Source organism: Glycomyces sp. NPDC046736 (assembly GCF_040645615.1).
In the GTDB taxonomy this organism is placed as follows: domain Bacteria; phylum Actinomycetota; class Actinomycetes; order Mycobacteriales; family Micromonosporaceae; genus Glycomyces.
In genome coordinates, this window is record NZ_JBEYYO010000015.1 from 57,289 (window position 1) to 113,637 (window position 56,349).

Sequence of the window (56,349 nt, forward strand, 5' to 3'; positions counted from 1 at the left end):
CCCGATCCTCATCCTCGACGACGTGTTCGCCGAGCTCGACGCCACGAGGCGCGAACGCCTCGCGGAGTACGCTGAAGCCGCACCGCAGACGCTCATCACGTGCGCGGTCGCGGGCGACGTGCCCGCGAGGCTCACCGGCGCCCGCTACGACGTGTGGGAAGGGGAGATCAAGCGTGTCCTTTAACGGTTCGGGCGGCGGCTACGACTACCGTCCCCGCCCCCGCAGGCGCGGTAAATCCGACGACCCGCGCTTCCGCAAGGAGTGGTCCGGGCCCGGCCCCGACAAGCGCGACCCCGAACTGCTCGGCAGCCTCCTCCCCCAGATCGTGCGCAAGAACGGCTGGACCCGCAAAGTCGCCGACGCCTCGGTGTTCGGCCGCTGGGAGGCCATCGTCGGCCCCGACATCGCGAGCCACTGCCGCCCCGAACGGCTGGAGAACGGCGAGCTCCTGGTGGTGGCCGAGTCCACCGCCTGGGCCACCCAGCTGCGCCTGTTCTCGCGCCAGATCCACGGCAAGCTCGCCGCCGCGCTGGGCCCGAGCGTGGTCAAGCGCCTGAAGATCACCGGACCGAACCAGCCGACTCGTTCCTTCGGCCCGAGGCGAGTACGGTTTAATGGCTCCCGTGACACATTCTGAAGCCGTCCACCCCTAGGCCCGTAGGGGGGTTCATGTCCGAGCCCCCTGATGCGACTGTGACGACAACGAGGCGCACAGACACCGAACCAGCGGCGCTGACGCAGTAGACTTGACAGATGCGGTTGCGGCCGGCGTTCCCGACGCCCGGCCACTTCCATGGTCGACCTCAGGCACTGACGCCGGCGCGACCCTCTCGCCCGGACGGACCAGACATCCGGTGCGTCCGCGCCCAGACGGCTGAAAGTGTCACAGGCATCGACTAGCTTTCTCACTACTGACCGTGTACGACGACAGAAGGAGTTGCCGGTGGCGGCGAAGCAGCAGGACGATTACAGCGCCGGTTCGCTGCAAGTCCTCGAAGGCCTTGAGGCCGTCAGGAAGCGCCCTGGCATGTACATCGGCTCGACCGGCGAGCGCGGCCTGCACCACCTCATCTGGGAGATCGTCAACAACTCCGTCGACGAGGCGCTCGCCGGCTACTGCGACGAGATCCTCGTCGCCCTCACCGCCGACGGCGGCGTCGCGGTCACCGACAACGGCCGCGGCTTCCCCGTCGACCTCCACCCCAAGCTCAAGAAGCCCGGTGTCGAAGTGGCCCTCACGGTCCTCCACGCGGGCGGCAAGTTCGACTCCCAGACCTACGCCGTTTCCGGCGGTCTCCACGGCGTCGGCGTCTCGGTCGTCAACGCCCTGTCCACCCGCGTCTCGGTCGAGATCCGCCGCGACGGCCACGTGTGGCGCCAGGACTACAAGCACGCCCAGCCCGGCCCGCTGGAGAAGGGCGAGAAGGCCGACACGACCGGCACGATCCTCACCTTCTGGCCCGACGACACGATCTTCGAGACCGTCGAGTGGGACTACAAGACGATCTACCGCCGCCTCCAGGAGATGGCCTTCCTCAACAAGGGCCTGTCGCTGACCTTCCGCGACGAGCGCCCCGACCACCTCGATGAGGAGGGCAACGTCCGGTCGGTCACCTTCAAGTACGACGAGGGCATCGCCGACTTCGTGCGCCACCTCAACGCCTCCAAGAGCCCGATCCACCCCACGGTGGTCTCGTTCCAGGCCGAGGACACCAAGGAGCACCACTCCGTCGAGATCGCGATGCAGTGGAACGAGTCCTACGGCGAGTCGGTCTACACCTTCGCCAACGCGGTCAACACCCACGAGGGCGGCACCCACGAGGAGGGCTTCCGGGCGGCGCTGACCAACGCGGTCAACAAGTACGGCCTGGAGAAGAAGATCATCAAGTCCGAGAAGGACCGCCTCTCCGGAGACGACATCCGCGAGGGCCTGGCCGCGATCATCTCCCTGAAGCTGCGCGAGCCGCAGTTCGAGGGCCAGACCAAGACCAAGCTCGGCAACACCGAGATCAAGGGCTTCGTGCAGCGCGTGTGCAACGAGTGGCTCCCCGACTGGCTCGACCGCCACCCCAAGGAAGCGCGCGTCATCGTCCAGAAGGCCTCCAGTGCCGCGAACGCCCGCAAGGCCGCCGCGCAGGCCCGCAAGCTCGCGCGCCGCAAGAGCCTGCTGGAGACCTCCTCGATGCCCGGCAAGCTCGCCGACTGCCAGTCGACCAACCCCGAGGAGTGCGAGATCTTCGTGGTCGAGGGCGACTCGGCCGGCGGCTCGGCCAAGCAGGGCCGCAACCCCCGCACGCAGGCGATCATGCCCATCCGCGGCAAGATCCTCAACGTGGAGAAGGCCCGCCTCGACAAGATCCTCAAGAACAACGAGGTCCAGGGCATGATCACCGCCCTGGGCACCGGCATCCACGAGGAGTTCGACGCCGAGAAGCTGCGCTACCACAAGGTCATCTTGATGTCCGACGCCGACGTCGACGGCCACCACATCAACACGCTGCTGCTCACGCTGCTGTTCCGGTTCATGCGGCCGCTCATCGAGCTGGGCCACGTGTACATGAGCCAGCCGCCTCTGTACAAGATCAAGTGGAACAAGAAGGGCGACCTGGTCGACTACGCGTATTCGGACGCCGAACGCGACCGGATCATCGAGGCCGGGGTGTCCTCGGGCAAGGCCGACCCGCGGCGCTCGGACGGCGTGCAGCGCTACAAGGGTCTCGGTGAGATGAACTACACCGAACTGTGGGAGACGACCATGGACCCCTCGCAGCGCAACCTGCTCCAGGTTCAGCTCGACGACGCGGCAACCGCTGACGAGCTCTTCAGCGTCCTGATGGGTGAGGACGTGGAGAGCCGTCGCCGCTTCATCCAGGAGAACGCCAAGGACGTCCGGTTCTTGGACATCTAAGCGCAACGGCCCGACACGACTTCGTCTGATACAGCAAGGAAGCACTGGTGCCTGAGAACAACCAAGACCAGCTTGAGATCCCCGAGGGCCACGGCCGCATCGAACCGGTCGGCATCGAAGTGGAGATGTCGCGCTCCTACCTCGACTACGCGATGAGCGTGATCGTGGGCCGGGCGCTGCCCGACGTGCGCGACGGTCTCAAGCCGGTCCACCGCAAGATCCTGTACGCGATGTACGACGGCGGCTACCGTCCCGACCGCGGGTACGTCAAGTGCTCGCGCGTCATCGGCGACGTCATGGGGCAGTTCCACCCGCACGGCGACGGCGCGATCTACGACTCGCTGGTGCGCATGGCCCAGCCGTGGAGCCTGCGCTACCCGCTCATCGACGGCCAGGGCAACTTCGGCTCCCCGGGCAACGACCCGGCCGCCGCGCACCGCTACACCGAGTCGCGCCTCGAGCCGCTCGCGATGGAGATGCTGCGCGACATCGACGAGGAGTCGGTCGACTTCGAGCCGAACTACGACGGCAAGACCACCGAGCCGACGATCCTGCCCTCGCGGATCCCGAACCTGCTCATGAACGGCTCGGAGGGCATCGCGGTCGGCATGGCCACCAAGATCCCGCCGCACAACCTGCGCGAGGTCGCCGCGGCCGTCGACTGGTGCCTGGACAACCACGAGGCCACCGACGAGGAAGCGCTCGAAGCGATCCTCGGGATCATCACCGGCCCCGACTTCCCGACCGGCGCCACGATCCTGGGCCGCTCGCCCATCGAGGACGCCTACCGCACCGGGCGCGGCTCGATCAAGATGCGCGCCGTCGTCGAGGTCGAGGAGGACGCCAAGGGCCGCGCCTGCCTGGTCGTCACCGAACTGCCCTACCAGGTCAACCCCGACAACCTGGCCGAGCGCATCGCCGACCTGGTCAAGGACGGCAAGCTCGGCGGGATCGCCGACATCCGCGACGAGTCCTCCGGGCGCACCGGCATGCGCATCGTGATCGTGCTCAAGCGCGACGCGGTGCCGAAGGTCGTGCTCAACAACCTGTACAAGCACACGCAGCTCCAGGAGACGTTCGGCGCGAACATGCTCGCGCTGGTCGACGGGGTGCCGCGCACGCTCAACATCGGCCAGATGGTCCGCTACTACGTGGCCCACCAGATCGAAGTGATCGTCCGCCGCACCCGCTACCGGATGCGCAAGGCCGAGGAGCGCGCCCACATCCTGCGCGGCCTGGCCAAGGCCCTCGACCTGCTCGACGAGACGATCGCGCTCATCCGCCGCTCGCCTTCGGCCGAGGAGTCCAAGACCGGCCTGATGAGCCTGCTCGACGTGGACGAGGTCCAGGCCGTGGCGATCCTCGACATGCAGCTGCGCCGCCTCGCGGCCCTGGAGCGGCAGCGGATCATCGACGAGCTGGCCGAGATCGAGGCCAAGATCGCCGACTTCGCGGACATCCTCGCCAAGCCCGAGCGCCAGCGGCTCATCGTCCGCGAGGAGCTGGGCGCGGTGGTGGCCCGCTGGGGCGACGAGCGGCGCACGCAGATCCTGCCCGACGCCGGCGAGGTGTCGATGGAGGACCTCATCGCCCGCGAGGACGTGGTGGTCACCATCACCCGCGGCGGGTACGTCAAGCGCACCAAGACCGACTCGTTCCGCTCCCAGAAGCGCGGCGGGAAGGGCGTCCAGGGCGCGCAGCTCAAGCAGGACGACATCGTCTCGCACTTCTTCGTGTGCACCACGCACGACTGGATCCTGTTCTTCACGAACAAGGGCCGCGTGTACCGCGCGAAGGCGTACGAGCTGCCCGAGGCGAGCCGCACGGCCCGCGGGCAGCACGTGGCGAACATCCTCGCGTTCGGTCCCGACGAGACGATCGCGCAGGTCATCCAGCTCGCCCACTACGAGGTCGTGCCGTACCTGGTGCTGGCCACCCGCGGCGGCCTGGTCAAGAAGTCCAAGCTCACCGACTTCGACTCCCCGCGCACCGGCGGCATCGTGGCGATCAACCTGCGCGACGGCGACGAGCTCGTGGGCGCTTCACTGGTCGAGCCCGAGGACGACCTGCTGCTCATCTCGCGCAAGGCCCAGTCGATCCGGTTCCAGGCCACCGACGAGGCGCTGCGGCCGATGGGCCGCGCGACCAGCGGCGTGATCGGGATGCGGTTCGTCGGCGACGACGAATTGCTCACGATGATCGTGTTGAGAGATAATATGGACATCCTCGTGGCGACCAGCCGCGGTTACGCGAAGCGGACTCCCGTCGACGCGTATCCGCCGCAAGGCCGCGGCGGGAAGGGCGTCCTGACGGCTAAGATCACGGAACGCCGCGGCGATCTGGTGGGGGCGCTGTCGGTGACGCAGGAGGACGAATTGTTCGCGATCACCTCGGAGGGAGGCGTCATCAGGACCCCGGTCAAGCCGGTCCGTCAGACTTCGGACCGCAACACCATGGGCGTCAAGCTGATCGACCTGCCCGAAGAGGTCTCGCTGCTCGCGATCACCAGGAGCGCCGAGGAACCCGATGAGGGGCAGGACGAGTAGATGACCGACGCGAAGGCCACCGCCGCGGAGACCGAGCGCGAAGAGGACGTCCCGGAGTTCTCCGAGACGCCTGAAGCGGCCGAGCAGCCGAAGGCCGACGACGAGTCGTCCTCGTCCTCCGCAGCGCCCGCTCACGACCAGACGCTGACGCTGCGCCGTCCCCCGGGGATGACGCCGCCGCCGGTGAGCCCTGAGGCGGTGCCGCCGTCCTCGACGGGGAACACCGCAGCGCATCAGGCCGCCGGGGTGGCCTCCTCGGCGCGGGTCGCCGACGCGGTCCGCGCGGCGCGCGCCGCGGTCAGCCAGGCGACGGCGCGGGGCCCGCGCCGGGCCCGGCTCCGGCTCAAGCGCATCGACCCGTGGTCGGTGATGAAGTTCGCGTTCGCCGTGTCGATCGTGCTGTTCATCGTCATGGTCGTGGCCACCACGGTCCTGTACATCGCGCTCGACGCGATGGGCGTGTTCGACACCGTCAACGACATGCTCCAGATGCTCATGGGCACCTCCGCCAACACCGATACGGGGGCGGCGGCGACCACCACGGAGTTCAGGATCACCGCGAAGGGCGTCATCGGGGCCGCGGCCCTGCTCGGCGTGGTCAACATGGTCCTGTTCACCGCCCTGGCGACCCTGGGCTCGTTCATCTACAACGTGTGCGCCGACCTGGTCGGCGGCGTCGAGGTCACCCTCGCCGAGCGCGACTAGCAAGCAAGGCGGAGACGCCCGCGGCCCGAAGGCCGCGGGCGTCCTCGCGTCCAAGTGACGGCGGTCCCTTCTCCCCAGGCCCCTGTTCGCCAAGCGTCGAAGCGGTGAGGTAATCTTTCCCAGCGCTGCCGTTCTGGCAGATCGCAAACCTTGCAAGGGCGTATAGCTCAGGTGGTTAGAGCGTCGAGCTGATAACTCGAAGGTCCCAAGTTCGAGTCTTGGTACGCCCACCAACAACCCGCCGTCACCCGGCGGGTTTTTTCATGCCCCCGGCCCGGAAGCCCACACGGAGAAGACCGAGGTCGCGAGGTTGGCGGCTTCGCCGGGCGGACTGGGAGCAGGTCGAGCAGCGCTACGCCGGCGTCGCCGCCTCGCAGCCCCTCGGAATATCCGGCCTGCCCGGGGCCTTGGAACTGGGGATACCCGGCCCTCGTTCGAAAGAGCCCCCATGAGCGACGCGCGTTCCTTCCTGTTCGTGCTCGGTTCCGCCCGCCAGGGCGGGAACACCGAGTCCCTCGCCCGCGCCGCCGCCGAGCACCTCGAACCCGAGGCCGAGCAGCGGTGGATCCACCTGGGCGAGCTGGGCCTGCCGCCGTTCATCGACCGCCGCCACACGGGCGACGGCATCACGCCTGCGGCTGAGGGCCCCGAGCGCGTCGTCCAGGAGGCCACGCTCGCGGCCACCGACGTGGTGATCGCGTCCCCGCTGTACTGGTACTCGGTGACCGCGAACGTCAAGACCTACCTCGACTACTGGTCGGGCTGGCTGCGCGTGCCCGGGCTCGACTTCCAGCCGCGCATGGGCGGGCGGCGGCTGTGGGGCGTCACCGCGTATGCCGACACCGACCCCGCGCGGGCCGAACCGCTCGTGGGCACGCTGCGGATCACTGCCGACTACATGCGCATGGACTGGCGCGGCGTCCTCCTCGGCCACGGCTCGCGCCCCGGCCAGGTCCTCGCCGACGAGCAGGCCCTGAGCGCCGCCAAGAGCTTCTTCGCGCCCGCCCCCGACACGCCGCGCGACGTGCCCGGAGTCCGCTACTAGCCGCCCCCCACCGGCCTGCCCCACCGGCCCGGCCCGCCGCAGTTCGCTATGCTGAGTCGCATCGTGCAGTGCCGATCACGGCATTGCTGTTCGCGGCAATCTCTGATATGGGGGGCCTGGGTCCATGTGGAAGAAGATCTTGATCGTCGCCGGTGTGGCCACGGTCGCATTCGTCGTGGCCAAGAAGGTCAAGTCGATCAACGACGACCGCACCCTGTGGCACGAGGCCACCACCTCCGCGGAAGACGTCCGCTGACGCATCGCGTTAGCCAACTCACTGCGCTCCGGGTATCCTCGCTGTTGCCACCCGCACGGCGGGGATACTCGTACGACACCACGGGGCCATAGCTCAATTGGCAGAGCACCGCCTTTGCAAGGCGGGGGTTAGGAGTTCGATTCTCCTTGGCTCCACAATAAGGTCTGGTCTTGAACCCAGAGCCTTCTGAATATTGTTGTCGTTAGCGGCATCAGCTTCCGGGCTGGTGCCGCTTTCGCGTGCCTGGTCGCGGTAGGTCAGGAGCGGAGTGATGCTGTCGCTGGTCTGGCTGGCGGTGATGACTGGTTGCTTGGTGTCGTCGGCGTCGAGGGTGAGTCGGGTAAAGCAGATCGTGTTGAGGGTGCGGCGGTCTTCGTCGACGAGTGATTCGTAGAGGCTGCGGGGGTTGGCCAGGAGGTCGAGGAAGGGCGTGACGATCTCTGCGGCTCGGTCGAGGCGCGGGGTGGTGTCGGTGGCCAGTTGCGTGTCGATGCGTTCGCGTTGGTTGTGGATGTCCTGGATCTTCGCGGTGAGTTTCTCGGTGGGCCAGTCGGGGTGGCCGAGCAGTTCGATGATCTGGTTTTCGAGTGCGTCGAGTCGGGTGCGTTCGCGTTTGAGGTTGCGGCGCAGGGTCGTCGTTGTGCGGTGGTCGGTGGCGACAGCGTTGGCGAGGCCGGTCCTGGTGCTGTCGGCTTCGGCGGGTGTGAATGCGATGGTGGCGTAGTGGGCGGCGACGGTGGCCTCGACGTCGGCGACGGCGAATCTGGGGAGGTCGCAGGAGCCGTTTTCGTTGCGGCTGAGGCAGAGGTAGTAGAAGTAGAGGCGGCCGGTCTTGGACTTGGCACGCTCGATGATCAATCGGCGTCCGCAGCGGCCGCACCACACGAGGCCTTTGAGGTAGTGGTTCCATTTGCGTTCGCGCACGCCTGCGCCGTGTTCCTCGTAGAGCACGGTCTGGACTTTGTCGAACAGCTCGGGTGTGATGAGGGGTTCGTGTCGGCCGGGGTACTCGGTGCCGTTGAAGGTGACGTAGCCGAGGTAGTAGCGGTCGCGGAGCATCTGGCCGATCTTGTGGATCGAGAGGAGTGAGCCGGCCGGGTATTTGCGTGTCGGTCGTGACCGCAGCCCGGCGTTGGTGGCGAGCTCACGGAGCGCGGGGAACGAGTGCTGTCCGGTGGCGTACTGCTCGAACAGCATTTTCACCAGCGGTGCGCGGTCGGGGTCGAGAGCGATGGTGCGGATTTCGCGGCCCTCGATGGTGTCGCGGACGTTCAAGTATCCGAGCGGCGGTTTGCCGGGGGTGCCGCCGAGGGCGGCTTTGGCTTCCATCTTGTAGGCGATGTCCTGGCCCGAGACGCGGGACTGGTACTCGTTGAAGCCGTCGACCATGTGCGCCATGAGATCGCCGGTAGGCGAGTCGTCGGTCGGGTCTTTGACCGACAGGATCGAGACCCCGAGGCTGCGGAGTTCGCGTTTGGTGAGTCCGGCGTCGGTGGCGTCGCGGAACAGCCGCGAGCGCATGTACACGACGACGTAGTCGACATCGTGCTGGTTGCGGATGCGGCCCATCATCTTGCGGAACGCGGGGCGTCCGTCGATCGAGCGTGCGGACTTGCCCGGCTCGACGTACTCGTCCGCCACGGTGAGGCCCATCCGTTCGGCAAGCGCCAGGCACGCTTTCCGCTGAGCTGGGATTGAGTTCCCTTCGGGGTCGTAGTCGGTTTCCACCTGCCCCTTGGAGGACACCCGCAAGTACAACACCGCTCTGCCGCCGAGCTGCATCTTCTCTTCCTGTAGGTCGGTCATGCCGCCGGTTCCCCTTTGTCGTCGCCCGTATCGCTGTCAGGGGCCGCAACGTCGCATTCCGCATCGCCGTCGGTGTCGCTCCTGCGGAGCGCCGCGCGCAGCAGCAGCGCGGCCAGGCGGTCGGTGTCGATCACGTCGCGCCGTTCCCCGGTGATGCGGATGTGCCGTTCTGCCCGGCTCACCGCACCCACCACCAGGTGTAAGCGCAGGTAGCGGCCCCTGCGGTGACCGTAGCTCGTACTCGGAGCAGGTACGAGCCTTCAGCACGGACGGGTGATGGGTCTCGGAGCGTGCTTGATGACTGCGGATAGTCGACGGCTGAGCCGTGTGCAGCGCAGTGTGGTGGGCGAGCCGGGAGCGCCAGTGGCGTGAGAGTTGACCAGTCCAACGGAGGCGACGAACCGTCACCCGTGGTCTCAGATGACCTTCAACATTACACGGCCGCGCAGGAGAGACCCCTAGGGAAAATAAATGATATAGATGTCGGGCTCGAAGTTTTGCCCGCGCAATGCGAGCCCACCTGCGGAAACACGCCATGGCGTGTTAGGTGGGGACTCGGGAGCGTGCACGGGAGCCGTTGCGGAACCGTTCTCGGAAGCCGCCACACCCCGCACAACGATTCCTCGCCGCTTCAAAGGCAGTGTCTGGCGTTCGGCGGAAGGATCTCCTCAAGCGAACATGGCACTTCGGTCGAGTCCCCAACTTCGCGCCAGACTGCCCCGAGGGGATCGGCGCTGCGGGCGGTGGTTGTGGTTGCGATTCCATGGACGGCGCCGAGCTCGACCAAGCGGTTGTGGAGGTTCGTCTCGCGGCCGGGTTTGGTGAGCTCGATGAGCATCAGTGGCAGCGTCCAAGTCATCTTGAGGTGCCGCTCGATGAAGTCGCTCCAGCGGCGGGCCTTGTCCGCGAGACGCTCAAGGGTCTCGCTTCCGGTGTCGTATTCGAACCAGAATGGCCGCACATCTTGCCCGTCGATCTTGAGGTCGAAGATCCCATCCGGGCGCAAGAGCAGAACGGTGTACCACCGGTGCTCACGTGCCTCCGTCTCCCACGCCGCCAGGCGTGTCGAGGAACGGCTGCGGCAGGAGACGACCAAGCGGGTGTAGAAGTCGTTCACCCCCTCGCGGTGCGGGCGGTGCGCGGAGGAGAACACCACCTCGGCGTGTTCTCTTGCCCGCGCGGGCGTGGGTGCTCGGCCGGGATTGATTGGTCTAGCCATTCCGGAACGATCAGGGCCGGTGTTCTCGTAGGCGACGACGAGGTCAGCATGGAGCAGACGCAACCCAAGCAGACCCAGGTAGTACCGGTACGCGGACCGGGTTCCAGGTCGTGAGCGCGCGAGCACGCCCATCTCGACCAGGGTTGAGAGCCGGTCGCGTGCCGATGAGATCGAGGTGAAGAACAGCCGGCAGATCTGTTCAAGCGTGAACACCTTGAACTTGTCAAGCGCCGCCACAATCTCCCGGTCCCGATCGGTCAAACGCGGTCCAAGCTCTGCAAGAGCCTCGGCAGGTTGCGCTGGTTTCCGCCACGACCCCATAACCGCATCACCTCGCACTCCACTGCGTGTACATGCTCAAGAGCGGTGCCGCTTCACGGCACCGCCTCGCACACATCGACATCCGGTGAATCGTCTCCAGCTCCTCTCGCCGACAACAGAAGCAGCCACTACCACCGCTTCCACGAAGCGCGAGTGTTGCTCGAAAACACCGCTCAGTCGAGCGTTTGTGCGGGGTTGTGAGGGTGGTCGACCCTCACAACCCCGCACAAGCACCCTCACAACCTGACGTCCGCTCGGCGCTATCGCCATGATTGGCTGTTTCGAACCCCGAAACTGCACCACGAAGGGCAGCACCTCACGATGACTGAGCAAGGCCGATCCGCGTTCGAAAGTGGCCTCCCGCTGCCGACGGAAGTCACCGCGACCCTTCAAGTGCTCCTCGCGAAATCGGACCCCACCTTCTCCGCACTGCGTGCTCAAATCCCGTTCGCCAGGGTCGTTGATGGCTGTCCCTGTGGCTGTCCTTCAGTCGGCATCGAGGTCGATCGACTCGCGGTCGGACCGGCGCCATCGAAATCGAGCCCGATCGCATCCGGCTGGTATGACGACCAGACCCACGATGTCGTGCTGTTCACCGAGGACGGCTATCTTTCGGGTCTGGAGCTGAACTACGTCTCCGACGAGGTGCCGACCGCCTGGCCTGACCCCGCGATCCTCGAACCGGAAACTCGCCGCACTACTTGATGCCTGAACGCGTTGCTCGATCTCTGAGCACACGGTTGGTGATTTCCTCGATCGGCACCCAGACCGCGTCGGTGACCTCCTCGTCTTGCAGGACCAGGCTGGACGCTCCGGTGTAGTTGAAGGCGTATCGGAAGTCGGCGTGCCAGTGCTCGGGCTCGCCCTTGGCGGGAGAGTCGGGGATGTGGTGCACGTCGATGTGGAGAGGTCCGTCCCCGATCGGGGTGAGGAACTGGGGGTCGAGTCCGGTTTCCTCGGTGAACTCCCGAACGGCCGCTTCGGTCAGAGTGGCGTCCTCGGGTTCGGTGTGGCCGCCTGGGAGGAGCAGGCGGTCGAGGGCGCGGTGCCAGATGTGCAGGACTTTGCCGTCTTGGTTGAGGACGATGGCACCGCAGGTGACATGCCCAGCGAGTCGTGTTCGGGTGGCGAGGGGCTCGGTGCCGTCCAGCGCGTCCAGGAGCGGGTCGAGGCCGGGCTTGTCGCCGGGGTGGCGGTCGAGGTAGTCCTCGACGGTCGTGGCGATGTCGTGGTTTCCGATCATGCGTTGCTCCTGTAGTAGTCGAGCCAGATGGCGGCGATCGTTTGGCGGTCGGCGGTGCTCATTTCATGGTGTCCGGCTGGCAGTGTCCCTTCGGCGAGGCGCGCGGCCGCTGCGAGGATCTCGGCTTGGACGAGGTGGATGAACGGGCCGACGACCGCACCGTGGATGAAGTTGACGGCGTTGCCGCCGTTGTGCAGGTAGAAGTAGTGCCCGATCGTCTCGTACCGTGTGACGTGCTCGGCGACGGCCTCCGCGGTGTAGAAGTCGGTGAGCCCGGTGAGGTCGAGTTCGTCCTCGGAGCTGGTGACGGTGGCGATGTGGGCGCCGTTGGCGAGTTTGGTGAGATCGTCGAAGCCGAGGGCGTGGTTGCCGGTCGCGCACAGGACCAGTCCGGCGCCTGCAATGGCCTCAGCGCACGAGGCGGACACGACGTATCCGGCAGCAAGGGCCTGCGCGGCACGGATGGGGTCGGTGTCGAAGACGCGGACCACGGAGCCCTTGACTTGGAGGGTCGCGGCTGCGGCTCGGCCGAGCTTGCCGTGCCCGATCACGGCGACCGGGCGGCCGATGGGCAGGTCGCCCACGGCCCGCATGAGCGCTTCGGCGCTGAACGCGCACGACTGGCCTACGAGGTAGTCCTCGGGCTGTTTCAGCGGCGAGCGCGCCACCGAGTAGACCGGGCACGGGATGTCGTCAAGGGCGAGGTAGCGCTGATGGCCGTTCTCGGTGTCCTCTACGATTCCGACGATTCGACCGGAGAAGTGCTCGTTGAGATGGCTGAGGACCGGTGCGAAGTAGCCGCCGACGTCGAGCAGGACCACCGAGCGATCGGGAGCCCGCTTCTCTAGGAAGGCGAGCGCGGCGTCAGCGTCGGCGAACAGTTCGCGGGTGAGCTGGTCGACCTGATGCCGGGTCGCGACCTCGTTGAGTGTTTCGGGGTCGATGCTCTTGGGTTTGGGCAGCAACGCGGCGAGTTCGCCGAGGCTTGCGATGGCGTCGATGAACGCTGGCCGCTCGCCCAGCATGTGCGTGATGGCGATGACCGCGATCGGTTCCTTCGGAGCGAAGGTCTCGGTGATACGAGTGAAGAAGCTCGATCGGCGCGCAAGCGCGGTGGTCTCGATGGTCATGGCTGGCTCCCGAGGGTTGAGGAGGAGGCCGCCGCCCACCCGGCGGCCTCCTGGGGGAAGAAGGGTCTATCGCCCGCCACGCGGAGCGGTCTGAGTCAGGATCGCTTCGCACTCGCTACGCCACCGGCGTCGGCGTTCTTCGGGTGTGCCTTTCCATCCCGGGCGAGTGACGAGGCCGCAGATCCGGCCGCGGTCGTGGAGTAGGTCGGCCACCGGCGTGAGGCCGTTCTCGGTGTTCACCACGCTCAGCACCGCGTGCTCTTCGGCGGTGGTGGGTTCGACGACGAACCGGAATCCGTCGAGCTCGAATACGCCGATCACGCTCGCGGGGAGAGGCCTGGGTTGGGCGGGACGGAGGTTTTCGGCGTGCCAGTCGGCGATGAGCGAGGCGATGTGGTTGCGCTGCTGGACTTTCCACACAGCGGTCTGCTCGCTCCAGGGTGGCTCCCACCGAACTTCACGGACCACCCCACCTGCGTGGGCGGCGTATCCGATCTTGATCGGGTTGCCGTTGTAGTCGAGCCAGATGGAGGCATACCCGGTCTTGGAGCGCGCCTTGAGGCTCAGCATGTTCCCTGTTGCGGTCTGCCACTCGCCCAGAATCTCGAACCCCGCCGTGTTGCCCCGGTTCGGCCCCTGCATGGTCCTGCTTGCCATCAGCTTCACCCTTCACCTGCCGTGTCGGTCTCCTGATCGGGCGAACGGCGTCTTGCACCGATTGGTTCTCCGCCCGTAGCCTTGATTCCAGCAGGCACAAATCGTCCAAACCAGAGCATCGTCGCGGCACTCATGAGGCACGAATGAGGCATCGAGCGGTGAACTGGAGTGTTGTGTGATTTGGAGACGGAGGTTGGCGTGGGGACACGACGAGAAGCACTCATTCGTCGTCGCAAGTCGCTTGGCCTCAGCCAGGAACAGGCCGCTCATACACTGGGCATCGAGCGATCCACCTTCTCCCGTTGGGAGCGAGGCGAGAACGACCCTCAGCCGTGGGTCAGGCCGAAACTCGCGGCCTTGCTCGATGTCGATGCGGCTCAACTCGAACGACTTCTGGCCGACAATGACCCAGAGGTGAGCGCACTGGCTCGAACCCAATCACGCGGGCTCTCGGTCGTGCAATCGCCAAGCCGCACTGCCGTGAGCGTGGAGGACCTCCGAAAGATCGAGCAGACCCGCGCTCACTTCCAAGAGATGTACCGCCGTGTCGGCGGCGTGCCCACTTTGCCGAGAATCAGCGCAGTCCTCGACCAACGAGTCGCACCGATGCTGCGCACCGCCTACGAGAACCAACTCGGACGCCAACTCTTCCGCGCGGCAGGAAGCCTCACGGCTTTCGCTGGAATCTGCGCCTACGACGCCGACCAGCAGATGGCCGCCACCGCCCGCTTCGCCGAAGCACTCGGCCTCGCCCGCGCCGCAGCCGACCTGCAATTCGAGGGCTATATGCACGCGCTGCTCGCCAACCAGGCCATGCACCTGGGCGAGCTCGACCAAGTCCTCGACCACACCGAAACCGTGCTCGACACCCTCGGCGCCCAGCTCAATCCGGCACTGACCTGCGACCTGCACAGCCTCGCTGCGAAAGCCCACGCCCGCATGGGGACCTCCCGGGCCTGCCATCACCACCTCGAAGCAGCCGAAACCGACGCCGAGCGCGCATGGGACGGCCCACGCCTACCTGAGACCTCCTACATGACCCCCGGCCTCGTCCAACTCCAGACCGCCGAAGCCCTCCGCCGCCTGGGCGACACCAGCGCAGCACGCGCCTATGCCGACGAGGCGGTCCGCACCGCGCCCGAAACGCACCTGCGAGGCCAAGTCCACCGCTGGGCCGGCTATGCCCTCGTCCTCACCGCCCAAGGCGAAATCGAGGAAGCCGCAGACGCGGCCACAACCATGCTCGATCGCGCCGTCGGCATGGAATCCGGACGCCTCCACGACCGCCTCACCAGCGTCGTCAGCGCCCTGCGCCCGTACTCGGCGGAATCCGTCGTGGCGAGTACGCTCGAACGCGCCGAAGTCCAACTCGCGGAACCGGGAGCATGATGCGCTGGCAGGTCAACTCCAAACGGACCCTCTACCGGGACCAATGGGTCCACCTGCGCACCGCCGACATCGAACTCCCCGACGGCCGCCACCTCGACCACCGCCTCATCGAAACCGGCCCCGGAGCAGGAGTCGTCGTCGTCATTGAGGGCAAAGTCCTCCTGCTATGGCGTCACCGCTTCATCACCGACACCTGGGGCTGGGAAATCCCCATCGGCGGCATAGAACCCGGCGAAACCCCAGAACAAGCCGCCCGCCGCGAAGTCGAAGAAGAAACCGGCTGGCATACCAGCGGTCCGCTCACGCCACTTGTCTACACGCAACCTTCTCCCGGCCTCATGACCGCCGAACACCACATCTTCAGAGCACAAGGCGCAGAACAGATCGGCGAGCCCGCTGACGGCTTCGAGTCCGAGCGGATCGAGTGGGTACCGCTCAGTGACATCCACTCGCTCATCGCCAAGGGCGACATCAGCTCGGGCACAACCCTCGTCGCACTGCTATACCTAATCGCCGAGACAAAGGACCCAACCATCTAGAAGCTCACTCGAACGAGCCCGTTGTCCTCAGCGTCTTGAACGTTGCAGGCATCCTGACCCGGTCGCCGAACAAGTCCGGCTATGGCCCTTCCTCTAAAGGGCGGGAGCGCAGGGTGGAGCGAGTCCAGCCCCCTCAAGGATGGAAGGCAATATGCATTCATCAACAATCGTTGGTCAACAATGCGGCAAAAAAATGGATCTTTGGCATTTAAGTAGCTTTGGATGCAATTAGCGTGAATCAAGCAAGATCTCTATTGCACCATCCACACCAAGGTCCTCTAGGAAACCAAAGGTGTCACGACTTCAAGACTTTCAACTAGTTCTTGCTGTATGCTGCGAACATGGATCAAATTGGGCTCGAGACGACAGACGTAGTGGTCCTCGCCGATGGCTCCTCAGTAAGCGATATTTCAAATAAGCGTGGGCATCTATTTGAAGCATTTATCGCGAAGCTGCTCGCAACTCAAGGTTACAACGATCCCCATCCGGAGCGAGTGAACCTCACGAAAGAGGGGATTGAGCTCGATGTTGAAGCGCGACATTCAGTCACCGGAGATCGGATTATTTGCGAATGCAAGGCATATAGCTCCAATATTCCCGCGCATATGCTCAACGCATTCCTCGGAAAGTTTGCAATTGGTCGATCCGATGATCCGCGTCTTCATGGATTGTTTATTGGAATTCCACGCCTCACGCAATCAGCTCGAGAGCAAGCCGAATTGGCGCAGGAGAAGCTCTCGGGATTTCGATATCTCGGTTCCTACGAAATCTCTAAGCTGCTCGAATCCGCGGGAGTACTTCCCAGGCTGGACGAGGGCCCAAAGCTAAAATCCGATCCAACCATCGTGATAACGGAGCATGGAGTCGTAATGGCCGCATGCGAGTTGGATCCAGAAACTCGACATGCTCGGCGTTGGGTGACGTGGTCTCGACAGAATCCTGTTCCAAGTCCCATTAATCGACTTGTCGAGCGCGAGTTGGCTAAGGGCCTGCCGGTTATTTCGGTGGGAGAGCAGAATGCAATTGTCCCCGTGCGCTTGCCGGATCCGCCTAACATCGTCGAGGTGCAGGGTAGTAGTTCAGATTTCGAGTATCAGCTCCCGGCTGCTCCAGCCTTCTTTGTAGGCAGAAAATCCATCTCAGAAGAGCTACTAGCTACAATCACAGGTAGGAAAGTCGCGGGCTCAATCGTTATCAACGCAAAGTCAGGCTGGGGTAAGAGCTCGCTGACCCTAAGGCTTCAGCAAGGGGTTGCGAAGGCAGGCGGAGTTGCGATTGTAATCGACACTCGAACCGCAGAGCGACCATCATTTGTTGCGGCGGCTGTCGAGCGTGCAATCAAACTTGCCGTTTCTAAGGATATGGTAAAGCTCCCGGAATCGGCCGCATTTACCTCACTCCAAAGTCTGGTCGAGACCCTTCGAATTTCGGAATGGAAGAATCCATCAAAGCCGATTCTAATTGCGTTCGATCAGTTTGAGAACGTCTTTAGAAGCTCGGATCTTACTCGAGAATTTCGAGATCTTAGCTACCTAGTCCGGGAACTCTCTGTACCGCTAACCATTAGCTTCTCTTGGAAAACCGATCTTGTTAGCTTTACAGAAGGTCATCCTTTCCATTTCAGGGATGAGATTCGGGATGCGGCACAAGTTGTAATACTTGATCCCTTCGGGTCGCGTGAGGTAGAGACGCTTCTTCGCAGACTTGAGAAGTCGCTTGACGAGAAACTCCACCGAGACCTCCGCCAGAGGTTGAAGGAGTATTCACAGGGGCTCCCCTGGCTTTTCAAGAAGCTTGCTGGTCATGTTCTTGCGGAGGTGGGGCGTGGTGTAAGCCAGGATGAATTGGCTCGTCAAGCGCTCAACGTGCATAGTCTCTTCGAGAGCGACTTGGCACGGCTCTCACCTGCAGAGCAAGCTGCTTTGCGAGCGATCGCGCAAGCTGCACCAATTGGAGTAGCCGATCTGGATGAAAGTGTGGCATCGAGCGCCCTTTTGGAAAGTCTTCTCCACCAAAGACTGGTTGTGCAGGTAGGTGACAGGATTGATATCTATTGGGACACTTTTAGAGACTTCCTGAATACAGGGAGAGTAGCGATCGAAGATTCATATGTAGTTCGATACGCTACCACCGGCGCGGGACGACTCTTGCAAGAGGTTGTTTCCGTGGGGGGAAATATCAGTGTTGCGGAACTGGCCAATTCTTTGAACACCAGTCCAACAGTGGTTTTCAACTATGCGCGAGAACTGAGGATGTTTGGCGTTCTGAACGCCGAAGTCAACCGGGTTGTAATAGAGTCGACTATTCAGAATTCTGATAATGTCGAGGAAGCCGTGCGCGCTCAAGTGCTGCAAGCGCTTCGCCGCCATAAACTATATAGACTTCTTTCGACCATGCTAAGCCAGGAGGACATTGTCCTACTACAACGTTTTGCTGATGTACTTCCTGGCGAATTCCCCACAGTTGAAGCAAAAAGTGACAGCTGGTTCACGTATGCACGAGCATTCTGTCAATGGATGGACTATGCCGGTCTAATTCGTCTGCGTCGCGACGGTATAGATCGACCTCTCGATGAGAATGATGAGCCGCTTCCAAAACTGCTCAGTGGGGTTGGGCCCGTCCGAGTGCGCAGTGCATTTCCCGGTGGGCTTCCGGGCGCTTCCTTGCAGTTGCTGCTGCATCTTTCGGACTCCAGTAATTTCGCTCGACCGTCGGCACGCGGGTTTAAGTCTGCTGTCAGAGACTTGAGCTTGTTGGGAGTCGTTGAGAGAGATTCCGAGGATAGAATTCTTCTGAGTGACCGCAGCCTGGTTGCAGACGGAGTAATCGTCACTCAACGTCTGAGGAGTATTGTCGAACGGCAACCTAATATGAGGACAATTTTCAAGTACCTTGAAGCTGATCCTGGTGCAAGCCTCGCCGTAATTGGAGAGCTTCATCGTACTAGCGTAGGTGCTGACTGGGCTCAGTCGACAACGATTGGTATGGGCAAGTTCATTCGTGCCTGGGCCCGCGCTTGCGGAATTGAGACTAAGACACGTCCCTCGAATCAAGACTAGTTGGGTCGTCTTCGAGATCACGGGGACATGCTTTCCACTTCTCCTGCAACTCGGATTAGGCGTTTGATGCTGGAGATGCTGATGCCGTACTTCTGCGCGAGGACTTTCTGGAGCTCACCTGCCTGGTACTCGCTCACTATGGCGGCTCGGTCCGTGCTGTTGAGGCGGCGGTTGAGGGACCAGGGTCTTCCGTTTGATGACCGGGGTTTGGGTTGTTCGGGCGTGGGGTGGGGGTCAGGATTCGCGGCCGGGCGGGTGAGCAGGTCTGGGAGCTGGTTGGTGCGGGTGTTGAGCTGGGGTGATGGGTTCAAGTAGGCCGTTGCCAGCTCCACAACAGGAACGGCCCGGCGCGGTGCGCCGGGTCTTTTTTCATTTCGTTCTCGGGCGGATGAAGCCCGATTCGTAGGCCATGATCACCGCTTCGGTGCGGTTGCCCGCGTTGAGTTTGGTGAGGATGCTCCTCACGTGGGTCTTGACGGTCTCCAGGCCCAGGTAGAGGCGGGTGGCGATGTCTCGGTTCGAGAGGCCTTGGGCGATGAGGCGGAGCACTTCGGCTTCGCGCGGGGTCAGGGCGATCGGGCCGTGGGCGTTGCCCGGCGGGTGGGCGAGGGTCGTCGCGAGGGAGCGGATGGCCTCGGGGAACAGCAGCGCATCGCCTTGGGCCACAACGCGAATCGCGTCAGCGATGCGCGATATGTCGCTCCGCTTGAGCAGGAACCCGTTCGCGCCTGCGCGCAATGCGCCGTACACGTACTCGTCGTTCTCGAACGTGGTGATCACGATGACCTTCGGCGGCTCGGGCACCGTCTCGCGCAGCCGCCGGGTCGCCTCGATGCCGTCCATGCCCGGCATCCGCACGTCCATGAGCACCACGTCGGGCCGCGAGCGCCGCACCAGCGTCAGCACCTCGGCCCCGTTGGACGCCTCGGCCACCGGCTCGACGCCCGGCTGCGCCGACAGGAGCGTCCGGAGCCCGGTGCGCACGATCGGGTCGTCGTCGGCGATGAGCACGGAGACGGGAGCGGAGGCCACGGCTCGATGATGCCACCCCGCCCCCGCCTCCGGCCCGCTCAGACCAGCGCCGATTCGCGCTCCCGGTCGGCCCGCGGCAGTTCCGAGGCCAGCCGCCCGCTCAGGACGATCCACAGCGCCACCACGACCATCGGGACGGTCGCCAGCAGCATCCCCACGCCGCGCGTGTCATCGCCGAACGCGGCGCCGATGAGCAGGAACAGCACCATGTTGTTCCCCGCGTGCGCCAGGCTCGCGGCCCACACCGAACCGGTGCGCAGCCGCAGCCACGACAGGAAGATCTCCTGGAACACCATGGACACCGTCCAGATCGCCAGGCCCGCGACCACATTGTCGAAGATCACGTAGCCGAGGAACGCGAGCGGGTAGTGCCACACGGCCCAGATCAGCCCGGTCAGCAGTGTCGACAGCACCGGCCGCTCGGGCGCCAGCCGCAGCCGCAGATAACTCGTCCACCCGAACTCCTCACCCCAATAGGCCGGCACCAGCACGACCACCACCAGCATGAGCAGCCCGATCGAAGCCCACACCGGCAGCCCGGGGACCAGCGCGAACGCCTCGGCGTCGAACTCCCATAGACCGAGCGCCACAGCCAGCGCGAGTGCGGCCGCCGCGAAGACGAGCGGGCCGAGCCACGCGGTCAGGTAGAGGCCGAGGTTGCCGCGCAGCCGTAGACGCAGCCCCGCGTCGGCGAAGCCTTCCTTCGTGACCCACTTGCGGACGATGAACGCCGCGATCGCGGGAGTGAACGCGACGGTGGCCAGCTGCACCACCGGGTTGACCAGCGACAGGTCGAACACCAGCACTGCGGTGAACATCCCTCCCCACGCCAGCCCGAAGGCCAGGAGGAGGAATGCGATCAGGCCCTTTGCTCTGGGCGTCATGGGAATCGGTCCTTTCGAGGAGACGTTGTCGCCGCCAACACTCGCCGCCCGAGGAGCCCCCTGCCTCCCTGGAAAGCGGGAACCTCCACTCCCCCATCGGAGGGAGACGCGCCGCCCGCCCGGGTGCCACACTCGCCTCATGTCACGAGTCATCCCGTTCCTGCCCGCCGCCTGCCGAGGTTGGCTCCACGCCCTCCTCGGCGCGACGGCAGGGCTCGCCGCAGCCTCCGTCGCGACCGCGTTGCTGGCCCTGGCGTGGCCGCGCACTCCTTCGGTGGTGTTCACGCTGGCCGCGCTCGCGGCGGTGGCTTTGCTCGGCGTGCCTCGGGCGGGCCGGAGCGCAAGCGTCCGGATCGCGAACGCGCTCTTGGGAACCGCGCTGCCCAGGCCGCAGGCGCCGCGGCGGTTCGCGACGGCGGTGTGGGTCGTGGCCTGGGCGGTGTGGGGCGGGGTGCTCATGACCGTGACGGTGCTGGCGGGCGTGGCCCTGGTCCTGCCGCTGGTGTGGCTGGCCGGTGGCGGCGGCGTCACGATCGTGGTCGACGCGGAGGTCTCGGGCGGCCCGGGCGGGGCCTGGACACTGCTCGCGGCGCTGCTCGGCGTGGTCGCGCTGGGTACGGCGAGCGCCGGCGGCGCGCGTCTGATGGCGAGGTGGGCGGCGGCGCTGCTCGGCCCGAGCCTGGCCGAGCGTCTCGCGGCCGCCGAAGTCGAGGCCGACCGCGCCGCGGTCCGCAATCGGCTCGCCCGGGACTTGCACGATTCGATCGGGCACGCGTTGACCTCGTTCACTTTCCAAGCGGCGGTGGCGAATCAGGTCTTCGACTCAGACCCCGACGCGGCCCGGCGGGCGATGTCCTCGATCGAGGGCGGCTCCCGCGCGGCGCTGGACGATCTCGACCGGGCGCTCGGGGTGCTGCGGGAGGAACCGGAGCCCCGGGCCGCGCGCCCGACGCTCGCGGACCTCGCCGAGCTGGTCGGGCGGGTCGTCCAGGGCGGCAACGAAGTCGACGTCGAGATCAGCGGCGATCTGGGCGCGGTGACTTCGGCGGTCTCCCGCGAGGCCTACCGGATCGTGCAGGAGGGCCTCACCAACGCGCTCCGCCACGCGCCGGGCGCGCGGGTGGAGCTTGCGGTGACCGTGGATGAGGCGGAGTTGATCCTGCACGTGCGCAACGAGATCGCGGGAGCCTCGGAAGAGGGCGGCCACGGCCGTGGCCTCATCGGCGTCACCGAGCGGGTCCGGTTGCTGGGAGGCACGGCTTCGGCCGGGCCGGAGGACCCGAACCGTTGGGCGTTGCGAGCGGCGCTACCGCTCAAGACCGGTCGGCCCGAGGCCGGCCGCAATCGAGATGCCGGTGCGCACCCGCGCCGGTAGCCTTCGGCGGTGACTTCCTCCCCCACGGCCGGAACCGACGCCATCGCTCGCGCCTACGGGCTCGGAGAGATACGCGCGGTCCGATATCTCGCGAACGGCATCCTCAACCGCAACTGGCGCTTGGAGACTGAGCGTGGGGTGTTCGCGCTCAAAGAGTTGGACGAGCTCAGTCCGGAAGCGGCTCGGCAGAGTCTCAGGCTCATGCCGAAGCTCGCGGCGGCCGGGGTGCCGGTCGTGTCGGCGGTGCCTTCGTTGTCGGGCGCGGTGGTGGTCGAGATCGACGGTGGCGCTTACTATCTCGCGCCGTGGGTCGAGGGCGGGCATCCTCGTGGGGATGAGATGGATCCTGGGCGGTCGTTTCACATGGGCGCGGTGATCGGGCGGATTCACCGGGCTCTGGCCGATCCTGTTATGGGGCTTCGAACTCCGGCTCGGCCCGAGTATCCGGTAGCGGATCCGGGTAAGGCCCGCGCACGAATCCAGGAGTACCTGGCGCTGATCGAGGCCAGGCCCGAACCCGACGAGTTCGACCGCGCGGTCGTGCCGCTGCTGCACGAGCGCCTGGAACTGCTTGCGGCTCATACTGTCTCGCGGCCGGAGTTCGCGACGTACGAGCCCTACGGCTGGATTCACGGGGACTGCCAGAATTGGAACCTGCTGTGGCAGGGCGACCGCATCGCGGCGGTGCTCGATTGGGATCGGTTGCGGGTCAACGCATACGGTGAGGAGATCGCCCGCGCCGCGATGTACCAGTGCGTGTTGCCAAGTGGCCGAGTCGATCTCGACAATGTCCGGGCGCTCATCGCCGGATACCGAACCGAGTCCGCGATCGGAGCGGATGCGTTGGTCGAGGCGGCCCGGCATCGCTGGTGGCGGATGGCGTCGAGCGTGTGGCACCTGAAGTACCACTACGACAAGGGAACCGGCTCGGCCGACGAGATCCTGTTCTCCGATGAACGCCTGCTCCGCTGGTGGACAGCGAACCTGGACGAGGTCGAGGCTGCTTTCGCGGGCTGAGTATCTGGGGTGTGTGCGGCAGAATGGTCGCAACCCTCGGGAGGCCCCATGAAGACTGTGCCCGGTCCTGCCGCCGTGTGGGCGGCGCGGCGGCGGCGTTCGCTCGGTACGCACTGGATTCCGCTCGAAGCGCATCTGTTCACCGGCCACCCCGAAGTGCAACTGCTGCTTCGCAATCGTGGCCGGACGCTTCGTCTGGGCGGTGTCTGGTATCTGGCGGCGCTGGTGGCCCTGGTGGTCGCCGGGCTGGTGCTGTTGGCGCTTGGGCGGGCCGAGCCGTTCGCGGCCTGGAGTGTGGCCGGTGGGCTGCTGGTGGTGGCCGGGGCGTGCGAGGCCGTGGGGTACGCGCGGGCCTGGCAGGGGTACGGCACCACCGCCGACGCGGTGTGGGGCGGGGTCGCGTTGATCATGACGTTCCCCGTGGCGGCCGGTATCGGGATGGTCGAGGTCGAGCTATGGCGCGATCCGACGCCGGTGTTCTGGAGCGCGCTCGTGGTGGTCGGGTTGGGGCTCACCGGTTTCCACGCGTCGTCGATGGAGCCGGGGCCGCGCAGCGCCCGGTTGCGGCGGGCGGTGGAGGCCGCTGCGGCGTTGCCCGAGGCCGAACGCGCGAGGTTGCGGGCCGACCTTGAGGCCGCGCTCGACGTGTTGGTCGATCGCGGCCTCGTCAGGCCCACCGAGCGGAAGGACGCCCTCGCTGCGCCACTCGGCGGGCTCGCCGCCGCGTTCGTCAACGAGAACCCGTCCTAGCGCAGGATCGCTTTCTGGAGTGCTTCTGCCGGGCCGTTGTCGAAGCGGCGCAGCCACAGTCGGGAGCCGACCAGGAGCACTGCGCTGATGGCGAGCCAGGTCCCGGCCACGAACCAGGGGTTCGCGCCGAAGCGGTCGGCCAGGCCCAGGCCCCAGCCGTACATGATCGCCGAAGCGAGCACGTTCTGGAGGATGTACCCGCTCAAAGCGGTGCGCCCCAGCGTCTCCAGTGACGCCCTGACCGGGCCCCGGCGGACCTTCTCGACCAGGAGGCCGGTCAGGCCGATGAAGCCCAGCATCACGATCGGCGCCGCCGCGTAGCGCTCCAGGAAGAACAGCTCGTCCGGCCCGGCCATGAGCGCCACGTTGAGCGGCAGGCCGATTCCCAGACCCCACGCCAGCATCCGGCCGTGAATGGCCCGGCCCCGCTCGTCGGCGCCGAAGGCGCCCGCGCGAAACAGCCTGACGCCCAGGATGAACAGGAAGACCAGCAGCGGGAACGTCACGATCGGCTCGATGCGGAAGATCAGAGCGTTGTCGATCCGGAACTGGACCTGATCGAACCACGAGCCCGAGGCGTACAGCGCCTCGATCTCCTCGTCGGGCTGGGCATCGGCACCCGACTCGGCGAACATCGCCGCCGTGACCAGGCCCATGAACGCGAGGTGCACGCCCAGCGCGCTCCACATGACCGCGTGCAGCGCCCGCCGCGACCGCGTGAGGAGCCACGCCACCACGATCGCGGTGACCGCGTACCCCATGAGCACGTCCCACGCGAACACGAGCGTGAAGTGGATCGTGCCCTCGGCGAACAGGAACAGCGCCCGCCAGTGGTAGCGGCCCGGCCAGCGGCGGCCCCTCTTCTCGCTGGAGCGGAACTGGATCGCCAGGCCCACCCCGAACAGCACGGTGAGCATCGACAGGAACTTGCCGTTGGCGAGGAGCTCGAACAGCCACCCGATGGCCGTGTGGTCGGTGGCCGTGCCCGCGGTGCCGATCAGCGGGCCCGCCTCCCCGGCCGGGGAGGCGAAGATCCAGATGTTGGTGCCGAGCGTGCCGAGGATCGCGACGCCGCGCAGCACGTCCAGCAGCGCGAGGCGACCGCCGGTGGGCGCGGCCGTCACTGCGGCGGCTTCGGCCTTGATGGTGTCCATGCCGTTCAGCTTCGCGCGGGTGGCGTCCGAAAGAATCGTTCCGCGGCATGGACTTTCGCCTCATACAGGGGCGACCTGTGTCGGAGCGCGAGACGCGGCGAAAGTGGCACCCGCGCCGCCGCACTCCGACTTTGGTCGCAACGCTCAGGCGGCCACCGCGGGACGCGCGCGGCGCTTCGGCTTGCGGTCGAGCCACCATTGCGCGATCAACAGGTTCACGATCCAGCCGACCCAGATCGAGGCCACGGCCACGTCCTCCGTGAGCGCTTCGAAGTCGCCGCCGTAGTAGGAGTCCTGGAACGGCAGGAGGCACAACAGAAGGATCCCGATCCACACCCGGTTGGCCACGATGGAGAAGCACAGCGCGAAGCTGCGGATCATCCAGCGCCGGTGCCGCAGGAAGTCCTTGCGGATCGCGGCCCGAATGCCCAGGAACGTCGTCCCCAGCCACAGCACCGTCAGGAACAGGTTCCCGATCCGGCCCGCCGGGTCCATCACCGCGATGGCGCTGACCACGCCCGCGAGGATCCCCGAGGGCAGCACGCCCGCGAACACGTAGAGCCGCCCGCTGATCCGGTGGAACCGGGGGTGCTTGAGCCGCAGCCACGTCCACACCTGGAGCGAGCAGCAGATCAGCGCGATCGAACCGAAGAGGATGTGCCCGGTCAGCAGCGCGAAGTGCAGCTGGGGATACCCCTCCTGCAAGGGCAGCAGCGCGTTCGAGGTGTCGAACGAGAGATACGCGGGCAGTCGCGCGAGCACGAACAGCACCGCCACCGCGATGAGCGGGACGATCCAAGGCCTGCGGTACCACTTCTTCTTCGGCGCCTGCGGCGGCGCGGTGTCGGGTCGGGTGGTGATGGGGGCGGTCACGGGGGTCTCCGATCAACGATGCGTATGAGATACGCTAATTAGCGTATCTCATACGCACAACCGAGGGGAACCCCGCCGCTCCAATGGCACGTAAGCTGCGAACCTCGCGACACGAACGGAGAACACGACCGTGGGAGACGGCGGATACGAACTGCTCTGGGGCGCCAAGACCCGCCCCGCCCGCGGCCGGCCCCCCGCGCTCAGCCGCGAACGCATCGTGGCCGAGGCCCTCGCGATCGCCGATGCCGAAGGCCTCCAACAGGTCTCCATGAAGCACCTGGCCGAGCGCCTCGGCTCGGGCGTCATGTCCCTCTACCGCCACGTCCCGGGCAAGGACGAACTCGTGGCCCTCATGTACGACGCCACCATGACCGACCCGCCCCGCCTCCCCGAAGGCGAGGGCTGGCGCGCGGCCATGACCGCCTGGGCCCTGGCCGTGCGCGACCTCTTCCACGCCCACCCCTGGGCGCTCGCGCTCGCGACCGCCAACCACGCGATGGGCCCGGGCGAGGCGCGCTGGCTCGACACCGCGCTCGGCGTGTTCGAGGCCGAGGGCCTGCCTGCCGAAATCTGCCTCGCGGCCGTGATGGCCGTCAACGGGTACGTGGGCGGCGCGGTCCGCCCCGAGATCCAGGGCCAGGACGACCCGCACTGGTTCCGGTTCCTCCAGCACGAGTCCGCGCGCGAGGACTACCCGCACGTGTACCGTCTCGTGGCCGAGAACAGCTTCACCGTTCCCACGGTCGACGTGTTCGGGTTCGGACTCGAACGCGTCCTCGACGGACTCGAACGGTACATAGAGGACCACCGGTGACGTCCGCACAATGACGGCAAATCCTATAGGATATATCCTATAGGGTCATGTCATATAGGATATATCCTATAGGATATGACGACTGCGCGTGATGGCGGCGAGGGGCCAGCCCGGACGGGTTGGCCCCTCGCCGCCATCACGATGAAGCGAGATCAGGCTGGCTGCAACGAGGGCTCGCCCTTCTGGGCCGGGACCTCCGCGTCGCCGCCGAAGGTCGCGGCGGCATCGAGCGGCTGCGGGGCCGCGTCGTAGACCTCGCGGTCGAGCAGCTTCTCCGACTTCGCCACGATCACCGGGACGACCATCTGCCCGGCCACGTTGGTGGCCGTGCGGATCATGTCCATGATCGGGTCGATCGCCAGCAGCAGGCCCACGCCCTCCAGCGGCAGGCCCAGCGTGGAGAGGGTCAGCGTCAGCATCACGGTCGCGCCGGTCAGGCCCGCGGTCGCCGCCGAGCCGATCACCGACACGAACGCGATGAGCAGGTAGTCCTGGATCCCGAGGTCGATGCCGTAGACCTGCGCCACGAAGATCGCGGCGATCGCCGGGTAGATCGCGGCGCAACCGTCCATCTTGGTCGTGGCGCCGAACGGCGACGCGAACGAGGCGTAGTCGCGGTCGACGCCGAGGCGGTCGGTGACCGTCTTCTGCGCCAGCGGCAGCGTGCCCACCGAGGAGCGCGACACGAACGCGAACTGGATCGCCGGCCACGCCTTGCGGAAGAACTGGATCGGCGACACCTTGGCCACCAGGCGGAGCAGGATCGGGTACACGACCAGGATCACGATGAGCGAGCCGACGTAGATGTCGATGCTGAACACCGCGAGCGGCTCGAGCAGGTCCCACCCGTACGCGTACACCGACTTGCCGATGAGCGCCGCGGTCCCGATGGGCGCCAAGCGGATCACCCACCACAGGGCCTTCTGGATCAGCGCCAGCGCCGAGGCGTTGAACTTCAGGAACGGCTCGGCCTTGGGGCCGATCTTCGCGGCTGCGGCGCCCACGATGATCGCGATGAACACGATCTGGAGCACGTTGACGTTCACGAAGGCGTCCACGACGTTGGTCGGGATGATGCCGGTGAGGAAGTCGGTCCACGAACCGGAGTTCTCCGGCGCGGCGGCGTCGCTGGTGAGGGCCACGCCCGAGCCGGGGTTGGTGGTCAGGCCGATCGCGATGCCGATCGCGACGGCGATGAGCGAGGTGATCGCGAACCAGCCGAGGGTCTTGGCGACCAGGCGGCCGGCGTTGGCGAGGTTGCGCAGGTTGGCGATCGAGGTCACGATCGCGGTGAACACCAGGAACGGGACGATGAGGAACAGCAGCTGGACGAACAGGCTGCCGGCCGTCTCCAGGGTGGTGCCGAGCCATGCGACCGACCACTGGCGGGCCACATAGCCGAGCGCCAGGCCCAGTACGAGGCCGATCAGGAGCTGGGCGGCGAACGGGATCTTCGGGAGGCGGCGGCGCCGCTTAGCGGTCGAGGCGTCGGCCTCGGTCTCGGTGCTTTCGGGGGCACTGGACATATGTGGAACCTCTGGGTATTTCGGGCGCGCGGGCGCGCGCGAAAGCACGCCTGCGGCGAGGAAGTTTCAGGTCACTGGAGTGGACTCGGGTCCAGCGGAGAGAAGGAATACGTCGGCGAGCCCGCCGGTGGAGAGGTTCGTGGCTATCGACAGAGCACGGCCGACACGCGGCAGAGGTCGATGTGACGTCTGCGCGTCAGATAACGGCGCGTAATGGTGAAACTCATGACCCGCCAAGGTTAGTACCACTCGCATATCGGGCGCAACCCTCGGTGAGGGAATCCATATCGGCGGTCCGACACGCACCCGCTCCGGGCCTGCAAATGCGCCGATCCGCACCCCGCATGGCCCACGATCGAGGTCCTGCCAAAGCTGCCGGTCGGGGGCCGCGTTCGGCGCCCGACCGGCACGAGTCGAGAGGGACACCCCGATGCCGGGCTCCAGCCCCACATTCCGCTTCGCGCGCCCGATCGCGCTGAGCGCGGCCGCGATCGCACTGTTCGCCTCCGTCGGCACCGCCGAGGCCAAGGACGACGCCGGGCCCGCGCAGGTCTGGCTGGTCGAGCTCAGTACCGGCGCGGGCGCTTCGGCGCTCGAAGCGGTCGGGCACGACCTGGACTTCGAGATCCGGCACGACTTCGCGCGGGTGTGGAACGGTGTCTCGGTCGAGGCCGACGCGGCCACGGTCGAGCGGATAGCGGGCCTGGACCTGGTCGAGCGGGTGTGGACCGACGTGGTGTTCACCGGCCCGGCCCGCGTCGGCGCAGATCGCACCGAGGCCGCGGTTCCCGAACTGGCGCAGGCGATCGCGACGACTCGAGCAGACGAGGCGCATGCCCGCGGCGTGACCGGCGAGGGCGTCAGGGTCGGCGTGATCGACTCCGGCGTCGACTACACCCACCCTGACCTGGGCGGCTGCTTCGGCGAGGGTTGCCGGGTGGCCTACGGGACCGACTTCGTGGGCGACGATTTCGACTCCGACGACCCGGACAACGCCGAGGCCGACCCCGACGAGGACCCGATGGACTGCGGCGGCCACGGCACGCACGTGGCCGGGATCGTGGGCGCGAGCGGGACGGTCACCGGAGTGGCCCCGGGCGTCACCTTCGGCGCGTACCGCGTGTTCGGCTGCGAGGGCTCGACCAGCGGCGAGGTGATCATGCAGGCGCTGGAAGCGGCCCTGGTTGACGGCATGGACGTCGTGAACCTCTCGCTGGGCCAGTCGTTCCAGTGGCCGGGCTACCCGACCGCGGTGGCCGCCGACCGGCTCACCGAGGAGGGCGTGACCGTGGTGGCCTCGATGGGCAACGACGGCGAGGCCGGGGTCTACTCCGGCTCGGCCCCCGGCGTGGGCGAGGACGTGATCGCCGTGGCCTCGACCGACAACCCGTCCCAGCGCATGAGCGCCGCGTTCGTCCCCGCGCTGGACCGCGCGATCGGCTACAACACGCTCGACGCCGCGACCGAACCGGAGACCGGCGAGACCTCCGACCCGCTGGTGTGGCTCGGCCGCGCGTGCGCCGACGACGCCTCGGAAGGCGACGTGAACGGCAAGGCCGCCTTGGTCGTTCGCGGCACCTGCACGTTCAAGGAGAAGTACGAGCGGGCCGTGGCCGAGGGCGCGACGGCCGTCGTGGTCTACAACGACCGGTCGGGCCCGTTCGGCGGCCAGGGCGTCGAGGACCAGGGCGTCCCGGCGATCGCGGTCACTGACGCCGACGGCGAGGACCTGCGGGACCTGGCCGAGATCGGCAAGGCCCCGGTCCTGGAGTTCACCGGCGACACGGTCCTGGTCGACCTGCCGCGCGGCGGCTACACCTCGTCGTTCAGCGCTTATGGCCCGGCCCCGGATCTCGCGTTCAAACCTGACGTGACCGCGCCGGGCGGGGGCATCTGGTCGACCGTGCCGGTCGTGGACGGCTCCTACCGGTCGATGTCGGGCACTTCGATGTCGGCCCCGCACGTGGCCGGGGCCGCCGCGCTGCTGCTCGGCGCCGAACCGCGCCTGGACCCGCGCGACGTGCGCACCCGCCTGGCGAACTCGGCCCGGCCGGTCGCGTGGGGCGACAACCCCGACCTGGGCGAACTCGAAGCGGCGCACCGGCAGGGGACCGGTCGCATCGACGTGATCGCCGCGCTCGACGCCCGCGCGAGCCTCTACCCGACCGGGGTGAACACCGGCGACGGCACCGAGGCGCGCACGTTCGAGCTGACGCTCACTTCAAGCGACCGCCAGGCCCGCGACTACGAGTTGAGCCACGAGTCGACGATCGCCACGACCGGCGACGTGCGCGACCCCGGTTTCCATGCGGCCGAACCGGAAGTGACGTTCGAACCTGAGACGCTTCGCCTCTACCCGGGCCAGTACGCCACGGTCGCCGTCACGGTCACGCCCAGCGAGGAGCTCCCGCTCGGCAGCGTCTTCGGTGGCCGCGTCACCGCCACCCCGAACAAGGGTGAGGCGCTGACGGCCGCGTATTCGGGCTACCAGGGCGACTACCTCGCGATTCCGGTCCTGGAGCACCCGGAGTACCCGCGCCTGGGCGCGGTCGTGGGCCAGGACCCCGAGACCCGCGAGTTCGAGTACCGCGACTTGGAGGACGGCGAGACGTTCAGCATCGCCGACGGGCCCCAGCTCGCGGCCCTGGTCTACCTGGGGCACCAGGTCGCCTCGCTCGAAGTGAGCGTCGCCAACGCCGATACCGGCGAGGAGGTCACGTGGGACCGCGAGGCGTTCCTGCCCCGCTCCCCCGGCCCGGCCGACGCGATGGGGATCCACCTGGCCGACCTCGCCGAGCAGCGTCCCGACGCGTTCGAACCGGGCCGCTGGACGCTGACGGTGCGGGTGCTCAAAGCCCTTGGGGACGAAGCGAACCCGGGCCACTGGGAGCAGTGGACCTCACCGGAGTTCACCCTCACCGATTGAGCGAACGACGCGGGCGGCCGGGCATCCAGTGCCCGGCCGCCCGCGTCGTATCCGTCAACTGCGTCGGTGGACGAGCTGTGCGCCCGCCTGGTCCCTCGGGGTGATCGTGATCTGGTCGATGTTCACGTGGGCCGGGCGGGTGGCGATCCAGGTGATCGTCTCGGCGATGTCGGCGGCGGTCAACGGGGTCATGCCCGCGTAGACCGCGTCGGCCCGCTCCTGGTCGCCTTCGAAGCGCACCAGGCTGAACTCGGTCTCGACCATGCCCGGGTCGATCTCGCACACCCGCACCGGCTGCCCGAGCAGCTCCATGCGCAGCACCCGCGTGAGCGCGGCCTCGGCGTGCTTCGCGGCGTTGTAGCCCGCGCCGCCCGGGTAGGGCTGGTGGCCCGCGATCGAACCGACGACCATGACCTGGCCGTTGCCCGAGGCCACGAGCTTCGGCAAGAGCGCCTTGGTGATCCGTACCGTGCCGAGCACGTTCACGTCGTACATCCGCTGCCACAGTTCGAGGTCGGCCTCGGCGACCGGCTCGAGCCCGAACGCGCCGCCCGCGTTGTTGACCAGGACGTCGCACCGCTCGACCTGCTCGGCGAAAGCGGCCACCGAGGCCTCGTCGGTGACGTCGAGCGCGATCGCCCTCCCGCCGGACTCGGCCGCGACCTCGGCGAGGCGGTCAGCGCGCCGGGCCCCCAGGACCACGTCGAAACCGGCTCCGGCCAAGGCTTTCGCGGAGGCCGCGCCGATCCCGCTGCTGGCCCCGGTGACTACTGCTACAGGTCGATTCATCGGCCCGACACTACTCGCCGCGCTGGCCCCGTCCCACACTCCGGCCGCGACCGGGCAGGTCGCCGGGCCGCGGCCGTACCATCGGTGGCGACGCTGGTTCCGAGCGGTGCGAGCCGCCCGGCCAAGAGGGAATCTGGTGCGAATCCAGGACTGCCCCGCAGCGGTGAGAGGGAACGAAACCCGCCATGAGCACTGGGCCCGGCCTGGGAAGCGGCGGGAAGTAGGCATCGGAAGGCGCCCTCGAGTCCGAATACCTGCCCGCGTACCGCGCGCGACCGCGCGCGGTCCCGTTGTCGCACGTTCGAGGGAACTGACACATGACCAACCGCATTGCCGTGCGCGCCACCGCACTCGGATACCCGCGCATCGGGTCCGGGCGCGAACTCAAACGCGCGCTGGAATCCTATTGGGCCGGGCGCACCGGCGCCGCCGACCTGGAGGCGGCCGCGGCCGCCGTCCGCGCCGAGATGCTCAAGGACCTCTCGGTGCTCGACTCGGTGCCGACCGGGACCTTCTCCTACTACGACCACGTGCTCGACACCGCGTTCGCCGTCGACGCCGTCGCCCCCAGGCACCGCCGCGAGGACCCGCTCGACGCGTACTTCGCCGCCGCCCGCGGCGACGCGTCGGCCGCGCCCTTGGAGATGACCAAGTGGTTCGACACGAACTACCACTACCTCGTGCCCGAGATCGGGCCCGAAACCGCGTTCGAGGCCAAGCCTGAGAAGGCCGTCGCCGAATACCTCGAAGCGCGAGCGAAGGGCCTGGACGCCCGCCCGGTGCTCCTCGGCCCCGTCTCGTTCCTCCTGCTGGCCAAGGCCTCCGAAGGCGCTGACGGGTTCCGGCCCTTCGACCGGCTCGGCGACCTCGTCGAGGTCTACGTCGAGATCCTCGGCGCCCTGGCGAAGGCCGGGGCCGGCCTGGTGCAGCTCGACGAGCCCGCGCTGTGCGCCGACCGCACGGCGGCCGAGCTCGAAGCCGTCGAGGCCGCCTACCGCCGCCTCGTCGGCACCGCCGAGATCCTGGTGACCGGCGGCTACGGGCCCTTCGGTGAATCGCTCCCGGTGCTCCTGGAGGCCGGCGTCGAAGGCGTCGCGCTCGACCTGGTCCGCGGCCGCGCTGACCTGGAGACACTGACGACACTTGATGTTTCACGTGAAACATTTTTGGTGGCCGGAGTGATCGACGGCCGCAACATCTGGCGCGCCGACCTCGCCCGGGCCGCGGCCGACGTCGCCGCGTTGCGGCAGCTCAGCGACCGCGTCGCCGTCGGCTCCTCGTCCTCGCTCCTGCACGTCCCGGTCGACCTGGACGCCGAGACCGCGTCCGACTCGCTCCCCGCGGCCCTGGTCGAGCGCCTCGCGTTCGCCCGCCAGAAACTGCGCGAGATCACCGCGCTCGCCAACCCCGAAGGCGACCGCCACGAGCGCACGCCCGCGCCCGAGGCCTGGCGCGACGAAGCGGTCCGCTCGCGCCTGGCCGCGCTCGGCCCCGACGCCGACCGCCGCGCGCCCTACAGCGAACGCCGGGACGCCCAGGCCGCCCGCGTCCCGCTCCCGCCGCTGCCGACCACCACGATCGGCTCGTTCCCGCAGACCGCCGAGCTGCGCAAGGCCCGCGCCGCCCACCGCCAGGGCCTGATGATCGACGCCGACTACCAGGCCCGCATGCGGGCCGAGGTCGCCGAGGTCATCGCCGAGCAGGAGAAGCTCGGCCTCGACGTGCTCGTCCACGGCGAACCCGAGCGCAACGACATGGTGCAGTACTTCGCCGAGCAGCTCACCGGCTTCGCGACCACCGCCGCGGGCTGGGTCCAGTCCTACGGCTCGCGCTGCGTGCGCCCGCCGATCCTCTACGGCGACGTGGCCCGCACCGAACCCATGACCGTCGAATGGACGACCTACGCGCAGTCGCTCACCGCCAAGCCCGTCAAGGGCATGCTCACCGGGCCGGTCACGATCCTCGCGTGGTCCTTCGTGCGCGACGACCAGCCGCTGGCCGACACCGCCGACCAGGTCGCGCTCGCTCTGAGGGACGAGGTCGCCGACCTCGAAGCCGCCGGGACCGCGATCATCCAGGTCGACGAGCCCGCGCTGCGCGAGCTGCTGCCCGTGCGGGCCGCTTCGCGCGCGGCCTACCGCGACTGGGCCACCCGCTCGTTCCGCATCGCGACCTCCGGGGCCGCCTCGGCCACCTCGATCCACACGCACCTGTGCTATTCGGAGTTCGGCGAGGTCATCGACGCGATCGCCGCCCTGGACGCCGACGTGACCTCGATCGAGGCCTCCCGCTCCAAGATGGAGGTCCTCGCCGACCTCGACGCCGCCGCCTACCGCAGCGCGGTCGGACCTGGCGTGTGGGACATCCACTCGCCGCGCGTCCCCGCCGTCGAGGAGATGGCCGCGGCGCTGCGCCTGGCCGTGGCCGCGCTCGGGGCCGAACGCGTGTGGGCCAACCCCGACTGCGGGCTCAAGACCCGCCGCTACGAAGAGGTCCGCCCCTCGCTCGCCAACCTCGTCGAAGCCGCCAAGCTCGTCAGGGACGCTTAGAGCTCGGCCGGGGCCGGGCGCACCAGTCCGGCCCCGCATCACACCCGAGCGCGTCACCGCCTGCCCCGCATACGGGCCCGCGCCACGTACCCTTGCAGTGTGGCGATCGACAATTACCGCATCCTGTCTGAACCGGTGCAAGGCGGCATGTCCGGCCTGGCCAAGGCCAGCATCGACTGGCGGCGCCTCGCGCACAACGTCGAAGCGCTGGCCCGCGCCGCGGGCGTCCCCATGATGGCGATGGTCAAGGCCGACGGCTACGGCCACGGCATGCTCCCCACCGCCCGCGTGGTGGTCGAGGCCGGCGCCGCGCGCCTCGGCGTCGCCACCCTCCGCGAAGCCTGGCAGCTGCGCCGCCTCCCCGAATTCGCGAACACACCCGTGATGGCCTTCGCGTGGGCCCCCGAGCAGGCCGGACTGGCCGAGACGCTCGCCGCCGGAGCCGAAGTCGGCGTCTCCTCCCTCGCCCAGCTCGACGCGATCGCCGCCGCTGCCGAGACCAACGCGGCCCCCGCCCGCGTCCACCTCAAAGGCGACACCGGGATCTCCCGCGGCGGCGTCCCCGAACACGAATGGGAGCCCTTCGCCGAGGCCGCGGCCAAGCACCAGGCCGCCGGGCACCTCCACGTCGTCGGCGCCTGGTCCCACCTCGCGTGCGCCGACGAGATCGGCCACCCCGCCAACGATGAGCAGAAGGCCGCGTTCGAACGCTTCCTCACCGCCGTGGCCGCCGCCGGGATCACCCCCGAACTGCGCCACCTCGCCAACTCAGCCGCGCTCATCGCCGATCCCCAGACCCGCTACGACCTCGTGCGCCCCGGCATCGCCCTCTACGGCTACAACCCGGTCCCGCAGTTCCCGCTCGACCTCAAACCCGCGCTCGAACTGCGCTCGACCGTGATGACCGTCAAACGCCTCCCCGAGGGAACCGGCATCTCCTACGGCCACACCGTGCACCTCGAACGCGACACCACCGTCGCGCTCGTGCCCCTCGGCTACGCCGACGGCGTCCCCCGCGCGGCCTCCGGCAGCGCCGAGGTCTACCTCGCCGGGCGCCGCCGCCGTGTCCTCGGCCGCATCTGCATGGACCAGTTCGTGGTCGACTGCGGCGACGACGCCGTCAAACCCGGCGAACCGGTCGTCCTCATCGGCGCGGGCGCGCAGCACCCCGACGCCGACGACTGGGCCGCCTGGGCCGGGACGATCCCCAACGACGTCCTCACCGGACTGGGCTCGCGCATCCCCCGCTGGTGGAACCGGGGCCTTTGAGACGCTTCGCAGCAGGTACCTCTTGAAACGAGTCGAGGCCGAATGAAACACAGGCAGTCCCACGGTCCCTCGCGCCGCGCCCGCGGATGGGCGGTCGCCGGAGGCGTCACCGGCGGCATCGCGCTCGGCGCGGCGCTGGCGATCGGGATCCCCCGCTACGTGGCGCGGCGCACCCGCGCCTCGTCGTCCGACCCCTACGCGCACGAGCCGTTCGAGCTGCCGCCGACCAGCTCGGTGTTCACGCTGCGCACCGAGGACGGCGCTCCGATCCACGTCGAGACCGTCGGCCCCGACGACGCCGACCTGACGGTGGTGTTCGCTCACGGCTACATGCAGGACATGAACACCTTCTACTTCCAGCGCAAGGCCGTGGCCGAGGCCACCGGCCTGTCGATGCGCGCGGTCCTGTACGACCAGCCCGGCCACGGGCGATCGGGCCCGCTCGCGCGCACCGAGTACACGATCGAGGACCTCGCGGGCATCCTGCACGAGGTCCTGGAGTCGGCCGCGCCCTCAGGGCCCCTGGTCCTGGTCGGGCATTCCATGGGCGGCATGACGATCCAGGTGTACGCCAGGCTCCACCCCGAGGTGTTCGCCGAGCGCGTCAAGGGCGTGGCGTTCCTGTCGACCAGCGCCGCCGGGCTCGACACGGTCGAGACCAAGCCGATGCGGGCGCTGCGCCGCCTGCGGCGCACCGTGCTGCCGATGCTCCAGCAGGTCGCGGGGTGGACCCCGGACCTGATCGACCGCTCGCGGATGCTCGCCGGAGACCTCGGGTGGCTCTTGACGCGCCGCTCGTCCTTCGTGACCGCCAACCCGCCCGCGTCGATCGTGTCGCTGGTCGAGCGCATGAACCGCGGCACGTCGATCCAGTCGATCGTCGGCTATGCGCGAGCTATCCTCGACCACGACGAGACGGCTACATTGCCGCTGTTCAAAGGCTTGCCGACGCTGGTGGCGGTGGGGGATTCCGATCCCTTGACGCCGCCGGAGCATTCGCGGCGCCTCGCCGAAGCGCTTCCGGGTTCGCGTCTGGAGCTCATAGGCGAGGCGGGTCACTCTCCGCAACTGGAGTACCCTGGTGAGATCTCACAACACTTGTTGGAGATGATCGACAAAGTCGCGGCCGAGATCGGCGATGGCTCCACCGCCGCCCCTTGTCCCCCGGTGCGGGAGGACGCAGGCAGGGGACGCCGGCGTTGGACCCCGTTCTCGCGACCGTACGGTCCCCGGCTCGAATCCTGACGCCCGGACCGATGAAACAACGGCGCCGCTTTGGCGCCCGTGCACTTGGAGGAGTGAACGTGAGGCTGACGCTCCAGACGGCCGAAGACACCCACGAGTTCGGCCTGCGCCTGGCTGCGGTCCTGCGCGCGGGCGACCTGGTGATCCTCACCGGCCCGCTCGGCGCGGGCAAGACCGCCCTCACCCAGGGCGTCGGCGCCGGGCTCGGCGTGGAGGGGCGCATCACCAGCCCCACGTTCGTGATCGCGCGCTCGCACCGGGCCGGCGCTGCCGGGGTGCCGCTGGTCCACGTGGACGCCTACCGCTTGGAGAGCCTCGACGAGCTCGACGACCTCGACCTGGACACCGACGCCGAAGCGGCCGTGACCGTGGTCGAGTGGGGCGCGGGCCTGGCCGAGCGCCTGGCCGAGTCGCACCTGGAGATCGCGATCGAGCGGCGCGCCGACGAGGTGCGCGAGGTCGTCCTCTGCGGTCGCGGCGGCGACTGGGCCGAGCGATTGGCCTCGCTCCAGCCGGTGGGCGCGGCCGCATGAGGGTGCTCGCGCTCGACACCGCCACCAGCGCGGTGCAGGCGGCCCTGGTCGACCTGGACGACGACGAGCTGTTCTTGACCGCGTTCCGCCGCGAGGTCAACAGCCGCGGCCACGTGGAGCGGCTCGCGCCGTTCATCGAGGAGTGCCTGGCCGAGGCCGGACGCACCGTCAAAGACATCGACGCGGTGGTCTCGGGGGTCGGGCCCGGCCCGTTCACCGGCCTGCGCGTGGGGATGGTCACGGCCGCGGCGTTCGCCGACGGCGCGGGCATCCCGGTCTACGGGGTCTGCTCGCTGGACGCGATCGGCGGGAACACGCGGGGCCGGGCGCTGGTCGCGACCGACGCGCGCCGCAAGGAGGTCTACTGGGCGGTGTACGAGGACGGTGTGCGCGAAGGCGAACCGGACGTGTGCAAGCCCGCCGAGCTGCCCGACACCGGGGCCGACTACGCGATCGGCGAGGGCGCGAGCCTGTACGCCGACCAGCTGAAGGTCCCCGCCGAGACCGCGGCGGTCTACCCCGACCTCGTCAAGCTCGTGGAGCTGGCCGGGCCGAGGCTCCGCGAGGGCGCGCCGAGCGAGAAGCTGACGCCCTTGTACCTGCGCCGCCCTGACGCGCAGATCGCGGCCGGGGCGAAGCAGACGGGCGCTTGAGCCCTGGTATTGCTTGAGTCATGAATCTGCGGATCGAGCGGCTGCGCTGGTGGCATTTGTCTGCGGTCGCGGCCATGGAGATCGAGATCTTCGGGCCCGAGGCGTGGAGCGAGGCCGTGCTGTGGACCGAGCTGTCGGCCGGGCACGACTACCGCGCGGTCTTCGACGGGGAGCGGATCGCGGGGTACGCGGGGACTGCGTACAGCGGTGACGAGGCGTGGATCAACAACATCGCGGTCGACGCGGCGTACCGTCGGCGGGGGATCGCCAGGGCTTTGATGGACGATTTGATCGCGCGGGCCCGGGCGGGCGGCGCGAAGGCGCTGTTCCTGGAGGTCGCGGTGGACAACGCGCCCGCGCAGCGGCTGTACGACGACTACGGGTTCGTGGGGCTCGGGGTGCGCAAGAACTACTACCAGCACACGGGAACCGATGCGGCCGTGATGAGGAGAGACCTGTGAAGACCGAGCCTGTGGTGATGGGCATCGAGACCTCGTGCGACGAGACCGGGGTGGGGATCGTGCGCGGGCACGAGTTGCTCGCCGACGCCATCGCGTCCTCTGTGGACGAACACGCGCGGTTCGGCGGGGTGGTGCCCGAGGTCGCCAGCCGCGCGCATCTGGAGGCGATGGTGCCCACGGTCGAGCGCGCGCTCGACGACGCGGGGCTGACCCTCGCCGACCTGGACGGGATCGCGGTCACCGCGGGCCCGGGCCTGGCCGGGGCGCTCATGGTCGGGGTCGGCGCGGCGAAGGCCTACTCGATCGCGACCGGGGTGCCGCTGTACGGCGTGAACCACTTGAGCGCGCACATCGCGGTGGACACGCTGGAGAACGGCCCGATCCCCGAGCCGGCGATCGGGCTCTTGGTCTCGGGCGGGCACTCCACGATCATGATGGTCGAGGACCTGGCCGGGAAGGTCACGCAGCTGGGCGCCTCGATCGACGACGCGGCGGGCGAGGCCTTCGACAAGGTCGCGCGCCTGCTCGGCCTGCCCTTCCCCGGCGGGCCGTACATCGACAAGGCCGCAGGGGAGGGCGACCGCGCGTTCGTGCAGTTCCCGCGGGGCCTGTCGGCGGCGAAGGACATGGAGAAGCACCGCTACGACTTCTCGTTCTCGGGGCTCAAGACCGCGGTGGCGCGGTGGATCGAGGCCCGGCGGGCCGAGGGCGAGAACGTGCCGGTGAACGACGTGGCCGCCGCGTTCCAGGAGGCGGTGTGCGACGTGTTGACGCGCAAGGCGATCCTGGCCGCGAAGGAGCACGGCGTCGAGACGCTGCTGCTCGGCGGCGGCGTCGCGGCCAACTCACGGCTGCGCGGCATGGCGGCCGAGCGAGCCGAGGCCGCCGGAATCACGCTGCGCCACCCGCGCCCGAAGCTGTGCACCGACAACGGCGCGATGGTCGCCGCACTCGGCTCCCACTTGGTGGCGGCCGGAGTGGCCCCGTCCCGCATCGATTTCCCCGCGAACTCCTCGATGGACGTAGAAGTGGTGAGCCTCGCCGAGCGGTTGTAGCCGTTCAGTTCTGGCCGGCGGCGACGCGTTCGGCCGCGGCGGCGCGGCGGACGCCGACGAGGTAGAGCACCGAGGCGATCACGCCGAGGATCCACGGCGACGGCAGCAGGATGACGGTGCAGCACACCGTCCAGGCCAGGAGCGCCCAGCCGATGAACGCGGGCGGGACGATGCCGCGCCGTTGCGTCCACAGGACCGCGAGGCCGAGCACCACGAGCGGCGGGCCGAAGCTGCCGATGGTGAGCCAGTAGGCGGCCATGCCCTGGCTCATCGTGATGACGCCCTCGTCGGGGCCCCACAGGACGCCGGTGAACCAGGTCCCGGCGTGGTCGGCGAGGGTCAGCGCGAGGGCGAGGAGCGTGTGCCCGGTGCCGAGGAAGACGAGTATCCGTCCGGACCACTTGATCATGACGCCTCCTAATTACGGAACTAATAGTTTCGATACTGCCGGTTCCCTATCATAGGAAGATGCCGAAACCGAAGCAAGCCGCGGGCCGCCCCCGCGACAGTCAGGTTGATCACGCCATCGCAAGCGCCACACGCGAACTCCTCGCCGAACGCGGCTACGCGAAACTCACCGTCGACGCCGTGGCCGCCCGCGCGGGGGTCGGCAAGGCCGCGATCTACCGGCGCTTCGACACCAAGCAGGAGATGATCTTCGCGGCCTCGGTCCACGACATGGAGGAAGCGCCCCCGCCCGACGCCGGTTCGCTGCGCCACGACCTCGAAGCGGTGTGCGCCACGATCGGCGCCCAGCTCGCCCAAGCGCCGCCCGACGTCCTCCACGGACTCCTGGCCGACGTCCACGGCGACACCGCGCTCGGCGCGAAGTTCACCGCCACTTTCATTCAGCGCGAACGGTTCGTCATCGAGACGGTGCTGGCCAGAGCGGTCGAACGAGGCGAACTCGCCGCCGCACCCGACGCGGCGATCGTCCACGCGATGCTCACCGGCCCGGTGTTCTTCTGGCTGCTCATCCTCACCGGCGACCACGCTCGCCTGCCCGAGCTCACCGCCCAGGTCGCCGACTCCGTGTCGGCCTCGCTCACCGCCTGAACTCACGCTGGTCTCGGGCCTCGCGCTCCTCACGCGAATCCCCGCCGTTGTCGGAGGGTGCCTCTACGGTGAGGGCATGAACGACGATTTCTGGTGGGAGCCCCCGATCGCGGGCACCGAGACCGAGCACCTGCTCGGCGCGCTGGACCGGCTGCGGACCACGTTCCGCTGGAAGGCCGACGGCCTGGACGAGGCCGGTTTGGCCGTCAAGATCGGCGCGTCGGACCTGACGCTCGGCGGCCTCCTCAAACACCTCGCGGCCTGCGAGGACTTCATGTTCACCGCGAAGATGCGCGGCGTCCTCCCCGGAGAGCCGTGGGACTCCCTCGGCTGGAAACCCTTGGAGGACTGGGACTTCACCTTCGACACCACCGCCCACACCGCCGCTGAGCTGTATGAACTCTGGGACGGCGCAGTAGACCGAAGCCGAACCCGCCTCGCTGAAGCCCTGGCCGACGGCGGCCTCGACCAACCCGTCCACCTCGAATTCCCCGGCGAGGGCCACCTGAGCCTCCGCCGCCTCGTATTCGACCTGGTAGAGGAATACGGCCGCCACACCGGCCACGCCGACCTCCTCCGAGAAGCAGTAGACGGCCGAGTCGGTGAGGACCCACCCGCAGGCTGGCACCCAGTGAGCTGACCCCAACTCCCGTGCGAGTGCCGCTCGCTTCGTGGTGATGTCACACCTTCGCGCGATCATTGATTCGGGGGCAGTCGAGTTTCGACACGCCCGACCGCAGGGGCCGACCCCCGCGCCCGGGCGTGTCGGTCCGCAAGCGCCCCCAGTTCAAATGATCGCGCGAGCCACCGACAATCCCCGGCGCGAAGCACCGGGCGCTCGGTTCTGCGGGCACGGCCGCCCGCCGCCCGTTGTGGGTTGACGTGGGACCGTAAGCTTCCGGTCCATGAGCGAGCCCGACACCCAAGCGCCAGACGAAGTCGAGGTGCCGCCGCGCAGGCCTTGGTACCGGGCGCGTTGGGTTCGAGGGTTGTCGTGGGTCGCCACCGCCGGGGTGCTCTTCTATACCGCCGTGCGGGTCTTCGGGTTCGAGACCGGGTGGGTTCTGGTCACGACCGTCGCGTTCGTGCCGTACTTCGCGATCGCCGCACTCCTGGGCGCGGGACTCCAAGCGGCCGTTCGGCATTGGGTCGCCGCGATCACCACTGGGGTGGCCGTGGCCGCGCTCGCCGTGGTGCTCGTGCCGCGCCTCGCCGCGAACGAGCAGCCGAGTGCGGACGGTCCCGAGCTCACCGTCATGTCCGTCAACCTCTATGTGGGCCAAACGGACCTGGAAAAGGTCGTCGGCATGGTCGAGGAGCACCGGCCCGACCTGCTCAGCGTCCAGGAGCTCACCCCTGGCGCGGCCGAGGGGCTGCGTGAGCTCGGCTTGGAGGCGCTGCTGCCGCATACCGTGCTCGAACCCGAGGAGCTCGCCGTCGGCACCGGCCTGTACTCGGCGCATCCGATCGAGGTCATCGACTCGGTCGGCAGGAACGGGATCTTCTACCAGATCGGCGTCGAGGTCGACCTCGGCGGCGAATCGGTGCGCTTCATGGCCGTCCACACCGCCGCACCCGCCTCGCCCGAGCGCATCCCGTTGTGGGAGCAGGACTTCGAGGAGCTCCCGCGCCCCGACGGCGGCGTCCCGTGGATCCTCGCCGGGGACTTCAACGCCACCCTCGACCACCGCAACCTGCGCGAGTTGCTCGACGCGGGCTACGTCGACGCCGCCGAGCAGACCGGCGACGGCCTGCGCCCCACATGGCGGCCCACCGAGGGCGGCTACCTGCGCGGCCTCCTCAAACCCCCGGCCGTGACCCTCGACCACGTGCTCGCCGAATCCGGCATCGCGGTCCTGGACTGGCAGGTCCTGGACAAGACCGGCAGCGACCACGCCCCGATCCTGGCCCGACTACGCCTGCCCTGAACCGCATTTCGCGAACGCGATGAATCCGCGCCCGGTGGCTCGTCATAGTTGGTACAAGCAACGGACATCGAAAGGTCGCCAACATGCGCAAGCTCATCATCACCGCGTTCGTCTCCCTCGACGGCGTCATGGAGGCCCCCGGCGGCGAGGCCGGCTACCGCAACACCGGCTGGACCTTCAAGGACATCGAGTTCCTGCCCGAGGCATACGCGATGAAGACCACCGAGCAGGACGAGGCGGGCGCGCTGCTCATCGGCCGCCGCTCCTACGAGGCCTTCGCGCCGGTGTGGCCGAGCATGGTCGAGGAGTTCGCCGGGTACAACGCGATGCCGCGCTACGTCGTCTCGACCACCCTCAAGGAACAGGACGACCGCTGGCCCGCCACGATCCTCCGCTCCCTCGACGAGGTTGCCGCGCTCAAGGAGACCGAAGGCGGCCCGATCATCGTCCACGGCAGCGCCGAACTCGGCCACAGTCTCGCCGACGCCGGTCTCGTCGACCGCTACCACCTGATGGTCTTCCCCAAGCTCCTCGGCGCGGGCAAGCGCCTGTTCTCCGAGGCCGACAAGGACGCCACCCAGCTCGCCCTCGTCGACCACGAGTTCTACGCCAACGGCATCCAAAAGCAGGTCTGGGACGTCAAGTAACAACCCCGCCCGGCCTGGCCACAACGCCGCAGCCGCCCTGTTCGAAAAACCGCTGTCGCACCCCCGTGTCAGGGTAATAACCGGGGGCCCACGCGAACGGCTCCATAAGAACTGCCGCGCGCCCAAAAACCGGCCCTCGGCGCTGTTCGAAACAGCGCTGTCGGACCCCCATGTCAGGGTAATTGCCGGGGGCGCTGTTTTTGAATCCTATAGGATATATCCTATAGGGATCAGGTGAGCCTCAGCTCCAGCGTTCGGGGACCCGCTGCCTCGGCAGCGACAGCCGTTCGGTCGGGTAGGTCTTGCCGCGCAGCTCGATACTGCTGCGGTCCTCGTCGGGCACGAATCCGTAGCGGTCGTAGAACTTCCGGCCCGTTTCGTTGCCGATCAGCTCCCACACCCGGATCGGCAGCATGTCCCGCTCGGTGAGCCACTGATGCGCTTCGCGCATCAGCGCGAACCCCGTGCCCCGCCCCCAATGGTCGGGATGCACGTAGATCGACCACACCTCGCCCGGCACCCCCGGCCCGACCGCGTCCTCCTCGACCTCGGCCCGCGCCCACCCGACCGAGGCGAACCCGATCACGTTGGGCCCCTTTTCGGCCACGAACGTATGCGCGTACTCGCGCCTGCGCGCCAGGTTGCGAACGAACTGCTCAGAGGCCACCTCGGGCAGGGCGTCCAGCACATCCTCGCTGATGATGCCGCGGTACGCGGCGCGCCAGGACGCGTTGCGCACCTGCACGATCTCGTCTGCGTCCGCGGGGCCGCCGGTTCGGATCCTCATGTCTACCAACCGTGCCCGAAGGTCCACAAGAAAGCAACCGGTTAGGAGCCGGTAATTGCGTCGGCAACCCGCGCGTGCAGAAAGTGTCTAGGCGACGGGCGACTCAAGGAGCCGCAGCTCGCGGGCCCCGGCGTCCACCGAGGCCAGCGCCCCGATGGGCATCGGAAGATTCGGTCCGGTATGTCCGAAGTCGACTCCCCCGAGGATCGGGAAGTCGCCCTCGCCCACGACGTCGAGCACGACCTCGCGCACCGAGACGGGCCCCAGCGGCGGCTCGATCCCCTCGAACGCGCACGGGATGCCCACCACCATCCCCGCGATCCGGTCGAACACGCCCTGCATCCGCAGCACATGCAGCTGGTTCCACACGTGGCCGGTGCTGCGGGCCACGTCCTCCCAGAAGAACACCGCGCCGTCCCAAGCCTCCGGCGGCAGCGCGTACGGGCTGGCCTGGACGTCCATCAGCCGGCCGAGCAGGCCCCCGACGAGCCGCCCGCTCGCCCGGCCCTCCCGCCAGGTCTCCCAAGGCTGCTCGGCAGGCAGCGCGACCTCGGCCACCGCCCCCGTGAGCAGCCCGAACAGCAGGTCGCGGACCTCGTTGTGGCGCTCGGCCGAAGCGCCCCAGAACTCCCCGCTGAGCCCGGGCACCAGGTCGGCGTGGAAGCCCACCAGCCCGGTCTGGGAGTGCATCGCCAGGTGCAGGCCGGTGATGTCGCTGAACCCCAAGAGCGGCTTGGGGTCTCGCCGGATCGCGTCGTAGTCGATCCGGTCGAGGAACCCGGTGACGCCGTTCCCGCCCTCGAACGGGATGATCGCCCGCACCTGCGGGTCGGCCAGCAGCGCGTTGAGCTCGGCGGCCTGCACCTCGGGCCGGGCGGCGTTCCACAGGTGGTGTCCGCCTGCCTCGACCAGCGGCGAGAGCCGCGTCTTGAAGCCCAAGCCTTCGATGAGGGCAACCGCCGCGTCGAGTTCGTGGCGCCGTTCGGGCAGCACGGGCCCGGACGGGGCGCAGATCGCCACGGTGTCGCCGGGCTGGAGTCGCTTGGGACGCAGCGGTTCCATGTTCTGCCTCCTGAGGGCGGGGATCGGGGCCGCGACCAGCCTACGACTGGAGCGGCCCCGATGCAATGCCTGAGTGCAAGCGTTATCGCAGCGGCACCGCGGGCTCCCACGGGTCGAGTGCATCGTGGCTGCCGTCCAGCACCGGCCGCGCCCGCCGGGCCCTGCGGATCGCCAACGCGCACCCGGCCAGCGCGATGAGGATCGACCCGGCGTAGCCCGCCAGGCTCGCCGCGTCGGGCGCGATGAACGACTGGCCCCGCACGGCCTGCCAAGCGGCCGTGGCGAACACGCCGAGGTAGCCGAGCGCGGTCCAGCGCACGATCGCGGCCCGGACCCGCTCGTCGCGCAGCCAGGCCCGGCGGGCCGCGACGAAGCCGAGGAGCATCGCCAGGCCGATGAGCACCTGGATGCCGTGCAGGCCGATGAAGTGCGAGACGCGCATGTCGCCGCCGGTGGTGGACCAGCCGGTGAGGAACATGCCGTTCCCGTCGAGGTCGCCCACGCCGTGCCCGGCGTTGAGCGGCACCTCGTTCCCATTGGCGTCCAAGGCGGTCCGCTTCCCTTGGCCGCCCACGGTGACGATGAAGAACGCCGCGAACATGCCGAGCGTCGACAGCAGCAGGCCCCAGCGGATCACGGCCGTGACGGCCTTGTCGCCGATGCGCTGGAACAGCACCAGCACCGCGATCGCCGCGTTGGCCAGGAACATGACCGGCACGAACTGGAACGCCAGTTGCACTACGGCGTTGAACGCGCCTTCGGACTGGTTGAAGTGGCTGAACGTCCCGGCGGCCGCCGCGGCCACGATGACGCCCACCTCGGCGGCGCTGATCACCGCGAAGATCGTGCCGAAGGCCCACCCGGTGCGCCGCAGCCGCGTCATGTGCGCGAGCAGCCACGCCAGCGAGAGGCAGTAGGCGAAGAACGAGAAGCCGAACTTGAACGCCTTGGCCCAGACGCTCTCGCCCAGGATCGTGCGGTCGTCGAAGGGGATCGCGACCAGGGACGCGAGCGCGATGATGCCGCAGGCTATCCCGAGGACGACGAGCGGCCGGTGCCAGCGCGGCCCGCCGGAGGTGAGTGCCAGGCCGGACTCGGCGGCCTTGGTGGTGAATCGGGGTGTGCTCATGTTCCCCAAGTTATGGAAGCCGCGGCCCGAATACATTGCCGTAAGCCGCCGCTTCCGTGGTGGGGCCAGCCTTACCCCGCCGCGAATCCGATAGGATATATCCTATATGATATAGGATTCCCGGCGGCGAGGGAAAGTCCGCACCTTCACATCGCCGTAACGAGGCTGTGACAGCGGCGTCCTAGCCTCGGTCGCATCTTGGACAGCGTTGACCCGTTCATCGGTACCGAAGCGACCGATCTGCCCGCGGCGCAGGGGCTGGCCGCCACTTGGTGGTGGCCCAAACCCCAGGTGGGCAACACGCACCCGGGCGCGTGCCACCCGCTGGGGATGGTCTCGGCCTGCGCCTGCTCGGGGGCCTACCCGACCGGCTACGGCCGCTACGGGATCTCCACCGAGGGCGCCCCGCCCGAGCTCTTCGACGACTACCTCGCGAGCGGGTTCACGCATTTCCAGCAGTCCGGGACGGGCGCGATCCGCAAGTACTACAACTACTTCCGCGTCACGCCGATGATCGAGCCCTTGGACGCGTTGGGCACTCGCTGGCGGCTGAGGGACGAGGAGGCCTCGCCGGGGTATTACGCGGCGACGCTGGAGAACGGCATCCGCTGCGAGCTGACGGTGGGCGAGAAGACCGCCGTCCACCGCTACACCTTCCCCGCCTCGTCCTCGTCCCGCGTGGTGCTCGACTTCTCCTACGGGGGCTTGGCGATCGAGCACGGCGCGACGGTGCCGCTGCGGGCCGGGATCGAGAGCCTGGGCCAAGGCGGGGCGCGGGGCACGGTCGTCATGGAGGGTATTCCACTGTCGATCCATGTGGAGGCCGACACTCCGAATTGGAGGCAGCTGGTTTGGTACGACCGGCGCCGCGTCGACGGCGGGACCCGCCTGGACTTCGACTACATCCGACGCACCACGTTGCGGCCCTTCGGGTTGATGTTCATGGGCCCGACCCGGGCCGGGCAGACCGTGGAGCTGCGCATGGGCTTCTCGATGCGCGGCACCGAGCAGGCCCGCGAGAATCTGGAGCGGGCGCTCCCCGGCGGCGCGGGCTTCGACGTGTGCCGCAACAAGACTCGTCAGGCCTGGTCCTCCTATTTCTCCCAAGTGGAGGTCGAGGGCGGCACCCCCGAACGCCGCGAGGTGTTCGCCACGAGCCTCTACCACTCGCTGATCAAGCCGTGCTTCGCCGACGACGAGAGCCCGTTCTGGCCCTCGGACGGCCCGTTCGCCTACGACATCGCGACCATGTGGGACATGTACAAGACCCAGTTCCCGCTGCTGACGGCCCTGAACCCGAAGCGCGGCGCGGACATGCTCGAATCCCTGGTGCGCGTGGCCGAGGAGGAGGGGAACCTCCCGATCGGCTACCGCATGGCCCGCGGCTCGGACCGGTTCTTCCGCCAGGCCTCGGCGCTGGCGCACACCGTGCTCGCCGACGGGTTCCAGCTCGGTCTCGAAGGCCTCGAATGGGATTGGGCGCTCGTCCACATGCAGGACGACCTGCGGCGCGGCTACGGCGAGGAGTTCGCCGAGCGCGGCGTGGTCCACCCCGTCAGCCACACCCTCGACCTCGCGGTCGGCTACTGGTGCACCGCGATCGTGGCCCGCGGCCTGGGCGACGAGCGCCTCGCCCTCGAACTCGAATCGAAGTCCCGCGCCTGGACGAACGCGTTCGGCCCCGACGGGCTCCTGCGCGATTCGAGCTTCTACGAGGGCGGGCGCTGGAACTACTCGTTCCGGCTCCTCCACGACATGGCCTCCCGCATCGAGCTCGCCGGAGGCGACGCGGCCTTCACCGCGCTGCTGGACCGTTTCTTCGGCTACGGCCCCGAACCCGCCCGGTTCGAAGGCCTCAACAACGAACCCGACATGGAGGCCCCCTGGGCCTACCACTACGCCGGGCGGCCCGACCGCACCGCCGAGGTCGTGCACGCCGCGCTCGCCCACCGGTTCGGGACCGGCCGCGGGGGCCTTCCCGGCAACGACGACTCCGGGGCGCTGTCCTCGTGGTACGTCTGGGCCTCGCTGGGCCTGTTCCCGGTCGCGGGCCAGAACCTGTTCCTGGTCAACGCCCCCGCGTTCAAGGGCGGGCGGTTCCGCTTCGGCGGCAACGACTTCGAACTGGTCACGACCGGCCACGAGGAGTCCGGCATCGGCGCCGACGCCTCGCCTTCCGCGCAGTACGTCCAGTCGGCCCGCCTCGACGGCAGGCCCCTGGAGCACGGCTGCATCACCGGCACGCAGCTGCACGGCGGCGGACGCCTGGAGATCGAGCTCGGGCCCGCGCCATCGGCGTGGGCGACGAAGCTGCGCCCGCCGTCCGCCTCCGACCGTCCTCAGGAGTTCCCATCGTGATCGACAAGCCCAAGCGCCGCCTCGTGATCGTCGTCCGCGCCGACCCGGTCATCTGCGGCCACGCCACCGAGGCCCGCGGCCTCGCCGAAGTGGCCCTGACCCGCGGCTTCGACGACGTGCGGATCGTGACCTGGCCGATCGAAGCGCTCCAGGCCGCCGGGCTCCCGCTCAAACCCCTCGGCGAACTCCTCCCGTACTCGCCGGGCATTACCGTCGAGCGGCCCGATCCGGTCGGCGACTACCGCGTCCCCGACGGCCGCCACCTCATCGGCCTGGCCGGTCGCCTCTTCGAGCTCTTCGCCGACGGCGTCCCCACCGTGTGCATGTCGATGTACCTGACCCCGCACGCGAACGCGGTCGTCGAGGCCCTCAGGTCGGTCCGCGCCGCCGGGCTCGAATCCGACGTCACCACCATCGCCGAAGCGGTCGGCTCCGACATCACCAACGTGGTCCGCTCCTGCCTCGAACAAGGGCAGCTCGGCGCGGCCGCGACCCTGTTCACGACCTATCTCGCCAACGACCGCTGCGTGGCCGTCTCCGCCTACACCCGTGACCTCATCATCGACGCCGCCGCCCAGCTCGACCTCGCCTGCGGCACCCGCTTCGCCGACGAGATCGCCCACCGCGTCGAGGTCTCCTACCCCGCGGTCGACGCGAGCCGCTACACCGAGCTCGATCCATCCGATGTGGACACAGCGCTCGCCTCCCGCGGACTCCGGCGCGACGGCTACATACTCTTCCTCTCCCGCGTCGCCGCCGCCAAAGGCGCCGACGACCTCATCGCCGCCTACCGCGCCTCCGCCGCCAGCGCCACGTGCAAGCTCGTCATCGCCGGGAACGGCCCGGCGCTGGACCAGACCCGGGCTCTCGCCGAGGGCGACGAGCGGATCGCCTTCCTCACCGACGTCAGCGACGAGGAGAAGCCGCTGCTCATGAACGGTTGCGCCGCATACGCACTGCCCTCGAAGCCGCGCCCGGAGTTCGTGGAGACCTTCGGCATCGCCCTGGTCGAGAAGATGCTCGCCGGTGGCGGCCCGGTGATCACCACCCGGACCGGCGGCATCCCCGAAGCGGTGGGGGAGCACGCGATCGAGGTCCCGCCCGCCGACCCCGCGGCGCTCGCGGCCGCGATCGACCGCGCGCTGGCGATGAGCCCGGCCGAACGCGAGGCGAAGGCCGAGGCCGCCCGCGCCTACGCGATGCGCTTCGACCGCGCCGCGGTCTTCGACAACCTCTTCGCCCCGGTTCCGGAGAGCGTCCACGCCACCCGCTGACCAGGCATTCCACGTCAGCTGAAAAAACTTCAGAGAACCCGGCAACCTTCTGGGCCTTCGCGGCGACTGCATGTCGGTGCGGCACCCCGGCTCCGCCGCACCCACAACGTTCCACGACTGGGGAGGCGCGCATGGCCGCACCGCACGCCGCGACATGTCACGCGCGGCGGACATGCCCGCCTTCCCCCCGCGCCGCCGCTGCCAGGCGGCACCGGGATCTGGGAGAGGCCTGCCTCTCGTGGTCTCCACTCCGCTGATCCCCGAGGGGCGCGGGCACCGGGGGTGCCCGCGCTCGCGCGCTGATCGGAAGGCGAGGGCGCTATGGTCCGGCTGCTAGAATCGCCGCCACCCCGACAGCGCACCGTACCCGAAGGACCCCCGTTGGACCTCCCCGCTGAAATGGAGGAGGACGCGTTCCGCGCCTTCTTCGAGCGGCACCACGCCGAGCTGGCGCGCTTCGCGTGGCTCCTCATCGGCGAGCGGGGCGCGGCCGAGGACATCGCGGCCGACGCGATGCTCGCGGTGTGGCGGCAGTGGGACCAGGCCCGCAGGGCCCGTTCGCAGATCGCCTACGCGCGGGGGATCGTCGCCAACCTCGCCAAGTCCCGCATCCGCGCCGCGGTGCGCGAACGGCGCAGGAACATGCTGTTCTGGCAGCGGCCGGGCGAAGTCGAAGAGGGCCCCGACACCGCCGCGGTCGTCGACGTGCGGGCCGCTCTGGCCCGGCTTCCTTTGCGCCGCAGGACCTGCGTGGTGCTGCGGCATTCACTCGGGTTGTCGGAGAAGGAGACCGCCGAAGCGCTGGGGATCTCGGTGGGCACGGTCAAGAGCCTGACGTCCCGCGGCCTGGCCGACCTACGCCGCGTTCTGGGACCGCCTCCGCAAGGACCGGGGCCGACACGAAACGGGGTGCCGTCGTGAACGACGAACTGCCCGAGCGCCTCCGCTCGGCCGGAGACGACTTCTCCCCCGACCGCGACCGCATGTGGTCGCGCGTATCCGATGGGATGCGCGAGCCGCGCCAGGCCGCCGAGCGCCGCCCGCAATGGCGGATGCCGTTGGCGGCCTTGGCCGCCGGAGCAGCCGTGGTCCTCATAGGAGGCGTGGTGCTCCTCGGCCAGGCCATCGGCCTGGGCCCGGTGATCTCGCCGAGCCCCGAGCCTCCCGCGGCCGGACCCGGCACCCGGTCCGCCGAGGCCTCCGAGACGGCCACCGACCCGGGCTCCTCCGAAGCCGGCGTCCCCTCCTCGGCCGAGATCACCGAGAGCGCGACGGGCACCGAGACCGGTGAAGCGCCCGAGCAGGATCCGCGGTGGATCACTGTGGACTCAGGGATCGACTCCAACTCCAACGCGTACTGGTCCCAGGTGAACCTGGTTTTCGCGAACTCGGAGCCTTTGACGCGCTTGGACGTCGAACTGCGCGTGGCGATCGGCGACGGCATCAACTCGCTCGGCACCTGGAACACCGACAACAACCTCTTCAGTGAAGGCACCGAGTCCGAAGAGGACGGTTTCATGGTGTACCGCTGGACCCTCAAGGACGGCGCGACCCTCCCGCCGGGCTCCTACACGCTCGCCGCGCAGTTCAGCCACGACCAGGGCCCGCGCTCGGCCGATGAGGACTCCTACCGCTTCGACGCGGCCACCGAGACCGAGTCGGGCCGCGTCGAAGGCGGCATCTGATCAGAAGCTGATCAGCTCGAACGTGGTCGCGTAGGCGGTGCCGAACCGCTCCCCCGAGGCTTTCGCGAACGAGGTCAAGAACCCGCGCGCGTACGTCTCGGGGTCCTCGTCGGTGAGCGCCGAGATGTACGCCCGATGCTCCACAAGGGACGCCACTCCGGCTTCGATCGTGTCGGTCACGTCCACCGCGTGACTCGCCTCCGGCGAGGCCGCGAGCGCGACCCACCGCACCCCGCCCCACGGCTCCAGGCCCTCCTCGGCCAGTTCGGGGAAGATCCACCGGTTGCCCGCGTCGTTCGCCGCGTCCAGGACGGCCTCGCCCACGGCCCGGTGGTCGGCGCTGTTCCAGGTTCCGGGGAAGAAGTTGTCGCGCCGGTTGAGGGTGATCACCAGCTCGGGCCGGTGCCTGCGGATCGCGGCGGCCAGGTCGCGCCGCAGCCCCACTCCGCCCACGACCTGACCGTCGGGGTGGTCGAGGAACTCGACGCTGGAGACGCCCACGACCGCCGCCGAAGCGCGCTGCTCGGCGTCGCGGATCGGCGCGCACTCGGTGGGCGACATCGTGTCGATCCCGGCCTCGCCCCTGGTCACCATGAGATAGGCGACCTCGCGACCGCCCCGCGTCCACCGCGCGACGGCCGCTGCGGCGCCGTACTCCATGTCATCGGGATGCGCGACGATCGCAAGGGCCTTGGTCCAGTCTTCGGGCATCGCAAGAAGATCGCTCATCCCCACATTATGGGTCTTTCAGCAAGCGCAGGAGACCCCAGAGACCGGGACGGTGCGCGGGTCGGGTTCGCCGCGCTCGGTGCCTTCGTCGGTGGCGACCGGCAGGCCCTCGCGGATCCAGTACTCCATGCCGCCGATCATCTCCTTGACCTGGTAGCCGAGCCTCGCGAACTCGACGGCGGCGCGGTAGGCGCCGTTGCAGCCCGGGCCCCAGCAGTAGACGACGACCGGGAGCGATTTGTCGATCTCGGCGGCCGCGCGGGCCGCGATCTGGTCGGTCGGCAGGTGCACCGCGCCGGGAGCTCGGCCCTGGTCCCAGGCGGCCTGGCCGCGGGAGTCCACGAGCGTGAACCCGGGCGCGTCGGCTTCCAAGGCGGAGTGGACGTCCGCGACGTCGGTGCGGAAGGCGAGCTGCCTGGTGAAGAAGGCGAGCGCGTCCGCGGGGCTGGCGGGCGGCACGGTGAGAACGGCGTTCGTATCCATGAGCCCAACTTACATACTGGTACAAACGAATTAATGCATCGGTACAAAGATCGGCCCTGATGGGCACGCTTTCGACGAGGCGTAGCGTAGACGCCGCCGACGTTTCCCGCATCGAAGAGAGGTCCCACCATGGCACCCACCGCACCCACGGTCGCACTCGCCCACGGCGCTTCGATGCCGCTGCTCGGGCTCGGCACCTGGCCGATGGACGACGCCGAGGCCGAGCGCGTGGTCGCCGAGGCGATCGGGCTCGGCTACCGACTCGTGGACACCGCCGAGAACTACGCCAACGAACGCGGTGTCGGCAAGGGCCTCAAGGCTTCCGGGGTGGCGCGCGAGGACCTGTTCGTGACCACCAAGTTCAACCGCCAGTGGCACGGCGTCGAGCTCGCGGCCGAGGCCTGCGAAAGGAGTCTCGACCGGCTCGGCCTCGACTACCTCGATCTCTTGCTCATCCACTGGCCGAACCCCAAGCACGGCAAGTACGTCGAGGCCTGGCAGGGCCTGGCCCGCCTCCTGGACACTGGTCGCGTCAAGGCCATCGGCACCTCGAACTTCAAACCGGCCCACCTCGACCGGATCATCGAATCGACCGGCGTCGTCCCCGACGTCAACCAGATTCAGTTGAGCCCCTTCACCACCCGCTCCGAGGCCCGTGCGTACCACGCCGAGAAGGGCATCGTGACCCAATCCTGGTCCCCGATCGGCGGCCAAGGCGCCCAGGTCCGCGAACACCCTGCGGTCCTCGAACTCGCCGAGAAGTACGACCGCACCCCGGTCCAGATCATCCTCCGCTGGCACCTCGACCTCGGCCTCGCAACAGTCCCCAAATCCAGCGACCCGGAGCGCCTCGCCCAAAACCTCGCGGTCTTCGACTTCACCCTCACTCCCGAAGACCGCCAAGCGATCTCAGCACTCGACCAAGGCGAGGCGGCAGCTGCCGACTCCGACGACTTCGGCCACTGAGCCGCGCGGCTCGCTACCCTCGATCCTCGCGGCGCCTCATCGAGTCGAATCGATGAGGTGCCGCGATGCCATGTGTCGATCGGACTGGTCGAGGAGCGACGTTGGGGTATGTGCGGTTGTTGCGGCAGCGGCGGGTGCTTGTGCTTTGGGGGGCGCAGACGCTGTCGGTGTTCGGGGACCGGATGTACGCACTGGCGATCATGTGGGTGGCGTGGGAGCAGGCCGGGGCCGGGGCCATGGGGCTCGTGGCGATCGCCGAATCGCTGCCGTACATCCTCATGGGGACCTTCGGACGGCGGATCGTCGCTTGGTGCACGTCGCTAGGGGCCCTGGCGATCCTCGACGTGGCCCGCGCCGTGCTCGTCGTCGCGCTCCCGCTCGCCTGGGAGTGGCACGGCGTTCCGGGGCTGCTGGCGCTCGCGTTGCTGCTCGGATGCTGCGGTTCCCTGTTCGACCCGAACCTGCACACGCTCGTCCCCGATTTCGTCGAGCCTCGCGATGTCCAGGCCGTCGTCGGCTTGATGGACCTCTCCGGCCGGATCGCCCGCATCGCCGGTCCGGGCGCGGCCGGGGCGCTGCTGGCGGTCATCCCGATGCGAGAGTTGTTCTGGATCGACAGCGCGACCTTCATCGTCTCCGCGATCGCCCTGGTGCTCCTCGCCAGACGCGTGAATGTCAAGTCCCGCGTCCCCGTAAGCGCCGCAACGCATATCGAGCGCCCGCGCGCCTCGACGCTGCTCCGTTCCAGTCCCGACGTCGGCGTCGCGATGCTCGTCGCCGGGTTCGGCACCATCGCCGGGGCCTGCGCGCTGGCGATGCCCGCGCTGCTCGAAGGCAGTCTCGACGCGGGTGCCGGTGCGTACGGGGCGATCCTCGCGGCCACCGGAGGCGGCGCGCTCGTCGCGAACCTGATCGCGGGGAACTGGCGGCTTCCGGGGCCGCCCATGGCAATCTACTGTGGAGTATCGGCTCTGCTCGGCTTGCTCATGGCCGCCAACGCAGGAGCGTTCTCCGTGGTGTACCTGTTCGCGGTCGCGGCCCTGACCGGCATGGTCACGCCGTTCTTGCCGATCACCCTCAACACTCACCTGGCCGGTTTCCCGACTCCGGCCAGGCTCCGCTTGATCACGGTGAACTTGACGGTCGCGCGCACCACGGGCACCCTCGCGATGCTCTTCCTCCCCGCCCTCGCCGCGGCCGATCCGGCCCGCGGATTCGCCGTCAGCGGCGTTTCACTCGCGGCGATCGCACTCCTGGGCGCGCTGGCCGTGGCGTTGCTCGCCCGCCGCTCGAACCACCCTGATGAGAACGCGAAACCGTCAACTGAAGTTGACGATTCTCGGGTTGTCAACTACGGTTGACGGATGGGTGCTGATGAACTCGCCGCCATGGCGGCGGCCACCGCCGATTCCGATCCGCTTCAAGGGCTGAAGGCCCTCGCGGAGGTGCGGGCCGAGGCGGAGCGGGTTGAGGCCGTGCTGGTTCGGCGTGCCCGCAACAACGGTTCCAGCTGGGCGCAGATCGCTGCCGTTCTGGGAGTCTCGAAGCAGGCCGTGCACAAGAAGTACGCGGGCCGCGGGCTGTTGGGCGGCCGGTCGTGACCGCGTCCTGCGGCGATGAACGCCTCGCCGCGAGGCTCCGAGCGCTCCTAGGCCCCGGCATCGCCGCCGCGGCCGTCGTCGGGCCCGGAGGCGTCACTACCGCCAGTCTCGGCACCGGCCTCGAAGCCGACTTCGAGATCGGCTCGATCTCCAAGGGCCTCAGCGGACTCCTGTACGCCGAAGCGATCGCGCGAGGCGAGATCGACGCCGCGACGACGCTGGGCGAGCTGCTCCCGCTCGGCGCGGCCCCGGTCGGCCGGGTGACGCTGCGGTCGCTGACTGCGCACCGATCCGGACTGCCCTCGCTGCCCGCCTCCGCGCGACCCCTGCGACGTTCGATCGCCTTGTGGCGCAACGGCACCAACCCCTACGGCGAGAGCCTCGACCAGCTGCTCGACCAGGCGCGCGAGGTCAGGCCAGGTAAGCCGCGTCCCCGCTACTCGAACCTCGGCTTCGAGCTGCTGGGCCACAGCCTTGCCGCAGCCGCCGACACCGGTTACGCCGCGCTCCTTCAGGACCGGATCGCCACCCCGCTCGGCCTCGACTGCTACGCCCCGGCCACCCCCGCCGACCTGCGTCCCGGCGCGCTCACCGGCACGAGCAGGCGTGGCCGCCCCCGGCAGGCCTGGACCGGCGAGGCGGTCGCACCGGCGGGCGGCATCCGGGCCTCGATCACCGCCATGGCCCGCCTGACCCAGGCGCTGCTCGACGGCACCGCTCCGGGCATCCGCGCCCTCGATCCCTTGGAGCCCTTCGGCACCGGCGCCCGCATCGGCGCCGCATGGATCACCGTGCGAGTGAAAGGCCGAACCGTCACCTGGCACAACGGCGCCACCGGCGGCTTCCGGTCCTGGCTCGGGCTCGACCGCGAATCGGGAACCGGCGCCGTGATCCTCTCGGCGACCTCGGCGCCCG

Annotated in this window: 51 protein-coding genes, 2 tRNA genes, 3 pseudogenes and 1 riboswitch (2 of these 57 cut by a window edge); of the genes and pseudogenes, 38 read left to right on the forward strand and 18 right to left on the reverse strand. The window is 68.4% G+C overall.

Annotated elements, in window-relative coordinates:
- The 9 genes and pseudogenes from recF to AB0B28_RS15695 all read left to right on the forward strand — a co-directional run.
- Window positions 1-184: the final stretch of a DNA replication/repair protein RecF gene (gene recF, locus AB0B28_RS15655; RefSeq protein ID WP_360121315.1), read on the forward strand. Its footprint begins 953 nt before the window's first position; only the last 184 of its 1,137 coding nucleotides appear in the window; its start codon lies off the left edge, out of view; its stop codon occupies window positions 182-184.
- Window positions 174-638 carry a DciA family protein gene (locus tag AB0B28_RS15660; RefSeq protein WP_360121317.1) on the forward strand — a complete coding sequence of 155 codons (465 nt, stop codon included), beginning with the start codon at window positions 174-176 and terminating at the stop codon, window positions 636-638. The genes recF and AB0B28_RS15660 overlap by 11 nt, the downstream gene beginning before the upstream one ends.
- Before the next feature lie 306 nt (window positions 639-944).
- On the forward strand, window positions 945-2,909 hold the full coding sequence (gyrB, locus tag AB0B28_RS15665; RefSeq protein WP_360121319.1) for a DNA topoisomerase (ATP-hydrolyzing) subunit B: 1,965 nt from the start codon (window positions 945-947) through the stop codon (window positions 2,907-2,909).
- Window positions 2,910-2,956: 47 nt separating this feature from the next.
- Entirely contained in the window at window positions 2,957-5,455 is a 2,499-nt protein-coding gene (gyrA, locus tag AB0B28_RS15670; RefSeq protein ID WP_360121321.1) for a DNA gyrase subunit A, read from the forward strand.
- 255 nt (window positions 5,456-5,710) lie between these two features.
- Window positions 5,711-6,160 (forward strand): annotated as a pseudogene (locus AB0B28_RS15675) (DUF3566 domain-containing protein); the annotation flags it as partial.
- 156 nt (window positions 6,161-6,316) lie between these two features.
- A tRNA-Ile gene (locus AB0B28_RS15680) sits at window positions 6,317-6,393 on the forward strand.
- Window positions 6,394-6,608: 215 nt separating this feature from the next.
- Window positions 6,609-7,205 carry an NAD(P)H-dependent oxidoreductase gene (locus AB0B28_RS15685; RefSeq protein WP_360121323.1) on the forward strand — a complete coding sequence of 199 codons (597 nt, stop codon included), beginning with the start codon at window positions 6,609-6,611 and terminating at the stop codon, window positions 7,203-7,205.
- A gap of 124 nt (window positions 7,206-7,329) precedes the next feature.
- Window positions 7,330-7,461: a DLW-39 family protein gene (locus AB0B28_RS15690; RefSeq protein WP_218125197.1), complete on the forward strand. Its 132-nt coding sequence runs from the start codon at window positions 7,330-7,332 to the stop codon at window positions 7,459-7,461.
- 82 nt (window positions 7,462-7,543) lie between these two features.
- A tRNA-Ala gene (locus tag AB0B28_RS15695) sits at window positions 7,544-7,616 on the forward strand.
- A gap of 628 nt (window positions 7,617-8,244) precedes the next feature.
- On the opposite strand, the pseudogene AB0B28_RS15700 reads toward AB0B28_RS15695, so the two are convergent.
- The 3 genes and pseudogenes from AB0B28_RS15700 to AB0B28_RS15710 form a co-directional block, all read right to left on the reverse strand.
- Window positions 8,245-9,267, reverse strand: a pseudogene (locus tag AB0B28_RS15700) (recombinase family protein); the annotation flags it as partial.
- The gene (locus tag AB0B28_RS15705; protein ID WP_360121325.1) at window positions 9,264-9,449 is read right to left on the reverse strand and encodes a hypothetical protein; all 186 of its coding nucleotides are present in this window, start codon (window positions 9,447-9,449) and stop codon (window positions 9,264-9,266) included. The pseudogene AB0B28_RS15700 and the gene AB0B28_RS15705, both read right to left, overlap by 4 nt.
- 449 nt (window positions 9,450-9,898) lie before the next feature.
- Window positions 9,899-10,747 carry a replication-relaxation family protein gene (locus AB0B28_RS15710; protein ID WP_360121327.1) on the reverse strand — a complete coding sequence of 283 codons (849 nt, stop codon included), beginning with the start codon at window positions 10,745-10,747 and terminating at the stop codon, window positions 9,899-9,901.
- 381 nt (window positions 10,748-11,128) lie between these two features.
- Here AB0B28_RS15710 and AB0B28_RS15715 point away from each other — a divergent pair, with 381 nt between their 5' ends.
- Window positions 11,129-11,512, forward strand: coding sequence for a hypothetical protein (locus AB0B28_RS15715; RefSeq protein ID WP_360121329.1), 384 nt, complete (start codon window positions 11,129-11,131; stop codon window positions 11,510-11,512).
- On the opposite strand, the gene AB0B28_RS15720 is transcribed toward AB0B28_RS15715, so the two are convergent.
- From AB0B28_RS15720 to AB0B28_RS15730, 3 genes are all read right to left on the reverse strand, one after another.
- Entirely contained in the window at window positions 11,505-12,050 is a 546-nt protein-coding gene (locus tag AB0B28_RS15720; protein WP_360121331.1) for an NUDIX domain-containing protein, read from the reverse strand. The two genes, AB0B28_RS15715 and AB0B28_RS15720, sit on opposite strands and share 8 nt — an antisense overlap.
- Complete coding sequence (locus AB0B28_RS15725; RefSeq protein WP_360121333.1) at window positions 12,047-13,180, reverse strand: NAD(P)-binding domain-containing protein; 1,134 nt, start codon at window positions 13,178-13,180, stop codon at window positions 12,047-12,049. The genes AB0B28_RS15720 and AB0B28_RS15725 overlap by 4 nt, the downstream gene beginning before the upstream one ends.
- 66 nt (window positions 13,181-13,246) lie before the next feature.
- Complete coding sequence (locus AB0B28_RS15730) at window positions 13,247-13,846, reverse strand: hypothetical protein (protein ID WP_360121335.1); 600 nt, start codon at window positions 13,844-13,846, stop codon at window positions 13,247-13,249.
- Between the two features lie 189 nt (window positions 13,847-14,035).
- Here AB0B28_RS15730 and AB0B28_RS15735 point away from each other — a divergent pair.
- The 4 genes and pseudogenes from AB0B28_RS15735 to AB0B28_RS15750 all read left to right on the forward strand — a co-directional run.
- Window positions 14,036-14,218: pseudogene (locus AB0B28_RS15735) on the forward strand (helix-turn-helix transcriptional regulator); the annotation flags it as partial.
- 225 nt (window positions 14,219-14,443) lie between these two features.
- Entirely contained in the window at window positions 14,444-15,226 is a 783-nt protein-coding gene (locus tag AB0B28_RS15740) for a hypothetical protein (RefSeq protein ID WP_360121475.1), read from the forward strand.
- A complete protein-coding gene (locus AB0B28_RS15745) occupies window positions 15,226-15,765 on the forward strand; it encodes an NUDIX hydrolase (protein WP_360121467.1) in 540 nt (179 codons plus the stop codon). The genes AB0B28_RS15740 and AB0B28_RS15745 overlap by 1 nt, the downstream gene beginning before the upstream one ends.
- A gap of 341 nt (window positions 15,766-16,106) precedes the next feature.
- Window positions 16,107-18,824 carry a restriction endonuclease gene (locus AB0B28_RS15750; RefSeq protein ID WP_360121337.1) on the forward strand — a complete coding sequence of 906 codons (2,718 nt, stop codon included), beginning with the start codon at window positions 16,107-16,109 and terminating at the stop codon, window positions 18,822-18,824.
- 369 nt (window positions 18,825-19,193) lie between these two features.
- Here AB0B28_RS15750 and AB0B28_RS15755 read toward each other — a convergent pair whose 3' ends face one another.
- Both AB0B28_RS15755 and AB0B28_RS15760 read right to left on the reverse strand, forming a co-directional pair.
- On the reverse strand, window positions 19,194-19,856 hold the full coding sequence (locus tag AB0B28_RS15755) for a response regulator transcription factor (protein ID WP_360121339.1): 663 nt from the start codon (window positions 19,854-19,856) through the stop codon (window positions 19,194-19,196).
- A gap of 38 nt (window positions 19,857-19,894) precedes the next feature.
- Window positions 19,895-20,740 (reverse strand): CPBP family intramembrane glutamic endopeptidase, encoded by an 846-nt coding sequence (locus AB0B28_RS15760; RefSeq protein WP_360121341.1) that lies wholly within the window; start codon window positions 20,738-20,740, stop codon window positions 19,895-19,897.
- A gap of 139 nt (window positions 20,741-20,879) precedes the next feature.
- Here AB0B28_RS15760 and AB0B28_RS15765 point away from each other — a divergent pair, with 139 nt between their 5' ends.
- From AB0B28_RS15765 to AB0B28_RS15775, 3 genes are read left to right on the forward strand one after another with little or no spacing between them, the layout of a single operon-like run.
- Window positions 20,880-22,115 carry a histidine kinase gene (locus AB0B28_RS15765; protein WP_360121343.1) on the forward strand — a complete coding sequence of 412 codons (1,236 nt, stop codon included), beginning with the start codon at window positions 20,880-20,882 and terminating at the stop codon, window positions 22,113-22,115.
- Between the two features lie 9 nt (window positions 22,116-22,124).
- A complete protein-coding gene (locus AB0B28_RS15770; protein WP_360121345.1) occupies window positions 22,125-23,132 on the forward strand; it encodes a phosphotransferase in 1,008 nt (335 codons plus the stop codon).
- 48 nt (window positions 23,133-23,180) lie between these two features.
- Entirely contained in the window at window positions 23,181-23,882 is a 702-nt protein-coding gene (locus AB0B28_RS15775; protein WP_360121347.1) for a hypothetical protein, read from the forward strand.
- Here the strand turns inward: AB0B28_RS15775 and AB0B28_RS15780 are convergent.
- Both AB0B28_RS15780 and AB0B28_RS15785 read right to left on the reverse strand, forming a co-directional pair.
- Window positions 23,879-25,036: a DUF418 domain-containing protein gene (locus tag AB0B28_RS15780; RefSeq protein WP_360121349.1), complete on the reverse strand. Its 1,158-nt coding sequence runs from the start codon at window positions 25,034-25,036 to the stop codon at window positions 23,879-23,881. The genes AB0B28_RS15775 and AB0B28_RS15780 overlap by 4 nt on opposite strands.
- A gap of 144 nt (window positions 25,037-25,180) precedes the next feature.
- Entirely contained in the window at window positions 25,181-25,909 is a 729-nt protein-coding gene (locus AB0B28_RS15785) for a DUF2306 domain-containing protein (protein ID WP_360121351.1), read from the reverse strand.
- Window positions 25,910-26,039: 130 nt separating this feature from the next.
- On the opposite strand from AB0B28_RS15785, the gene AB0B28_RS15790 reads away from it, so the two are divergent.
- The gene (locus tag AB0B28_RS15790; protein ID WP_360121353.1) at window positions 26,040-26,723 is read left to right on the forward strand and encodes a TetR/AcrR family transcriptional regulator; all 684 of its coding nucleotides are present in this window, start codon (window positions 26,040-26,042) and stop codon (window positions 26,721-26,723) included.
- A 152-nt stretch (window positions 26,724-26,875) separates the two neighbouring features.
- On the opposite strand, the gene AB0B28_RS15795 is transcribed toward AB0B28_RS15790, so the two are convergent.
- Window positions 26,876-28,249 carry a dicarboxylate/amino acid:cation symporter gene (locus tag AB0B28_RS15795; RefSeq protein ID WP_360121355.1) on the reverse strand — a complete coding sequence of 458 codons (1,374 nt, stop codon included), beginning with the start codon at window positions 28,247-28,249 and terminating at the stop codon, window positions 26,876-26,878.
- 430 nt (window positions 28,250-28,679) lie between these two features.
- On the opposite strand from AB0B28_RS15795, the gene AB0B28_RS15800 reads away from it, so the two are divergent.
- Window positions 28,680-31,175 (forward strand): S8 family serine peptidase, encoded by a 2,496-nt coding sequence (locus AB0B28_RS15800; protein WP_360121357.1) that lies wholly within the window; start codon window positions 28,680-28,682, stop codon window positions 31,173-31,175.
- 54 nt (window positions 31,176-31,229) lie between these two features.
- Here AB0B28_RS15800 and AB0B28_RS15805 read toward each other — a convergent pair whose 3' ends face one another.
- Entirely contained in the window at window positions 31,230-31,964 is a 735-nt protein-coding gene (locus AB0B28_RS15805; RefSeq protein ID WP_360121359.1) for an SDR family NAD(P)-dependent oxidoreductase, read from the reverse strand.
- A 77-nt stretch (window positions 31,965-32,041) separates the two neighbouring features.
- A riboswitch (cobalamin riboswitch) is annotated at window positions 32,042-32,241 on the forward strand.
- Window positions 32,242-32,281: 40 nt separating this feature from the next.
- Here AB0B28_RS15805 and metE point away from each other — a divergent pair.
- The 7 genes from metE (at window position 32,282) to tsaD (ending at window position 39,729) form a co-directional block, all read left to right on the forward strand.
- Entirely contained in the window at window positions 32,282-34,513 is a 2,232-nt protein-coding gene (metE, locus tag AB0B28_RS15810) for a 5-methyltetrahydropteroyltriglutamate--homocysteine S-methyltransferase (protein WP_360121361.1), read from the forward strand.
- Between the two features lie 99 nt (window positions 34,514-34,612).
- Entirely contained in the window at window positions 34,613-35,782 is a 1,170-nt protein-coding gene (alr, locus tag AB0B28_RS15815; RefSeq protein WP_360121363.1) for an alanine racemase, read from the forward strand.
- Between the two features lie 42 nt (window positions 35,783-35,824).
- Window positions 35,825-37,027: an alpha/beta hydrolase gene (locus AB0B28_RS15820; RefSeq protein WP_360121365.1), complete on the forward strand. Its 1,203-nt coding sequence runs from the start codon at window positions 35,825-35,827 to the stop codon at window positions 37,025-37,027.
- An 11-nt stretch (window positions 37,028-37,038) separates the two neighbouring features.
- On the forward strand, window positions 37,039-37,560 hold the full coding sequence (gene tsaE, locus AB0B28_RS15825; protein ID WP_360121367.1) for a tRNA (adenosine(37)-N6)-threonylcarbamoyltransferase complex ATPase subunit type 1 TsaE: 522 nt from the start codon (window positions 37,039-37,041) through the stop codon (window positions 37,558-37,560).
- The gene (gene tsaB / locus AB0B28_RS15830) at window positions 37,557-38,213 is read left to right on the forward strand and encodes a tRNA (adenosine(37)-N6)-threonylcarbamoyltransferase complex dimerization subunit type 1 TsaB (RefSeq protein ID WP_360121369.1); all 657 of its coding nucleotides are present in this window, start codon (window positions 37,557-37,559) and stop codon (window positions 38,211-38,213) included. The genes tsaE and tsaB overlap by 4 nt, the downstream gene beginning before the upstream one ends.
- A gap of 20 nt (window positions 38,214-38,233) precedes the next feature.
- Window positions 38,234-38,674, forward strand: coding sequence for a ribosomal protein S18-alanine N-acetyltransferase (gene rimI / locus AB0B28_RS15835; RefSeq protein ID WP_360121371.1), 441 nt, complete (start codon window positions 38,234-38,236; stop codon window positions 38,672-38,674).
- On the forward strand, window positions 38,671-39,729 hold the full coding sequence (tsaD, locus tag AB0B28_RS15840; protein WP_360121373.1) for a tRNA (adenosine(37)-N6)-threonylcarbamoyltransferase complex transferase subunit TsaD: 1,059 nt from the start codon (window positions 38,671-38,673) through the stop codon (window positions 39,727-39,729). The genes rimI and tsaD overlap by 4 nt, the downstream gene beginning before the upstream one ends.
- A gap of 4 nt (window positions 39,730-39,733) precedes the next feature.
- Here tsaD and AB0B28_RS15845 read toward each other — a convergent pair whose 3' ends face one another.
- Window positions 39,734-40,138: a DUF6463 family protein gene (locus tag AB0B28_RS15845; RefSeq protein ID WP_360121375.1), complete on the reverse strand. Its 405-nt coding sequence runs from the start codon at window positions 40,136-40,138 to the stop codon at window positions 39,734-39,736.
- 59 nt (window positions 40,139-40,197) lie between these two features.
- On the opposite strand from AB0B28_RS15845, the gene AB0B28_RS15850 reads away from it, so the two are divergent.
- The 4 genes from AB0B28_RS15850 (at window position 40,198) to AB0B28_RS15865 (ending at window position 43,360) form a co-directional block, all read left to right on the forward strand.
- Entirely contained in the window at window positions 40,198-40,785 is a 588-nt protein-coding gene (locus AB0B28_RS15850; protein ID WP_360121377.1) for a TetR/AcrR family transcriptional regulator, read from the forward strand.
- Window positions 40,786-40,861: 76 nt separating this feature from the next.
- A complete protein-coding gene (locus AB0B28_RS15855) occupies window positions 40,862-41,425 on the forward strand; it encodes a DUF664 domain-containing protein (protein WP_360121379.1) in 564 nt (187 codons plus the stop codon).
- Between the two features lie 265 nt (window positions 41,426-41,690).
- On the forward strand, window positions 41,691-42,713 hold the full coding sequence (locus AB0B28_RS15860; RefSeq protein WP_360121381.1) for an endonuclease/exonuclease/phosphatase family protein: 1,023 nt from the start codon (window positions 41,691-41,693) through the stop codon (window positions 42,711-42,713).
- An 83-nt stretch (window positions 42,714-42,796) separates the two neighbouring features.
- Window positions 42,797-43,360, forward strand: coding sequence for a dihydrofolate reductase family protein (locus tag AB0B28_RS15865; RefSeq protein ID WP_360121383.1), 564 nt, complete (start codon window positions 42,797-42,799; stop codon window positions 43,358-43,360).
- 241 nt (window positions 43,361-43,601) lie between these two features.
- On the opposite strand, the gene AB0B28_RS15870 is transcribed toward AB0B28_RS15865, so the two are convergent.
- From AB0B28_RS15870 to AB0B28_RS15880, 3 genes are all read right to left on the reverse strand, one after another.
- A complete protein-coding gene (locus AB0B28_RS15870; RefSeq protein WP_360121385.1) occupies window positions 43,602-44,147 on the reverse strand; it encodes a GNAT family N-acetyltransferase in 546 nt (181 codons plus the stop codon).
- Between the two features lie 87 nt (window positions 44,148-44,234).
- Window positions 44,235-45,209 (reverse strand): LD-carboxypeptidase, encoded by a 975-nt coding sequence (locus tag AB0B28_RS15875; RefSeq protein ID WP_360121387.1) that lies wholly within the window; start codon window positions 45,207-45,209, stop codon window positions 44,235-44,237.
- 82 nt (window positions 45,210-45,291) lie between these two features.
- Window positions 45,292-46,338 carry a hypothetical protein gene (locus AB0B28_RS15880; protein ID WP_360121389.1) on the reverse strand — a complete coding sequence of 349 codons (1,047 nt, stop codon included), beginning with the start codon at window positions 46,336-46,338 and terminating at the stop codon, window positions 45,292-45,294.
- A 195-nt stretch (window positions 46,339-46,533) separates the two neighbouring features.
- Here AB0B28_RS15880 and AB0B28_RS15885 point away from each other — a divergent pair, with 195 nt between their 5' ends.
- The 4 genes from AB0B28_RS15885 (at window position 46,534) to AB0B28_RS15900 (ending at window position 51,655) form a co-directional block, all read left to right on the forward strand.
- Window positions 46,534-48,696, forward strand: coding sequence for a GH92 family glycosyl hydrolase (locus AB0B28_RS15885; RefSeq protein WP_360121469.1), 2,163 nt, complete (start codon window positions 46,534-46,536; stop codon window positions 48,694-48,696).
- On the forward strand, window positions 48,696-49,970 hold the full coding sequence (locus tag AB0B28_RS15890) for a glycosyltransferase (protein ID WP_360121471.1): 1,275 nt from the start codon (window positions 48,696-48,698) through the stop codon (window positions 49,968-49,970). Before AB0B28_RS15885 ends, AB0B28_RS15890 begins: the two co-directional genes overlap by 1 nt.
- 399 nt (window positions 49,971-50,369) lie before the next feature.
- A complete protein-coding gene (locus tag AB0B28_RS15895) occupies window positions 50,370-50,891 on the forward strand; it encodes a SigE family RNA polymerase sigma factor (RefSeq protein ID WP_360121473.1) in 522 nt (173 codons plus the stop codon).
- Window positions 50,888-51,655 (forward strand): hypothetical protein, encoded by a 768-nt coding sequence (locus AB0B28_RS15900; RefSeq protein ID WP_360121391.1) that lies wholly within the window; start codon window positions 50,888-50,890, stop codon window positions 51,653-51,655. Before AB0B28_RS15895 ends, AB0B28_RS15900 begins: the two co-directional genes overlap by 4 nt.
- Here the strand turns inward: AB0B28_RS15900 and AB0B28_RS15905 are convergent, their stop codons facing one another.
- Window positions 51,656-52,384, reverse strand: coding sequence for a PIG-L deacetylase family protein (locus AB0B28_RS15905; protein ID WP_360121393.1), 729 nt, complete (start codon window positions 52,382-52,384; stop codon window positions 51,656-51,658).
- A gap of 18 nt (window positions 52,385-52,402) precedes the next feature.
- Entirely contained in the window at window positions 52,403-52,867 is a 465-nt protein-coding gene (locus tag AB0B28_RS15910) for a rhodanese-like domain-containing protein (protein ID WP_360121395.1), read from the reverse strand.
- 129 nt (window positions 52,868-52,996) lie between these two features.
- Here AB0B28_RS15910 and AB0B28_RS15915 point away from each other — a divergent pair, with 129 nt between their 5' ends.
- The 4 genes from AB0B28_RS15915 to AB0B28_RS15930 all read left to right on the forward strand — a co-directional run.
- Window positions 52,997-53,833 carry an aldo/keto reductase gene (locus tag AB0B28_RS15915; protein ID WP_360121397.1) on the forward strand — a complete coding sequence of 279 codons (837 nt, stop codon included), beginning with the start codon at window positions 52,997-52,999 and terminating at the stop codon, window positions 53,831-53,833.
- Window positions 53,834-53,898: 65 nt separating this feature from the next.
- Window positions 53,899-55,194: an MFS transporter gene (locus tag AB0B28_RS15920; protein WP_360121399.1), complete on the forward strand. Its 1,296-nt coding sequence runs from the start codon at window positions 53,899-53,901 to the stop codon at window positions 55,192-55,194.
- Window positions 55,195-55,197: 3 nt separating this feature from the next.
- Window positions 55,198-55,434, forward strand: a complete 237-nt coding sequence (locus AB0B28_RS15925) for a hypothetical protein (RefSeq protein ID WP_360121401.1) — start codon at window positions 55,198-55,200, stop codon at window positions 55,432-55,434.
- Window positions 55,431-56,349, forward strand: the 5' portion of a protein-coding gene (locus AB0B28_RS15930; RefSeq protein WP_360121403.1) for a serine hydrolase domain-containing protein. Its footprint extends 38 nt past the window's final position; 919 of the gene's 957 nt are visible here — the first part of the coding sequence; it begins with the start codon at window positions 55,431-55,433; the stop codon falls past the right edge of the window. The genes AB0B28_RS15925 and AB0B28_RS15930 overlap by 4 nt, the downstream gene beginning before the upstream one ends.

Bases quoted from the DNA above. Each gene is read 5' to 3' on its own strand.
- AB0B28_RS15715 (WP_360121329.1), top strand. From the start codon at position 11,129: ATGACTGAGCAAGGCCGATCCGCGTTCGAAAGTGGCCTCCCGCTGCCG.
- AB0B28_RS15850 (WP_360121377.1), top strand. From the start codon at position 40,198: ATGCCGAAACCGAAGCAAGCCGCGGGCCGCCCCCGCGACAGTCAGGTT.
- AB0B28_RS15895 (WP_360121473.1), top strand. From the start codon at position 50,370: ATGGAGGAGGACGCGTTCCGCGCCTTCTTCGAGCGGCACCACGCCGAG.
- AB0B28_RS15745 (WP_360121467.1), top strand. From the start codon at position 15,226: ATGCGCTGGCAGGTCAACTCCAAACGGACCCTCTACCGGGACCAATGG.
- AB0B28_RS15760 (WP_360121341.1), bottom strand. From the start codon at position 20,740: ATGACGCCCAGAGCAAAGGGCCTGATCGCATTCCTCCTCCTGGCCTTC.
- AB0B28_RS15915 (WP_360121397.1), top strand. From the start codon at position 52,997: ATGGCACCCACCGCACCCACGGTCGCACTCGCCCACGGCGCTTCGATG.
- AB0B28_RS15685 (WP_360121323.1), top strand. From the start codon at position 6,609: ATGAGCGACGCGCGTTCCTTCCTGTTCGTGCTCGGTTCCGCCCGCCAG.
- AB0B28_RS15720 (WP_360121331.1), bottom strand. From the start codon at position 12,050: ATGATCGGAAACCACGACATCGCCACGACCGTCGAGGACTACCTCGAC.
- AB0B28_RS15910 (WP_360121395.1), bottom strand. From the start codon at position 52,867: ATGGATACGAACGCCGTTCTCACCGTGCCGCCCGCCAGCCCCGCGGAC.
- AB0B28_RS15805 (WP_360121359.1), bottom strand. From the start codon at position 31,964: ATGAATCGACCTGTAGCAGTAGTCACCGGGGCCAGCAGCGGGATCGGC.
- metE (WP_360121361.1), top strand. From the start codon at position 32,282: ATGACCAACCGCATTGCCGTGCGCGCCACCGCACTCGGATACCCGCGC.
- AB0B28_RS15920 (WP_360121399.1), top strand. From the start codon at position 53,899: ATGCCATGTGTCGATCGGACTGGTCGAGGAGCGACGTTGGGGTATGTG.
- tsaE (WP_360121367.1), top strand. From the start codon at position 37,039: ATGAAACAACGGCGCCGCTTTGGCGCCCGTGCACTTGGAGGAGTGAAC.
- AB0B28_RS15880 (WP_360121389.1), bottom strand. From the start codon at position 46,338: ATGAGCACACCCCGATTCACCACCAAGGCCGCCGAGTCCGGCCTGGCA.
- AB0B28_RS15820 (WP_360121365.1), top strand. From the start codon at position 35,825: ATGAAACACAGGCAGTCCCACGGTCCCTCGCGCCGCGCCCGCGGATGG.
- AB0B28_RS15690 (WP_218125197.1), top strand. From the start codon at position 7,330: ATGTGGAAGAAGATCTTGATCGTCGCCGGTGTGGCCACGGTCGCATTC.
- AB0B28_RS15775 (WP_360121347.1), top strand. From the start codon at position 23,181: ATGAAGACTGTGCCCGGTCCTGCCGCCGTGTGGGCGGCGCGGCGGCGG.
- AB0B28_RS15860 (WP_360121381.1), top strand. From the start codon at position 41,691: ATGAGCGAGCCCGACACCCAAGCGCCAGACGAAGTCGAGGTGCCGCCG.
- AB0B28_RS15855 (WP_360121379.1), top strand. From the start codon at position 40,862: ATGAACGACGATTTCTGGTGGGAGCCCCCGATCGCGGGCACCGAGACC.
- AB0B28_RS15875 (WP_360121387.1), bottom strand. From the start codon at position 45,209: ATGGAACCGCTGCGTCCCAAGCGACTCCAGCCCGGCGACACCGTGGCG.
- AB0B28_RS15905 (WP_360121393.1), bottom strand. From the start codon at position 52,384: ATGAGCGATCTTCTTGCGATGCCCGAAGACTGGACCAAGGCCCTTGCG.
- rimI (WP_360121371.1), top strand. From the start codon at position 38,234: ATGAATCTGCGGATCGAGCGGCTGCGCTGGTGGCATTTGTCTGCGGTC.
- AB0B28_RS15925 (WP_360121401.1), top strand. From the start codon at position 55,198: ATGGGTGCTGATGAACTCGCCGCCATGGCGGCGGCCACCGCCGATTCC.
- AB0B28_RS15750 (WP_360121337.1), top strand. From the start codon at position 16,107: ATGGATCAAATTGGGCTCGAGACGACAGACGTAGTGGTCCTCGCCGAT.
- AB0B28_RS15845 (WP_360121375.1), bottom strand. From the start codon at position 40,138: ATGATCAAGTGGTCCGGACGGATACTCGTCTTCCTCGGCACCGGGCAC.
- AB0B28_RS15765 (WP_360121343.1), top strand. From the start codon at position 20,880: ATGTCACGAGTCATCCCGTTCCTGCCCGCCGCCTGCCGAGGTTGGCTC.
- AB0B28_RS15740 (WP_360121475.1), top strand. From the start codon at position 14,444: ATGCTGCGCACCGCCTACGAGAACCAACTCGGACGCCAACTCTTCCGC.
- AB0B28_RS15800 (WP_360121357.1), top strand. From the start codon at position 28,680: ATGCCGGGCTCCAGCCCCACATTCCGCTTCGCGCGCCCGATCGCGCTG.
- AB0B28_RS15870 (WP_360121385.1), bottom strand. From the start codon at position 44,147: ATGAGGATCCGAACCGGCGGCCCCGCGGACGCAGACGAGATCGTGCAG.
- AB0B28_RS15865 (WP_360121383.1), top strand. From the start codon at position 42,797: ATGCGCAAGCTCATCATCACCGCGTTCGTCTCCCTCGACGGCGTCATG.
- AB0B28_RS15795 (WP_360121355.1), bottom strand. From the start codon at position 28,249: ATGTCCAGTGCCCCCGAAAGCACCGAGACCGAGGCCGACGCCTCGACC.
- tsaB (WP_360121369.1), top strand. From the start codon at position 37,557: ATGAGGGTGCTCGCGCTCGACACCGCCACCAGCGCGGTGCAGGCGGCC.
- AB0B28_RS15725 (WP_360121333.1), bottom strand. From the start codon at position 13,180: ATGACCATCGAGACCACCGCGCTTGCGCGCCGATCGAGCTTCTTCACT.
- AB0B28_RS15780 (WP_360121349.1), bottom strand. From the start codon at position 25,036: ATGGACACCATCAAGGCCGAAGCCGCCGCAGTGACGGCCGCGCCCACC.